Source organism: Collinsella sp. LCP19S3_F2, assembly GCF_052121015.1.
In the GTDB taxonomy this organism is placed as follows: domain Bacteria; phylum Actinomycetota; class Coriobacteriia; order Coriobacteriales; family Coriobacteriaceae; genus Collinsella.
Window position 1 is genome coordinate 54,575 of record NZ_JBQKFA010000004.1, and the last position, 57,671, is coordinate 112,245.

Here is a 57,671-nt window from a genome sequence, read left to right on the forward strand (position 1 = left end):
CGAGTTGTTTGCCAGCGTCGCGCCTGCCTTGCCCGGCCTGCAGCTTGTGGAGGAGCCGCTGTTAATTGCCGAGGACTTTGCGTTCTATCAGCGCCATCTGCCGGGCGTGTTCTTCTTGCTGGGCACGGGCGTGCCAGAGGCGCAAGAAAACCCGATCGACGCAGACGGCTGCCCAGCTTATGCGATGAGCGCCCTTCACACTGATACCATGCTCTTTGACGAGGAAATTCTGCTCAAGGGCCTCGATGTCTACAAACGATTGCTTTTGCTTGGTTAATCGGCGCGGGCGCATGTTCTAGAAAATACGAACAAATGTACGGTATAATAGAGATGTATGTCTGTAGAAACGTTTGACGTTATTAACGTAAGGCGATACTATGATTGCATCGTACAAAGATGAGGATACCGAACGTTTTGCAATGGGTGTGCGGGTCAGGAGGTTCGTGCCCTTTGAGCGGGTCGCATTGAGGAAGATTCGTCAACTGCAGGTTTGTGCTTCACTTGATGACCTTCGCGTTCCTCCGGGCAATCGTCTTGAAGCGTTGAAGGGCGATCGCGCCGGCCAATATAGTATCCGTGTTAATGAGCGCTATCGGGTCTGCTTTGAGTGGAGACAGGGGATGGCTTGGAATGTCGAAATCGTCGATTATCACAAGTGATGAGACCGCGCCCGATTTGCTGTCACCGGTGACTCCTGGTGAACTTCTCAAAGAGGAATTTCTTGTTCCTATGGGCATTTCTCAATATCGTCTTGCTAAGGAGACCGGGATTCCGGCACAGCGTATTGGGCAGATTATTTTGGGGAGGCGTCGTGTTACGGCTGACACCGATCTTCGCCTTTGCCGCTACTTTGGCCTAACGGATGGTTATTGGCTGCGCGCCCAGATAGCGTTTGACCTCGAGGCGGAAAAGAGGCGCATCGAGCCGGAACTGGATAAGATCGTTCCTGTTCAGCAGGCTATCGCATTGTAGTGTTCAAAGATGTTGAGGTTGGAGTGACGATGGGGCGACGCCGACAGTCTGCCGTTTATAGTCCCGGTGGGTGTGGATGCGGCTTGTTGTTGCTTCCGGTTATTGCTGTGAGCATTGGCGTTATGTTTGCGCTTGCCGGGTTGGCGGCAGCGGCACTTGTGTTGCTGATCGTGGCCATTGGCGTGACGATTTGGCTCTGCCGCAATCGCGAGCAACGCCATGCCGACGGCAAGACCGATGTGGGATGGATTGTCTTTTTGGTTACCGCCTACCTGTTGAGCATCGGCTACCTTGTGTCCTTTGTTTTGCTGCTCGTTAGCACCTTTACCGGGGAATCCGTCACGGTGGGCTAGGCTTCGACGAGCCTTTTGAGGATGAGGCGAGGGGGCGGATGGGACATGTTGTTCAAGACGGAGTGCGACGCGCGGGCGGCAAGAAGATCGCGATTCCCATCGGCAAGCAGGACGCGACCGTCTTCCGCAAGGTGATGAGCGCAAAAGACGCCATCTAAGAGTTCGCGCCGGCGCTAGGGACGGCCGATCAGGAGCGGGCACTGCGTATTGCCCGAGTGCGGGCGAGACGGATGGTGGCGTGGATGATTCGCGCTTATCTTCCTTACTTTCGGATTATTCACCAAAAATAGCTGTGCGGGCACATCACGAACAATCGCCAAACAAGGCATAAACACGGGCGCGGGGCTTATCGGCTTCGTGCTCTTCTTCGCCATAAGAAACGACAACAGCAGAGCGGTTAGCCGAGCGCTAATTTTCGTCTGGAAAGCGAGTGGTATGATTCGACCTACAGGCTTTTCAAACTGAAACGGCGGAATTAACATGGGAAATGCTGTTATAACGCTCAGGGATTTGATGCCGGTGGCGCACCCAGAGAAGACAAAGATCAAATTCAACATGAATGCTGGCGACGTGAACGTGCGCGCGTACGACATGCTGTTGAAGGACACCTCGACCCCCGAGAAGACCGATAGCGGCTCGCGATGGTACGAGATGAACGCGTGGAGGAGCGCGACGGGACAAGCGAATAACAACCTCAACCATGCGGATTACCTGCTCTCGTTCGCACAGTACTACACCTACGGGCCCGAGTACTTCATCTTCGGCGGCATGCACAAAGTGGAGAAGGCAGTACCCGAGGTGCTGGGCGGCGTGGGCTACAAGTTGACGCTTCTTCCCGACTACGAGGCCTACATCAAGCGCCTCATCATCAAGTTGAAGAAGCCTATCGGGCGCGACATCTACAACAAGTTCTACGAGAACACGATGCACGACTTCGAGCCCGTAGTGTACGAGTACTCGATGAGCCTGGGCAACGTTGCCCCTTTTCCTGGCTACAAGTACGTGTGCATCGACCACAAGACCTTGCAGGCCGTTATCGCCAGCGTGGGCTCCGACTGGTACTGGGCGCTGGACAACGTGAAGGGCGTCTACTGCATCACCGACACCGCGACGGGGAAACTCTACGTGGGTTCGGCCTCGGGCGACAGCAAGAAGGACGCGGGCGCGGACTTGGGTATCTGGCAGCGCTGGAGCGCCTATGCCAACCCCATGGACCCGACTGGCGGCAACAAGGAGTTCAAGGCCATCGTGGCCGAGCACGGAACTGGGTACATCGTGGAAAACTTCACCTACTCCATTCTAGAGGTGTGCGACACCAAGATGACCGCCGCCGAGGTGTGCGAGCGCGAGAGTCACTGGAAAGACGTGCTTTGCTCGCGCAAGTTCGGCATGAACTGGAACTAGGTGCGCGCCATGGGCTTGTTACGGACGGTGAGGGACTGCGTGTACGGCATGGCCGTGGGCGATGCGCTCGGCGTGCCCTACGAGTTCAGGCCGCGCGGCAGCTTTACCTGCACGGACATGGTGGGCCTCGGCACGCACAACCAGCCTGCGGGCACATGGAGCGACGACACGTCCATGGCGCTCGCGCTGTGCGACAGCTACCGCGAGCTCGGCGATATCAATTGCGACGATATCCTCGTCAAGTTCCGCAATTGGATAAACGAAGGCGCATACACCGCCGACGGGAACGTCTTCGACTACGGCAACGCCACCAGGCAGGCGCTCGATACGGGTTGCGGGCTCACAAGCGAATACAGCAAGGGCAACGGCTCGCTCATGCGTTGCCTGCCTATGGTGTTTATGGAATGCTCCGACTGCGACATAAGGGAGGTCAGCGCGATCACCCACGCTACCGACGACTGCTGCCAGGCCTGCGTGGACATGATCGCCTATGCCCGCGAGGTGCTTTACAGCGGGCACGCCGGCTGCGAGAGTGAGGACAGAGCTGGTGCCAGCGGCGGCTACGTGTGGGATACTTACCACGCCGCCATCTGGTGCCTAGAACATACCGACAACTACCGCGACTGCGTACTGACCGCCGTGAACCTGGGCGACGATACCGACACCACGGCTTGCGTGGCCGGTGGATTGGCCGGCATCCTGTACGGATACGAGGGCATTCCGACCGAGTGGTTAGAGGCCTTGCACGGCAAGGACGTGATTGAGCCTTATTTGTTCGGCGGGGCTTACGGTGATGACCTGTGCAGGTTCGTTAAGCGCTTCGAGGATTCGCTGGACGGTCCCACCCGCGACTTCCACGCGTTGGCCCATGACATGTTCGGCCTGGGTTGGCACATGGACTTTGGCGAGGCCTTTGCCGGGGCATATCCGCGCTCCGGTACGGCCGAAGGACTGCGAGAGGACATAGACACCATAGACGACGTTGGGCTTCTGGGCAGCGGCGTCTTCTCTCGGTGGCGCTATATAACGCACTGGAAGTACGATAGCGTGCCTGATGAGGACGATCTGGAGTGGTTCAGGCTGGCGCTCGGGAGGCTTCGCGAGCTGGCATAGGGGTGCCGTGATTTGAATCGCTTGCCTGAGGTGGCTGATGCCGACTTAAAGCACGGGGAGATATACCGCAGCGCTATTGCTTTATTGCCTGAGTGATCTTAGGACCATACCTTTTATTCGATAGCGGGGCGACGGAATCGTCGAACACCATGCGCGCGCTATCTTCGACGGGCAGCCCCCCCCTCATGGGCATCTTGCAGGTGAGAGGGGTGCGGCTAACGTCGGCCAGAGGCGCGGCAAGGGCGCTTTGGTATCAAGCTGCAGCCTCAATCACCGCTCCATCTGAACAGGCATCTTCTCAATCCAGTACCAATCTGGCTTACAACCCCCCCATTAGCTCCCAGCTAATGAATTTGAGCTCGCTGCCTTCTACGATGTGCTGTGTGCCGGCGCGGTAGCCGGATCGTAGGAAGGATGCATAATGAAAAAGCTCGAAAACGAAGTGCTGCTGAGCCGTCGCGCTGCACTTGGCGCATTCGCCACCGTCGCCTTGGGGACTGCCGGTCTTCTTGCCGGTTGTGGTAGCGATAAGGCGACCGTCACCGAGGACGCTGGCGATGGCGACAAGAAGGAAGAGGCGAAGAAGGAAGAGCAGCCTACGACTGACCTGGCGGTTGGCACGACGGTGACCACAGCTGCCGGTCTTTCCGTCGTTGTCGATTCCGTCCAGCCCGGCCTCACAAATTATGACGGTTCGACCATGACGGGCATTCACGTCACGTACGTCAACAATGGCGATGAGGGCGCAGATTACAATGTCTACGACTGGAAGGGCGAGGACGCCAACGGCGCCCAACAGAATCAGGGTTACTACAGCGAGGGCTCCGATGAGCTGCAGTCTGGTACCCTTTCCGCCGGTGGCTCCGTGGCGGGCAATATCTACTTTGATGGCGATATCAAGAAGGCACTGTATTTTGCCAACATGTTTGATAAGTCTGCCACTGCAAGCTGGGTGCTGGCCTAGCATGTCGCTACCGTTGCGCCGGATGGGAGGTGAAGTCGTATGCCCGATAAAAAGCTGACCGAGGAGTTGCTCAATGAGCTTCTCGATGCGCCGAACATCGATGGCTATATCAGGGAGCACGACTTTGCCGCCCCGTCGCTTTCGGATTACCTGAAGCAGCTACTGCAGGAAAAGGACTTGGAGCGCTCGCGCGTGGTTCGTATGGCCGATCTCAATGAGACCTTTGGCTATCAGATCTTTACCGGTGCGCGTCATCCGAGTCGCAATAAGGTGCTGCAGATTGCCTTCGCGATGGCGCTGACGCTCAAAGAGACCAACCGTGCGCTGACGGCTGCCGGGGTAAGCGTCCTTAACTGCAAGGACCGCCGCGATGCGATTATCATCTTTTGCATCGATCGCGGGTGCAGCCTCCAAAAGGTCAACGAGGAGCTGTATCGCTTTGGCGAGGAGACGGTGAATTAGCCGCTGATATCTGAGCCGGCGGAGCTGTCGAACAACGATGCAAACGAACGGGGCGCGGATGCCATGGGGTGTCTGCGCCCTGCGCTATGATGGAGGCTATGGATACTCAGACCCCAACATATTCCAATGACGAGCTGACCGCAGCGCTTGCCGAGCACCTGGCGTCGCTCGATCGCAACGACAGCTATCGCGTGGAGCGTGTACTTAAGCGCTCGTCCGTTGAAACAACCGAGCTCGTATACTTTGAAGGAACCGGCGGTGGTTCGCTCGGTCCCTTTGTCCGTAAACGCATCGATGCTTTGGCTCAAATCGGCGGGGCATACGAGCGTCTGTTTGCCGCTCAGCGGGCAGGCAGGCGTTTTGAGCACCTGCCCAGAATCGTCGATTGTCGTCGTGCGGGCGACGAGCTCAACGTGGTTATGGAATATATAGAAGGGGAGACACTCGGGGCACTGGTGGACTGTCTGGGATCCGCTCCCGATTATGCGCGTGAATTGTATCCTGTCCTTTGCGACGCCGTGGGCGAGCTCCATGCCGGTTTTGCAATGGCGGGGGAGGCTTCGGCGCCGGTGATCCATCGCGACCTCAAGCCGTCGAATATCATCGTGACAGGTGCCAACTATACGCCTGATGACGGCCTGACGTTTTCATCGCTGGTGATTATCGACTTGGGGATCGCGCGCGTGTGGCGCGATGGCGCCGATGCCGATACTGTCAAGTTTGGGACACGGCCCTATGCGCCGCCCGAGCAGTATGGGTTTGGGCAGACGAGCGTGCGAAGCGACGTCTACGCGCTCGGTGCCCTGCTGTTCTTTTGTTTGACGGGAGTCGACCCTAAACCAGGGTTCGACATGCGCGAGCAATGCGAGGTGCGCGGCATTCCCACTCCACTTGCCGATGTCGTTTGCATGGCGATGGCGCTCGACCCGGCCAAGCGTTTTGCGAGTGCGGAAGCGTTGGGACGGGCGACGCGCGCGGCATACGATCTGAGTCGCCCCGTGCGGCCTCCTGCGCCTGCGCCTGTCCGTACTCCGGCCTCGGAGACGTTGTTGACGCCCCAAAGGCTCCAGAACCCCGCAAGGCTTCCTAGGCCTGCCACCTCCGCTGCATGCGGTCTGCTCTCTCGCGTTCCGGAGTCCCTGGGGCGCATTTGGAATACGCTCGTCTGCTTCTCGCTGCTTGTGTTCTTTGCCGGAAGTCACTTTGCCGTCTTTCAACCCACGGGAGCAAACCAAAGCTACCCGACGTGGCTTCTCATAATCGAGTATTTTTTCTTTGTCGATGGCCTTATGGCGCTTACGCATTTTGCGCTGCTCGATAAGCGCCGTCTTCGTCGGCGATTCGCACTGCTCGACAGCTATCGCGGCAAGAAACTCGCGAAACTCTGGCTCAAGGCATTGGGTGTGCTGCTCCTATGCATGATCGTCATAGTCGCGGTTGCCAATGCGACCGGCGTCGTCGATACCTCCGCTACCTAAAAGAAAAGGGCCCCATTGGGGCCCTTTGCAGTTGCACTTAGATGCGGTTCATCTGAGCGGCGACTTTGTTGTACCAGTCCTGCCACGTGGGTGGGCAGTACTTTTTGGCCGCAGCCGGGGTAAGGGTGGAGCCGTAGTTGGCGCCCAGATAGGCAACGTGAGCGAAGATGCCCTCGCTCCAGCTGCCAAAGCTGCGCCAACCGCCGCCACGTGCACTCCAGCCCCAGGCGTTGTAAGAATTGGCGCAATAAGCACCCTTGGTGCTCTCGATGCAGGCGATGGCGGGGGACCAACGGGGGTCGACACCGGTATTCCAAGCGGCGACGGCAAAGTTATAGCCCTGGCCTGCCATAGGGGAGCCGGCGAGGTAATTGTCGATGCGGCTCGTCCACTCATTAATGAACGAATCGTAATCGGAACTACCGGTGTTGGCGTTGTTCACCGTGGTGTCGATGGTGGTGTTGGCGTTGGTGGCCTGGCTGCTGGAATTGCTGCCGCTCACGCCCTCGCCCGAGAGCTTCTCGGCGGCAGCGGCCTTATCGGCCTCAAGCTTGGCAAGCTCGGCGGCATTTTCCTGCTCGGCTTTTGCCTGTGCCTCGCTGCGGAGCTGCTGGGCCTGCGCCAGCGCATCCTCGGCGTTTTTCTGCTCTGCCTCAAGCTGAGACTTGGCCTGCTGGAGCTCGGCCTTGTTCTGCTCGAGTTCGGTTTGCATGTTATTGAGCTCTTCGATCTCGTCGATGCTCGAGCTTGTGATCTGGTTGGTGTATTTGCAGGTCGTGATGAACTCACCCAGGCTCTGTGCGTTGACCAGGAAGCTCACGATGGGGTTGGTGCCCTTCTGGTACTTGTACAGATCGCGCATGGCGGTGCATGCCTTTTCCTGCTGATCGGGAAGCTTCGCCTCGATCTTTTCGATACTTGCCTCGTTGGCGTCAATCTGCTTCTGCAGATCGCCGAGCTTGGTGCGGGCATCGTTGTAGGCGCTCGTGGCGGCTTCGATCTTCTGCTGGGCGGCGGCAAGCTGATCCTGCGTTGCCTGCGAGGCGGCATACGCCGCGACGGGGGAGAGCATCGGCGTGGCCGTCAACGCAACGGCGAGCGCGGCGCTCGTGATGATACGAGCCGGCTTCGACGCGATGAGCGCTGCGGTGCGATGATTCGAATGCTGCATCCAGTCCCTCTGCAATCAATCGTAGGTTATTGTTCCTCAGGTATTCTACTACTGCTTTCGACCTCAACTTGAACCTTAAAGGTTTTAAAGGGTCAAGTTGAACTTGAGACTTTGGCTTTGACCTGCAGTTATATCGAATTGTTGAGAAACCATAGAGTTCAACTTTAACGTTACGGGGGCCTGTTTGGGACGGGCTTTGGACTGTGAAAGCTATCTCAACGTTGGGGTTTGTGGCTATAAGGTCCCATTGCGGCGAGCTTGCCCTACTTCGTTGAGCGCCTGGGCGGGGGTGAACGAACAGGTGCCGTCGCCGAGTTTGATTACCCTGATGTTGTCCCCGGCGTGGGCATCGGAGACGAGGCCAAACTGCTCGATGGCGGTATCGTGTCCGCCGGCGACGGGCGTCTTGCGCGTGCCTTTGTGCGCCGATGTATCGATGGAGGTGATGTAGGCGGCACCGTCGTAAGCGTCGTTTGCGGTGCGCAGAGGAGCAGTCGCTTGCGCGCTGCGCCAACTCGCGTTTTGCGGCATCGAGGATGGGGTTATCGGTTGGAAGGTCCTGGAGCACGCGTGTGCCTTTCACTCGGGGGTATCAATATGCTGAACCCTACAACAACGGTGGGTTCATTGCCGTTGGTCATACGGCGGTGAGTGCGGCCTTCATGCTGGATAATTGCGTTGATTGTCATAGATACAGTGGAGCTTTAGGAGGAAACGGTCCGGCACGCTAAAATAAACGGGTTGCATAAAGACCGCCCGTCGTGGGCAGTTCTAGATAGGAAGTTTCCATGGCATTGCAGTTTACAGAGCGCGAGTTTATCCCCGTGCTGCTCGGTGGCGACATCAACGCCTATTCGGTGGCGCGCGCCTTTTACGAGGAGTATCAGGTCAAGAGCTTGGTCTTTGGCAAGTACCAGACCGGTCCTGCGTACCGCAGCCAGATTATCGACTACACGCCCAATGTTGATATCGACACCATGCCGGTCATGATCGAGACCATTAACGGTGTCGCGCAGGCCAATCCCGATAAGAAGATTATTCTCATGGGCTGCGGCGACAACTATGTCGCGCTTGCCGCACAGGCTCAGGACGCCGGCCAGCTTGCCTCAAACGTCATCGCGCCCTATGCGCCCTACAGCATGCTCGAACAGTGCCAGAAGAAGGAAATCTTCTACGAGCTGTGCGAGAAGCACGGTGTTCCCTATCCGCATACGTTTACCTTTACCATGGCCATGCTCAACGCCCAGGGCGAGGCTCCCGCCGAGGTGCTCGACCAGATCGATTTTCCCTTCCCGATGATCCTGAAGCCTTCCGACGGCATCATGTGGTGGGAGCATGAGTTCGAGGGCCAGAAGAAGGCCTACGAGATCGCCGATCGCGCCGAGCTGGAGCAGGTCATTCGCGATGTATACGCGAGTGGCTACACCGATGATCTGATCCTGCAGGATCGCGTGCCCGGCAACGACGAGTACATGCGCGTGCTTACCAGCTATTCCGACCGCAACGGCAAGGTGCGCATGATGTGCCTGGGCCACGTGCTGCTCGAGGAGCACCAGCCTCACGGCGTTGGTAACCACGCCTGCATCATCACCGAGCCCAATGACGAGCTCATGGGCGGCGTGCGCAAGTTGCTCGAGGACCTCAAGTTTACGGGCTTCTCCAACTTTGACGTCAAATACGACGAGCGCGACGGTTCGTTTAAGTTCTTCGACTTCAACACTCGCCAGGGCCGCAGTAACTACTACGTCACCAACAGTGGCTTTAACGTTGCCAAGTACGTAGTGGACGAGTATGTGTACAACCGCCCGTTTGAGCCCGAGTTTGTGACGGCGCAGAACGAGGCGCTGTGGATGGTTGTCCCCATGGGCGTGGTCGATAAATACGTCAAGGATCCCGAGCTGCGCGCTAAGGCGCATCGCCTGGTCAAGGAGGGTAAGGCCGCCGACCCCTCGTTTATGAAGGGCGACTTTGTCTTTAACCGCTGGCTGCGCATGTGGCACACCAAGCTGCGTCACTTTAAGCTGTTTAAGACGTATTACAAATAGGATGAACGTCGCGCCCGCCCGGTTTGTATCGGACGGGCGCGGGTATGATACGCGCAATGGTGCGAGCGTCACCAAGGAGGCGGCGATGGAAAAGCTGGGAGTTATCGGCGGTATGGGCGCCGAGGCCACGTCGTATTACTACGACCAGGTGGTGCGTCACACGGCGGCCGCCCGCGATCAGGAACATATCGACATGGTGGTGCTCTCTAAGTCGACCATGCCCGACCGCACGCTGGCCATTAAGACCGGCGACCATACCGAGCTGCTGGCGACCATGAAGGAATGTGCGCAGGCGCTCGAGACGCTGGGCTGCGCGCACATTGCCATTCCCTGCAACACGTCGCACTACTTCTACGATCAGATTCAGTCGTTTACCTCGGTCCCCATCATCCATATGCCGCGCGAGTCGGTGCGCTATGCGCTTGCCGGCGTGGTGATGGGGGAGTGCGAGTTCGACCCCAACTTGAGCATGCCGGCCGAGCCGGTGCGCAAGATCGGCATCATGGGTACCGATGGCACCGTGGGTGCCGGCGTCTACGGTCGCGAGTGCGAGGCGGCGGGCGTCGAAGTCGTCTATCCCAGCGAGAAGCGCCAGGCCGATGTGATGTCGCTTATTTACGATGACGTGAAGGCAGGACGCGAGCCAGATATGGATAAGTTTGACCGAGTGATGTGGGAGTTTGCCCGCAGCGGCTGCGACCGCGTCATTCTGGCCTGCACGGAGCTTTCGGTGCTGCAAAAGTATCGCGAGATGCCCGAGATCACCCTCGACGCCATGGACGTTTTGGTACGCGAGTCCATCATCCGCAGCGGCGCCCCCTACCGCCTGTAGCCCTCGACCTGCCAAAAAGGGACAGGTTTATTTTGGTAGGTTTTATCTGGGAAAACAGTAAAGGCCTCGGCTCGTTTGTGCGAGCCGAGGCCTTTTGCATTTGTCGGTTGCTGCTTGGTGCTGGAGCTTAAAGGACGAGACTGACATTTGCCCATATAAAACCGACCAAAATAAACCTGTCCCTATTTGGCAGGTTAGAACAAGAATCCGAGGACGATGAGGGCAATGCTGGCAATCAGTACGGCTATATCCAGGCCTTTGATGGGATAGCGTTTGTACGAGCTCGCGCGCGTGCGCAGGTAGAAGCCGCGCTGCTCGGCTGCCAAGGCCGTGGCATCGGTCTTGCCTACGCTCGAGATGAGCAGCGGTACGCACAGCGGCAGCATGAGCTTGAGCTTCTTGATGGGGTTCTTGGTGTCGTATTCGACGCCGCGTGCGGTTTGCGCCTCCATGATGGCGTTCATCTCCTGGCCAAACACCGGCACAAAGCGAAGCGCCGTGGTAAAGGTGAAGGCATAACGATACGGCACATGCAACACCTCGACACAGGCGTTGGCAAGGTCATTGAGCTTGGTCACCATAAGCATCAGGATGAGTGGCAGCGCTACGCCCAACAGGCGCAGACAGGCCTTCGAGCCGGTGATGAGGCCTTCGTCGGTGACGAAGCCCCACACCACGTTGCCATCGCGCATAAAGGCCAGCTGCAGCGCTAACATGATGAGTGCGAGCGGAATCAGCAGCTTGAGCAGCGAGAACAGGCGGTCGACGACGCCGGCGTAGGCTCCCAGCGCGAGCGTAAGCGCCAGAAATCCCAACAGCGCCACGTAGGTGTCGGACAAAAAGATGCCGATGATGATGGCGGCGGCTAGGCCCAGTTTGATGACGGGGTTCAGGCGATGCAGCAGCGTGTCGCCCGGCATGTAGTCGATGACGTTAACCACGGCGGACCATCTCCTCGGTAATACGAACGATATCGGTGACCTCGCTCATCTGTGCAAAGGCGGGCGAGACGGTGGATGCCAGGCGGCGTGAGAGTTCAATGACCTGGGGCGGTTCAACGTAGGCGCGCTGCATGAGCTCGATGTTCGAGAACAGCTCGTGTGTGCGGCCGCGATCGAGGATGCGACCGTCGGCCATCACCACGATGCGCTCGGCAAAGTCCGAGACAACTTCCATGTCGTGGCAGACCATGATAACGGCGCAGCCGCGCTCGGCCATGGTGCGCACCGTTTCCATCACGGTCATGCACTCGCGGTAGTCCAGGCCGCTCGTGGGCTCGTCGAGAACCACGACCTTGGGCTCTACGACCACGACGGAGGCGAGCGCCACCATCTGGCGTTGACCGCGCGAGAGCGAGAAGGGCGCCTCGTCGGCCGGCAGGCCAAAGCGGTCGATGACGAGCCGGGCGCGACGCAGCGCCTCGGCGCGGTCGATGCCGGCAAGCTCCAGGCCAAAGGCGACCTCGTCGAGCACGGTGTCCTTGCAAATCTGGCGGTCGGGGTTTTGGAAGAGGGTTGCGACTTCGCGGGCGATGCGGCTCGTGGGAACCGATGCCGTGTCCAAGCCCGTAACGCGCACGCTGCCCGATGCAGGCCTAAGCAGACCCGTGAGCAGCTTGGTGAGCGTGGTCTTGCCGGCTCCGTTTTGGCCGACAATGCCCACGAGCTCGCCGGGATAGAGCGTCAGGTTGAGGTCGTGGACGGCGGCGCCACCATGGGGGTAGGAAAACTCAACGTGGTCAAACGTGAGCACCGGCTCGGCGTCTCTCGCATGCGGGCACAGCGACGGTGCGTGCGGGGAGCCTGCGGGCGCCTGGGCGTCGCTTGCCGCGCGGCCGGGGTCGACGATGCCCGCGATCAGGCGTTCGGCCTCGTCGACATCCAGGCAGGGGGTGCCGCTTGCCAAGCCATCGGCCTCGAGGCTGTTGAAGATGCGTGTGACGCGCGGGCAATCGACGCCGATGGCGCGGAGCTTGTCGGTGTGCGCAAAGACCTCATGTGGCTCGCCTTGCAGCGCGATCTGGCCGTGATTGAGCACCAGTACGCGGTTGCAGTACTCCGAAAGCAGGGCGACCTTTTGCTCAACGACGACGATGGTGATGCCGAGGTTACGGTTTGCCTCGCGCAGCGTTTCGAAAACCAGCGTGGAGCTGGCGGGATCGAGTGCCGCGGTTGGCTCGTCGAGCACGAGCACACGCGGACGCATGGCGAGGATGGCGGCGATGGCAACCTTTTGTTTTTGGCCGCCCGAGAGGGTGGCTATCTCGCGGTCGCGCAGGTCGCTAATGCCGACGGCCTTAAGCGTCTCGCTCACGCGCTGCTCGATCTGGTCATGCGGAACGCCAAAGTTCTCGAGGCCAAAGAGCATTTCGTCCTCAACGACCGAAGCGACCATCTGCGTGTCGATGTCTTGCAGCACGCTGCCGACGATCTGCGATATGTCGGTGAGCGAGACCTCGCAGGTGTCGTGCCCGTCAACGAACACGGAGCCAAAGAAGGTTCCGCTGTAGTGGTGGGGCACGGCGCCCGACAGGCAGGCGGTAAGTGTTGATTTGCCGGCACCCGAAGGCCCGATGATGCCGATGAAATCTTCCTTGTTCACGCTGAGCGAAACGTGGCTAAGCGCCTGCTCGGTCTGCGTGCCATAGGAGAACGAGACATCGTCGACGTTGATGATCGTTTCCATGGATACCTTTCATAGTCATTGGGGACGTTCTTACATGACTAGTCGTTTAAGGACGTCCCCAAAAGCTCGTTGTTTGGGACAGTCTTTGCTGGTGAAGCACGGAGACGGCTTTACGAGGTGCCCCAGGTTGGCGCGAAAGAGGAGCGAAGCGTACTTGGGTACGCGAGCGACGAATGAACGCCAAGATGGGGGTGGCTCGTAAAGCCGAGCGGGTTAGTTAAGCCTAAGGGCCTTCTGGATGGGCAGATAGAGCGCCCCGACCAGAATGGCGTTAAACACAGCGGTCATGGCGACGACGGGCAGCATGGCAGCGGCGAGCTCGCTCACCACGCCGAGCATGGCCATCTTGATGACCATGAAGATGACGCCCGAGACAAAGGTGGTCACGAAGGCTGCGACGATGGCGACGGCGGGCTTAACCTGGCCGTCCTTGGCGGCAGCGTTGACAATGACGGCCATGAGCATGGCAGCGATGCCCTCGGCGGCAAAATCGACAAACGGCGAGGTGGTGGTGATCTGGATCACGGCGGCCGAGATCAGGCCGATGACGAGTGCCTGACCGATGTTGGGGCGAACGACCAGGATGGTGAGGCAGAAGGCCGAGATGATGAACTCGGGGCTGATCATGCCGCCCGAGATGCCGGAGATGGCCTTGCCGACGGTGAAGTTGAGGATGAAGCCGGCGGCAAGCAGGATGGCGAGCAAGACGAGGGCACGGACGTCGAGTTTGCCGCGGTCGGCGGTCTGGACGGTGCGGGGCTGGGCGGTGGTGGTGTTCTGAGACATGGTGAAAATCCTTTCGGAGGGGAAGTGCAAGAGAAGAAAGCGGAGGCGCGTGATGCGAATGCGATCGGGCTCGAGATAGAAAAAGGCCCCCGGTCGAAACCGGAGGCCTTCCAATCACCTAGAGCGCAAAACAGGCGTGAGGGACTCACCGTCGACCAATCGTATTCGCATCACGCCACCACCAGTTGTTGAGAGACGTCATCGTGTTCTTCATGTTGGTGGCTCCTTTCGTGATGCCGTGGCGCGGTCGCGCCTAGTTGCTGTTGCGCTGCACTATAGCACAGCGAAGTGTGTACAGGGAAATCTTTTTTGAAAAGATTTCGGCGACGTTTCCCGCCGGTCAAAAGAGCGGGCTGAGCGGGCGAGGCTGCCATTGCTGCCTTGCCCGCTCAGCTAGGACGTTACTCCTTATTGCGACGGTAGAGGAAGTAACCGCCCGCGGAGATGACGGCAACGCCAGCGATGGCGAATGCAGCCACCACGCGGCCATCAAAACGATCACCGGTGGTGGGCAGGCCGCCCTTGGTGTTCGTCTTGTTGGTGGTTACCGTGGTTGTGGTGTCCGACTTGCCAGGCTTCTCGGGCTTGGTGGTGGGCTGCTCGGGCTTAGCGGGCTGCTCGGGGGTACCGGGCTGCTCAGGAGTACCAGGCTGCTCGGGAGTGCCAGGCTGATCCGGGGTTACCGGGTCGGTGGCAAGAGCGTCTTTGGCGTAGGTGATGGACACCTTGAGGCCGTTGGTCTCGGTGTTCAGGTCGCTCGGGGTGAAGGGCTGGTCGAAGTTCTCAGCCTTCAGATAGGCGCGCATCTCCTGGAGCAAGGCCTTGCACTTGACGTAGGTGTTCTCGGTGGCAGCATTGCCGGCCTTGTTTGCCAGGGCGGTACGGGCCTCGGTGCCCTCGGTGGCCTGCATGACCTCGTCGACTTCCAAGTTCTGCTCGACGAGCTCGTTCTGGAGGGCGTCGAGGTAGGTGCGGACGTTGACGCCGAGCAGCTCGGGATGCTCGAAGCAGAGGGAGCTGATGTCCATGAGGACGTAGTTGATGGAGTTCTCGGGCTCCTCGTTGTTCACGATGTCGGTCTCTTTGCAGTGGTCGAAGGAGACAGTCTGATCGCTGAAATACGGGCTGACCTCAGTGAGCAGTGCAGAGTAGAAGGGGATAGCGACGGAGTACGCGGCACGGGAGAGCATCTCCCACTGGATGGTGGCAACCTGGGGATCAAGGCCGCGACGAATCTGGAAGAGGTTGACCTCGGTGTTGCGCTCGGTGCCGATGGCGTAGGCGCCGTCGGTGTTGGCGTTAAGGCCGGGGACATTTTCGCCGCGGTTGCCAAAGGCACGAATCAGCTCAAAGGTGCTCCAGCCAGACTTGCCAGGCTTGAAGAACAAGGGCTGGATCTCGCTGACGGATGCGCCGGTACCGTTCTTGTCTTTAACGATGGTGTAGTCCTTGTCCTTGATTAGCGGGTTCATGAAGTAGTCTCGGCCCTGGACATAGCGAGTCCACTGATGCCTGCCAGACTCATCGAGTCCCTCGCCATAGGTTTTGGCAACATCGAACTTGCCGTCGGTGTATTTGGCGAAGCCTTTCTCCACGGGCATGGTCTGGATGCCCTCGGAGTGGAGGCAGTTCTCGGCGTCATTAAGGTCGACATCGTAGTTGAGGCTCCCGATATTAGGGTTGAGCGACGCGACGTCATCAGCGAGCTTCATGGCAATCCACTGATGCCCGGAAAGTGCGGCGAACAGCCAAGTCTCGTTGCTGTCGGCGATGACAATCTGGTCGTTGGAGCAGACGCCCTGCTCGTCAATCAGACTGCCGATAAGCTTGACGCCCTCACGGGCCGTGGCGCTTTCGCCCAGGATAACGCTGGCATAGCTGTACTCGCCAATGCCAGTCTCCTCGGTGATGGGGTCGGCCTCTTCGGCCTTCTCGTTATAGGAGGTGCTCAACGTGGCAGAGCAGGAGACGCCCTTCTCGTTGATGCCGGCCTCGGAGTAGGCGTCCCAACGGTCATCCCACTGCGAGGGGTGATCGCGCACATAGCTGTAGCGATACGTGGTTTTGTTCGAGGTGTATGCGAACCCGGACTCATCGGAGCTGTAGGTGAAGCCGGGGGCGTGCGAATCCTCGATGCCAAAGTGCTTGAGGTAGCGTTTGTCATAGTCCTCGGCGCGGCCATAATACGTATTGCCGTCGGCCGTAAGGTTCTTGCCCATGTACATCTGCGTGCAGGCGAGCGCAGATGTCGGCATGGACATGATGGTTGCAGCTCCAAAGGCGAGGCCTATGCCTAGCTTCTTGAGCGCGTTGACGGGGTGAGCTTTCCTCATTTTCCCTCCCAGCGTGCGAAAGCCCTCTGTCGCCAGAGGGCTTCAGCCAATAAAACATCTTCCATAGCATAACGAAATGGAAATATTATTCATGTGTGAAATAAACTTATTCTATAAACGCGGTGAAATATTCGATGAGCGGTAAATTGTATTCATTATGTAGCTTTACTTAAATAAAGGCACCCTGTAATTACTGTACCTGAATAAAGCGCCTTGCACAGGGCGCGAAGAAAATCCCCCGCTGTTTGGCAAATGCATAAACAACGGGGGAGACGATGACTGGATGAATATCATACCAATGTGGAATTACTTCTTCCGGCGGTGGATTACGTTAATCGCGTAGCCCACGAGCATGGCCAGAACGATGACGATAAAGCCAATGATAGGGTTGTCGTTCACGGGGTCCTCCTATTTTCCGAGTGGAGAGAATTCGTCGACGATGAGGTCGAGGCATTGCGGAAGCGCGCGGGCGCCAAAGACACCGGAGTTGCTGGAGATGATCTCGCCATCGAACTGCATGCCCAGCGACGGCGTGCAGGTAATCTTGGCTTCCTTGGTCTGGATAATCTTAAACTGCGGGCGGCCGAGCACCTTGCCGGCGGGGTCGAGCGCGGCGGTGATCACCGTGGGGAGCAGCTGCACCGTGCGCACGGGCTCAATAACGACGATGTCGACCATGCCGTCGTTCATGCGGCAGCTGGGGAACAGGTTGATGTCGTTTTGGATGACTGAGGTATTGCCCGCCATGCAGCAGATGCCGTCGAGCTCCTCGACCATGCCGTCGTGTTCAATGGTAAAGTGCGCCACCGTGGGGTTGGGCGTGGCGAGCGCGGAGAGGAAGTAGGCGATCTCGCCAATGTCGTTTTTGGTGGGAGCGGCCTTCATCATGATCTCGGCGTCGAAGCCCGAGCCGGCGATGATGATAAAGCCGTGGCGCTTCTCGTTACCGTTCTCGTCGATCCAAAAGAGCTCACCCATGTCCACCTTGACCGTGCGGCCGGCGCGGCAAGCCTTGGCAAGCGCCGCCGCCTCGGGGGCATTACCGATGTTGTTAAAGAACAGGCAGGCTGTGCCGGAGGGGAAGATGAGCGTAGGGACACCGCACCCGCGCATCTGGTCGAGCACGTTGGAGACGGTGCCGTCGCCGCCCGAAACGACTACGCGGTCGAACTCACGAACGTCCGCTACCGCGTCCTCGGGCTCCATGCCATCGCCGATAAAGCGCATTACGACCTCGTCGCCGCCCTGTGCAAGAGCGTGCGTGAATGCGTAGATTTCATCGGAGCTGGGACCCGATGCCGGGTTGTGGATGATAAGGCAGCGCATGCTTACGTTCCCGTTCTGTGACTAACCGAGTATAGTTGTAGGGCAATGCCGATATCCTACCCGTGTTTTTCGGGCCTAACCTTATTCGATGGGTTGATATGTACATTTCCACACATCAGGCTCTACTCGACTTTTGTCAGCGCGCTCGTGAGTTCGACGCGATTGCCGTCGATACCGAGTTTTTGCGCGAGCGCACGTTTCATCCGCGCCTGTGCCTGGTCCAGATTGCCACCCCTGCCGAGAGTGTCGCGGTCGATCCGTTGGTGATCGACGACTTATCGCCACTGGCCGAGCTTATGGCCGACGAGAGCGTGGTCAAGGTCTTCCACGCCTGCTCGCAGGATATGGAGGTCATGCTCCACACCGTGGGCGCGCTGCCGCGTCCGATTTTTGACACGCAGGTCGCCGCCGCCTTTTTGGGTGAGCGCCAGCAGATTTCCTACGGCGCGCTCGTTCAGACGTTCTGCGGCGTATCGCTGCCCAAGACCGAGTCGCTGACCGATTGGTCGCGCCGCCCGCTGAGCGATAAGCAGATTGAGTACGCGATCGATGACGTCAAGTATCTGATCGTCGCCTATACCGAGATGATGAGCCGCCTGCGCGAGCTTGGCCGCGTGGACTGGGTGCTCGACGAGTTGCGCCCGCTGGCAGACGAGTCGCACTACCGCGCCGACCGGCATGAGGCATTCCGCAAGGTCAAGCGCATCAACTCGTGTAGCCGCCATCAGCTGGGCATTGCGCGCGAGCTTGCCGCCTGGCGCGAGGACCGCGCCGAGCGCCGCAACATCCCGCGCAAGTGGGTTATGTCCGACGATACGCTGCTGGCGCTCGTCAAGCGCAATCCTGTGCGCGTTGAGGAGTTCCGCAGCATCCGCGGCACCGATCAACTGGGGGAGCGCGATGTGGACGGCGCGCTCATGGCCATCAAGCGCGGCGCGAGCTGCCCGCACGATCGCCTGCCGCTCATGGTGCGCGGACATCGCCAGATCTCTCCGGAGCTGGAGAGCGTGACGGATCTCATGTACGCGCTCATTCGCCTGGTTGCCGAGCGTTCGGGCGTGGCGACCTCGGTCATTGCCTCGCGCGATGACCTGACCGACTATATTGAGCATCCCGAGCAGAGCCCTTTGCGCGAAGGTTGGCGCTTTGAGCTTGTGGGCTCGCGCCTGGACGATCTGCTCTCGGGCAACATGGGGTTGACGGTGAAGGACGGCAAAATCGAGCTCCTGTAGGTATATGGTTACGCGGTTTTACCAAACCGCGTAACGGCTCGACGCTGCAAACGGCCGAGAGTGGCAATCTGACGTTCAATCGTCGCTCGCGTACCAAAGTACGCGTCGCTTCTCTTTCACGTCACCTTGCTCGCTCTCGGCCGTTTTCACTGACATTGCCAAAACATCGATGCTGTCTCGTTGGCTGGGCGAGTGGGTAGAATGCCTTCAACGTGTAACTCGATTCGGAGGAATTCGCATGCCCTATTACTATGGTTATGGCTTTGGCATCGACCCGCTGTACCTGCTGGTCGTCCTTGTTTGTACGGTGCTCGGTCTTGCCGCGCAGAGCTATATCAACTCGACGTATAAAACCTGGTCCAAGGTTCGCTCGGACGGCGACACGGGCGCTGCGGTCGCGCGCCGCATGCTCGACGCCAGCGGTTGCAATGCCGTGGGTATCAAGGGCGTCGCCGGTGAGCTCACCGACCATTACAACCCGCAGGATAACAACCTGTATCTCTCGGATGCCAACCGTTCGGGCGGATCGGTCGCAAGCGTTGCCGTCGCCTGCCACGAGGCGGGCCACGCCGCCCAGCGCCAAAGCGGCTATGCCATGATGAAGGTGCGCACTGCCCTGGTCCCGGTCGTCAACTTTACCCAGAACACCTGGACCATCGTGTTGCTCTTGGGCCTGTTTATGAACATTGCCGGGCTCACAACCCTCGCGCTGATCTTCTTCTCGTTTAGTGTGTTGTTCCAGCTGGTTACGCTGCCGGTCGAGATCGATGCCAGCCGCCGCGCCGTGGCGTACATCGAGCAGTCGGGCATGAGCTCCAAGCAGGTCAACGGTGCCAAGAAGGTCCTGACGGCAGCCGCGCTTACCTATGTGGCCGCAGCGCTCACCTCGATCATTCAGCTGCTCTACCTGATGGCTCGCTACAACAGAAACTCCAACCGATAACAAATTGGCTTGACAGGCGCCGCGGGGATTTGTGTCCCCGCGGCGCTGTACTATGTGTTGGACTTGAATTTGCGCAGGGCTGGAGCCTTTGTGCACGATAACGAAAGGAGGCTGCGTGGCAGGCTGGAATCTAACCGGCAATGCCGTTTCCGCCGAGTTTGACGGCTCGGGCGATCAGGAGCGCAAGGAACTCAGCGTGAGCCAGGCGGTGGAGATCGCCGCCGGTGCACTCGATGCTATTCCGCAGCTGAGTGTTTTGGGCGAGGTCACGGGTTTCCGTGGCCCCAATGCCCGAAGCGGCCACTGCTACTTCCAGATTAAGGACGATTCGGCCGCCGTTGACTGCATCATTTGGAAGGGTGCCTATCTCAAGCGCACGTTCGATCTGCGCGACGGCATGCAGGTGAGCTTTAAGGGTAGCTTCAATCTCTATAAGCCCACGGGCCGCATGAGTTTTGTCGCCCGCTCGTTTTCGCTGGCGGGGGAGGGTCTGCTGCGTCAACAAGTGGCGCAACTGGCCGAAAAGCTGAGACGCGAGGGCCTGATGGACGAAGCGCGCAAGCGCCGCATCCCGGTGTTCTGCTCGCGTGTGGCGGTCGTCACCTCGCTTTCGGGTGCCGTAATCGATGACGTCAAGCGCACATTGCGTCGTCGCAACCCACTCGTCGAGCTCGTTTGCGTGGGTGCCAAGGTTCAAGGCGAGGGTGCGCCGGCAGAGCTCATTGAGGGTTTGCGTCGCGCCGCTTCCATTACGCCGGCGCCCGATTGCATTTTGCTCGTGCGTGGCGGCGGTTCCTTCGAGGACCTCATGACCTTTAACGACGAGGAGCTTGCCCGCGCGGTGGCGGCTTGTCCTGTGCCCGTGGTGACCGGCATTGGCCATGAGCCCGATACCTCGATTTGCGACATGGTGAGCGACCGCCGCGCCTCCACGCCCACGGCGGCGGCAGAATCGGTGGCGCCGGCTATGACGGAGTTGGCCGACGTGCTTGAGACGCGCCATCAGCGTCTGGGCGCCGCGATGGCTTCGATGATTGGGTCGGATCAGGTCGATCTGGAAATGCTCGATCAGCGTGGTCGCCGCGCTTGGGACACCTATACGGCTCGTCTGGGCGACGCGCTCGATGCGGCCGCGTGCCGCCCGTGCCTCAACGATCCAACGTTTATGGTCGAGCGTCGCGAGTCCGAGCTTGCCCTGACGGCCGATCGCCTGTCCGGCGCCATAACGCGTTCGGTTGGGGCCTTCCGCTCCGACTTTGAGCGCCTGCCCGAGCGCTTGATCGCAAGCACCTCGGGGCTCGATGGCAAACGCCATGCGCTCACGCTTGCGAGCTCCCGTCTGGAGCATCAGGGGCGCACGATGCTCAGCAAGCCCGCGTCCGACCTGGGCCGAGCTGCTGCGTCGCTCGATGCCTTGTCGCCGCTCAAGGTGCTTGCCCGCGGTTACTCCATCGCGTACAGCGAGGACGGTGTGGCTACGAGCGCCAAGACCTTTAAGCCGGGCGACGCTATTCGCGTGCGCATGGCGGACGGCAACGTGGCAGCAACCGTCAACGCGGTCGAGTAGACCTCGTTTCACAGTGATAGACCCTTAGGAAAGGAAACAGATATGGCAGAGAAGACCCCGGTCGAGCAGCTTACGTACAAGCAGGCCTCGCAGGAGCTGGAGCTCATCATCCGCAGCCTGGAGTCGGGCGACATGGAGCTCGAGGAGTCGCTCGAGAGCTATACCCGCGGCGTCGAGCTCCTCAAGAGCCTGCGTACCCGCTTGTCCGATGCCGAGCAGAAGGTCTCGGTGCTCCTGAAGGACGTCGACGGCAACGACGTGCTCGCCGACGGCGAAGCCGCCAACACCGACGACAACCTTTCGTTCTAACCACCTCGCAGCCTACTTTGGGGTAGTCTTTTTGGGACGGGGCTTTTTTGACTACCCTTGCGCGACGGCTCGCCAGGTGCCTGCGCTTGCGAAAAAGTAGTCAAAAAAGCCCCGTCCCAAAAAGACTACCTTGGTCTGTGAGAAAGGAACCAACCATGTGTGATTGCATCTTCTGCAAAATTGCCAACCACGAGATCCCCTCGACCGTCGTTTACGAGGACGATCAGGTCATCGCCTTCGACGACCTCAATCCCCAGGCGCCGGTCCACACCCTCGTGATTCCCAAGAAGCACTACAGTGACATCGCCGACAACGTACCGGCCGAGACCATGGGTGCCATGGCTCACGCCATTCAGGAGGTCGCCAGGGCCAAGGGCCTGGAGGACGGTTTCCGCGTCATTTCCAACAAGGGCGTCAACGCCGGCCAGACCGTCATGCACTTCCACATGCACGTCCTCGGCGGCAAAAACCTGGGCGAGAACCTCATCTGAGGGCGCTTCTTCCGTGGGATGAGGCGAAAGCTTAGGCACCGATAACTTATATATCAACGCAATAAACCCGAGCGCGAGGGCGTTTGGGTTTATTATTGAAGCGTATGTAACCTGGCGGCGCCACACCGCCTGTTAGTAGGGAGACACATGAACGTTCTGGTCGTCAACGCGGGATCTTCGACCCTTAAGTATCAGGTCATCGATACCAAGTCCCACAAGGTGTCCGCAAAGGGCTCCTGCGAGCGCGTCTGCTTTACCGGCGGTACCTTCACCCACGCTGCCAACGGTTCCAAGAAGGTGACCGAGAACATCGAGTTCCCCGACCACAAGGTCGCCATCGAGGTCGTCCTGAAGGACCTCGAGGCCAACGGCGTCAAGATCGAGGGCATCGGCCACCGTATCGTTCAGGGCGGTTGGTACTTCGGCGATTCCTCCCTCGTCGACGAGGACGTCCTCGCCAAGATCCGCGAGGTCGCTCCGCTCGCCCCGCTGCACAACAACCCCGAGGCCAACGTTATCGAGTACTGCCTCGAGCAGTATCCCGATCTGCCCAACGTCACGGTCTATGACACCGCTTTCCACTTCAACATGCCCGAGGTCGCCAAGACTTACGCCCTGCCCAAGGATGTTTGCGACAAGCTGCACATTCGTAAGTATGGCGCCCACGGCACCAGCTACCGCTATATTTCCAAGAAGGTTGCCGAGATGACCAACGGCGAGGCTCGCAAGGTCGTCGTGTGCCACATCGGTTCCGGCGCTTCCCTGTGCGCCATCGAGGACGGTAAGTGCATGGACACCACCATGGGCTTGACGCCGCTCGACGGTGTCATGATGGGCACCCGCTGCGGCTCCATCGACCCGGCTACCGTGTGCTACCTACAGCGCGAGGGTGGCTACACCTTCGACGAGGTCGACGAGATGATGAACAAGAAGTCCGGCCTTTTGGCTGTGACCGGCGGCAAGACCAACGACTGCCGCAACGTCGAGGAGCTCGCCGCTGCCGGCGACCCCGAGGCCCAGCTCGCCTTCGATATGTTCGTCTACAAGATTGCCGCCAAGGCCGCCGAGATGGCCACTTCCATGTGCGGCATGGACACCCTGGTCTTTACCGCCGGCATCGGCGAGCACGCTCCGGCCGTTCGCGCCGGCGTGGCCGATCGTCTGGCCTTTATGGGCGTTAAGATGGATCATGCCCGCAACGCCCTGCGTGGCGACGGCGCTTGGTGCCTGTCCGCCAAGGATTCCAAGGTCAAGATCTTCGTCATCCCCACGGATGAGGAGTTCATGATCGCTTCCGACGTCGAGCGCATCGTCAACGGCAAGTAATTGCAAGAGGGGAGGGGCTGGACGACCGAGCGCCGTTCGGCCCCTCTCTTGTGCTCGTTGGGCGATATGCCTGATAGCTATTTATCAAGTTGTGATAACTTCTTATTAACATACGGCCACCTTAAGGGGTCTGCGCCGACCGTATTGCACTGCAAAGGAGTCTCATGAACGTACTTGTTGTCAACGCCGGTAGCTCAAGCCTTAAATATCAGCTTTTGGATACCGATACCCGCAAGGTTTTCGCCAAGGGCAACTGCGAGCGTATCGGATCGGACATGGGCATCTTTGGCCACTCCGAGAACGGTGGCGCCAAGCAGACCGAGGAGGTCCCTTTCCCCGATCATCGCTCTGCTATCGCTCGTGTGCTCGAGGAGCTTGAGAAGACCGACTTTACGATTGATGGCATTGGGCATCGTATCGTTCAGGGCGGCTGGCACTTCGATGATTCCGCAGTTGTCGACGACGAGGTTATGGCCAAGATTCTTGAGGTGGCACCGCTTGCTCCGCTGCACAACTACGGCGAGGCCGCGGCGATTGAGTATTGCCGTGAGAAGTATCCGGAGCTGCCCAACGTGGCCGTCTTCGATACCTCGTTCCACATGACCATGCCCGAGGTTGCCTACACCTACGCGCTGCCCAAGGACGTGTGCGACAAGTACCACGTGCGCAAGTACGGCGCGCACGGTACGAGCCACCGCTACGAGTGGATGATGGCCAAGGAGATCCTGGGCTCGCGCTGCCACCGTCTGCTTTCGTGCCATCTGGGCAACGGCGCTTCGCTTGCCGCCATTGAGGACGGCGTGTGCCGCGACACCACGATGGGCCTCACGCCGCTCGATGGCCTGATGATGGGCACCCGTTGTGGTTCCATCGACCCTGCTACCGTGTGCTACCTGCAGCGCGAGGGCGGCTACAGCTATCAGGAAGTCGATGATATGATGAACAAGCAGTCTGGTCTGCTTGCCATCTCGGGTATCTCCAACGATGCCCGCGACATCCGCACACGCGCCTCCGAGGGCGACGAGCGCTGCCTGCTCGCCTTCGATATGTTCGCCTACAAGGCTATGCAGCAGGCCGGTTCCATGATCGCTTCCATGGCGGGCGTGGACACCATTACCTTTACCGCCGGCATCGGCGAGAACGACTGGTCGATCCGCAAGGCCTTCTGCGACTGCTTTGAGTGGCTGGGCGTACGCATCGACAACAATAAGAACCGCGAGGCCGTGGGCAACGGCCCACAGGTCATCAGTGCCGCCGGTTCCGCCGTCACCGTCATGGTCATCCCCACCGACGAGGAATACATGATCGCCCACGACGTCGAGCGTCTGACCGCGAACAACTAGCGCGCCGATTGCATGTAAACGAAAGGCCTCCTGAGCAACAGCTCGGGAGGCTTTTTTGGAGGGCGGACGGCGGAAACCCCATCCCATTTTGAACGCGGATTTTGGGACACACTTTCCGTTTGGGGCAGGTTGCGGAAAATGCGACCCACAACAAAGCAAAATTCCGTCCCGCAGTTTCCCAAACAGCCCCCAAGTGGAAGCTACATCCCGCAATCCGCCTTCAAACCGGGACACGCTTTCCGGCACAACAACCGCCGAGGCCCTATCAGCCTTTCAAATCCAAAGTGACCATATCCGCATCGTTTGCCCCCCAGCAACGGCACCCATCCATTCAGATTCTCAGCCCCAGCTCGTAGCCAAGCCGCCGTCCACTCCAGATCCCCTGAGCACCACGTGGCGGCAGGGACCCTACAGGGTAAAGCTCTGAAAACTTTCCGCAGGACGCATGAAACCCCCGCCGCACGAAGTGCGCAGCGGGGGTTTCATGCATGTCCGAGGACGTTTTCAGAGCTTTACCCTGTAGGGTCCCGAGGGGATACGTCCGCTACTCAGCCATCTGAGCCTGGACGGCGGTGATGGCTACGACACCCACGATGTCGTCGGCAGAGCAGCCGCGCGAAAGGTCGTTAACCGGCTTGGCGATGCCCTGCAGGATGGGGCCGTAGGCGTCGGCGCCGGCGAAGCGCTGGACCAGCTTGTAGCCGATGTTGCCGGCCTCGAGGTCGGGGAACACGAGCACGTTGGCCTTGCCGGCAACGGAGGAGCCGGGAGCCTTGAGCTGGGCGACGTTGGGGACGATGGCGGCGTCGAGCTGCAGGTCGCCATCGATGGCGAGCTCGGGAGCTTTCTCCTTGCAGAACTTCACGGCCTCCTGGACCTTCTTGGCGACCTCGCCGCCGGCGGAACCCATAGTGGAGTAGGAGAGCATGGCCACGTGCGGCTCAACGTTGCCCATGAAGGTGGACCAAGAGTGAGCGGAGGCGATGGCGATCTCGGAGAGCTCATCGGAGGACGGGTTGATGTTGAGGCCGCAATCGGCGAAGATCAGCGTGCCGTCGGTGCCGAACTGCGGGGTGTCGGTGCACATCACAAAGAAGGCCGAGACCAGCTTGGTGCCCGGGGCGGTCTTGAGGATCTGCAGCGCGGGGCGCAGGGTGTCGGCGGTGGAGTGGCAGGCGCCGGAGACCAGGCCATCGGCATCGCCCATCTTGACCATCATGGTGCCAAAGTAGGTGGCGTCCATCACCTGGGCGCGAGCCTGCTCGATGGTGACGCCCTTCTTGGCGCGGAGCTCGGCAAACTTCTGCGCGTACTCCTCGTGCTTCTCGGCATTGCGCGGGTCGATGACGGTAGCGCCGGGAACGTCGATCTCGTCGGGGTTGCCCAAGATGACGATCTTTGCCAAGCCCTCCTCGATGATCTTGGTAGCTGCGATGATGGTGCGCGGATCTTCGCCCTCGGGCAGGACGATCGTCTTAAGGTCGGCCTTGGCGGCAGACTTCATACGGTTTAGGAAATCGCTCATGTTACTCCTTACAAGCGTTTCGCTAAGCTCCAGGCGTCCGGCTGTCCACGAATAAACCCGCTGCTAGCGGGTTTACCTTTCAAATATGTACGCCGGGGTGCTTGAGCTTTCCTTGTGTGGCAAGCTCATTATAGGACGCATTAGCGCTATAATCGCTCTGATAAATATGTCTCGAAGAATGTTCGAGAAAAGCCCAGCTAACGAGCCCGTGGCTTTTGACAAGGAGTATCGATGCAGATTACCTCAGGCCTGCCTGAAGGCTTTAACGCCGGCGCATATGACATGATTGTCGTCGGTGCCGGGTATGCCGGTGCCGTTTGTGCCCGCCGTCTTGCCGAGACCATCGGCTATCGCGTTGCCGTTTTGGAGCGCCGTGGCCACATTGCGGGCAATGCTTACGACTGCTTTGATGAGGCCGGGATCCTGGTCCACGAGTATGGTCCGCACATTTACCATACCTTTAACGAGCGCGTCCACAATTTTCTGTCGCGCTTTACCAAGTGGACGGACTACCAGCACAAGGTGCTCGCCAACATCAACGGCACCCTTATGCCCGTGCCCTTTAACCACGCGAGCCTCAAGCTCGCCTTTGGCGATGAGCGCGGCGAGGAGTTGTATCAGAAGCTCGTGGAGACCTTTGGCAAGGACGTCAAGGTGCCCATCATGGAGCTGCGCAAGAAGAACGACCCGGATCTTGCCGAGGTCGCCGATTACGTCTACGAGAACGTCTTTTTGCATTACACCATGAAGCAGTGGGGCCAGACGCCCGACCAGATCGATCCCTCGATCACCGGCCGCGTTCCCGTCTTTGTGGGCGACGATGACCGCTATTTCCCGCAGGCTCCCTTCCAGGGCATGCCGCAGGACGGCTATACCGCGTTGTTCGAGCATATGCTCGACCACGATCTGATTGATGTGTTCTGCGACGTGGACGCCCGCGACCTTTTTGAGATTGACGAGACCACCGTTAGGATCGACGGCAAGGTCTATGGCGGCGAGATCGTCTACACCGGTCCGCTCGACGAGCTGTTCAACCTCGACTTGGGCGCTCTGCCGTACCGTACGCTCGACATGAAGTTCGAGACGCTCGATATGGACCAGTTCCAGCCCGTGGGCACCGTCAATTACACCACGAGCGAGGATTACACGCGTATCACCGAGTTCAAGAACATGACTGGTCAGGTCCTGCCCGGCAAGACCACCATCATGAAGGAGTATTCCAAGTCCTATACGCCCGGCTCGGGCGAGACGCCCTATTACGCCATTCTGGAGCCCGAGAACCGCGAGCTCTATGAGCGCTATCTTGAGCGCGTCCAGAACCTGACGAACTTCCACCCGGTGGGTCGCCTGGCCGAGTATCGTTACTACGATATGGATGCCGTGACCAACTCTGCCCTCGATCTTTCGGATGAGATTATCGCCTGCCATGCATAAAGTCATATCATTCGGTATTCCCTCGTATAACGCCGCCAAGGACATGGACCATTGCATCACCTCCATTCTGGAGGGGAGCAATTACGCCACCGATATCGAGATCATCATCGTCGATGACGGTTCCAAGGACGAGACGGCAGCTAAGGCTGATGAGTGGGAGGCGCGTTACCCCGGTATCATCCGCGCGGTGCATCAGGAGAACGGCGGTCACGGCATGGCCGTCCTCTCGGGCCTGCGCGAGGCGCAGGGCACCTACTACAAGGTCGTCGACTCGGATGACTGGCTCGACGGTGCGGCGCTTTCGACCATGCTTTCGATTCTGCGTGGCTTTGAGGAGCGCGACCAGCGCGTCGATCTGTTTATCTCGAACTATGTGTACGAGAAGGTTTATGAGGGTACGCATACCGCTATTGGTTACAAGTTTGCCCTGCCGCGCAAAAAGATCTTTACCTGGGACCAGATTGGCCATTTCCGTCCGGACCAGAATTTGCTCATGCACAGCCTGTGTTATCGCACGGATGTGCTGCGCGCGTCCAATCTGCCTATGCCGCCGCACACGTTCTATGTCGACAATATCTACGCCTATGTGCCGCTGCCGCGCTGCAAGACCATGTACTACGCCGACATCGACCTCTATCGTTACTTTATCGGTCGCGAGGGCCAGAGCGTCAACGAGGCCACGATGGTCAAACGTCTGGACCAGCAGTTTCGCGTGACGCGCATTATGATGGAGTCGTTCCATCTGTACAGCGATGTCGAGTCGTCGCGTCTGCGCGCGTACATGATGGGCTATTTCACCATGATGATGGCAATTTGTTCGGTGCTTACCAAGCTTTCCGATGAGGATTGCGCCGACGAGCGCCTGACGACATTGTGGAGTGATTTGAAGGCCTACGACGAGCGTATGTATCGTCGTGCACGCTACGGTGTGGTCGGCTTCTTTACCAACCTGCACGGGCGGGCTGGAGACAAAACCACACTCGGCCTCTACCGTCTTGCCTCAAAGATCTTCAAATTCAACTAGCTGTTGAGTAATCGCTGCTGATAGGTTGACTGGGCCCCTTGGCCTTTAGTTTGCTACTGCGAACAGTCCTGCTCGCACGGAAAGCACATTAAGTGCTTTCCGGCTCGTGCGGAACTTTTATCAAACTAAAGGCCAAGGGGCCTTTGCTATAAGAATCGATTGTCAGGCTGCCTGAATTTGAAGATCTTGGACGCGCGGTACACAGGGGCCTGGGCTGAAAGAGATCTTGTTGAGTAGGTTACCCGGTTGGTCTTGGTTATGTTTGTCGCGAGTTCCGCACGAGCCGAAGAGCACTTAATGTGCTCTTCGTGCGAGCCAGGACTGTAGAGCAGCAAACATAACCAAGACCAACCGGGTAACCGGACGAGCTAGTTTACTTCGCGGCGCCGGGGATGCCGTGGGATGTTTTGGCGGTTTTGGCTCCGTTTACGATGGCGGTTTCCAGGGCCCTTACGGCGAGCATGCCCAGCAGGTCTAGGGGAACGGCGGCGCTTGCCTGGCTGCCCAGCTTGCCGCTGGCAAGGGTGTAGATGGTGTCACCGTCGTTGGTGGTGTGTGTGGGGCGGATGGCGTGTGCATAGGCGTCTGCGGCCATCTGGGAGACCTTGGTGGCCTGGGCCTTAGTGAGCTCCACGTTGGTGACGATGCAGCTGATGGTGGTGTTGGTGCGGTCGAGTGGCATTTTCATAGAGCCGGCGGCGGCAAGGGCGGCGAGCTCCATGTCGACGATCTGGTCGCTATCGGCTGCGGCGCGCATGCCGGCCACCCACTCGCCGGTGGTCGGGTCGACCACGTTGCCACAGGCGTTGACCGAGACCACGGCGCCTACCTTGACGGTGCCGAGTGCCACGGCAGCAGCTCCCAGGCCAGCCTTCATGCAGGTGGCGGGCCCCATGAGCTTGCCTACGGTGGCGCCGGTGCCGGCACCTACATTGCCCTGCTCGAGTGTGGTGGGGGTATGGTCGAGCGCCTCGCGCACGGCGGCGATACCGGCGTCAATGTCGGGACGCACGGTGGGATCGCCAAAGGCGAGGTCGAAGATGCAGCTGGAACACACGATGGGCACCTGCGTGGGGCCGACGGGCAGGCCGATGCCGCGGCTCTCGAGTTCGCGGGCCACGCCGCTTGCCGCTTCGAGACCAAAGGCCGAACCGCCCGAAAGGCAGACGGCGTGGACCTTATCGACGGTGTTCTCGGGACGCAGCAGATCGGTCTCGCGCGAAGCGGGAGCACCACCACGCACGTCAACGCCGCCGGTGGCACCCTCGGGCGCCACGATTACGGTGCAGCCGGTGCCGGCCTCCTCGTCTGTATAGTTGCCAAAGCAAAAGCCATCGACATCGCAAACGTCAATGGCTTCGAGCAGGGTGTCCATGTTTTCTCCTATCGGTTTTCCGCCGGGCCTTATGCTCGGTCGGGATCCGTACGGTACGGCAAAATTGTAGGCGCCGGGGGATACCCAGCGCCAGATGCAATTACGAGAGTTTTTGAATCGCGCGTGCGACGCGAGCGATGGGTAAGCCCACCACGTTGTAGAAGTCGCCCGAAATGTCATGCACGAGCATGCGGCCGCCTGTGCCCTGGATACCGTAGGCTCCGGCCTTGTCCATGGGTTCGCCGGAGGCAACATAGTGCCCGATTTGCTCCTCGGTAAGCTCGTAGAACGTCACGTCGGTCACATCGACAAACGACAGACTTTCGGCGGCATGCGGAGCTGCAGCGTCGCCGGCTTTAACGATACAGACGCCGGTTGCCACCTGGTGCGTGCGGCCCGAAAGCTCGCGGAGCATGGTGCGTGCCTCGTCCTCGTCTGCCGGCTTGCCCAAAATTTGCCCGTCAAAGGTGACAATGGTATCGGCTGCGACAGTCAGTTCGTTGGGTTCGGCGTGCTCGGAGGCAACGGCAGCGGCTTTGGCGCGTGCCAAGCGTTCGACAAGCGTAAGCGGAGCTTCGCCATCAGAAGGCGTTTCGTCGATATCTGCGGGAATTACGCGAACGTCATAGCCCGCCTCGCGCATCAGCTCTATGCGGCGCGGCGATTGCGAAGCCAAAATCATAGCTGGATGCCCTCGGCAACCTTCTCGACGGCCTTGTCGCCGGCGAGTGTGCGCAGCAGCTCCAAGGCAAAGGGAAGTGACTGTGCCATGCCGCTGGCAGTGATGATGTTGCCGTCTTGCGTGACCTTCTCGCCGGTATAAGCACCCTCGGGGAAGCTCTTCTCAAAGCCGGGGAAGCACGTGGCTCGGCGTCCCTCGAGCAGACCAAGCTCGCCCAGGATAAACGGGGCGGCGCAGATGGCGGCAACATGCTTGGTTGCGGCGAACTCGCAGACTACATCGCAGACACGCTGGTCGGCGCGCAAGTTGGTGGCTCCGGGCAGGCCGCCAGGCAGCACGACGCAGTCGTACTCCTCAAAGTTGATTTCGTCAAAGAGCGCATCGCAGGTCACGGGAATCTGCAGTGAGCTCACGACCTCGCGTGTGGGCATGATCGAGACGAGCGTGGCGCGCACGCCGCCGCGACGCATGACATCGACCATGGTCAGGCATTCAATAGTTTCAAAACCATCGGCGGCGAGAACGGCAACGCTGGGCATGAGAGTTCCTTTCGTAAGGCGGCATACAATTAGCCGTCTTATACCCCGAAGGCCTATGCTTGCCACGCTCGATTTCCCAATGTTTAAAAGGGGACGGGGCTATTTTAGCTACCCTCACCCATCCTCAACAATCTCGATCTGTAACATCTAGGCCCACTTTTGACCCCTAACTGTTACAGATCAAGACAAACGGAAACCGCCCCGACAAAACGTCTAAATCTGTAACATCTACGGACCAAAACCGGGTCTTACTGTTACAGATCGAGACCGTCCCCAACACACCGCCCCGTTCGGGGAACGACCGCCACAGGTACGGCGGGCAGAGACTCATTTTTTTCCTCGGTTTTTCTTGACGGAATCTCACCTGTTGTAGTACTTTGTCCCAGTCTAAAAACGCGTGGACTTTTCTGGGCGCTAGCCACCTTTTTGCCACGCAACCGAGCAGTCGGTTGCGTGGCTTTTTTCGTCTTGGCAGCAGGTGCCACATGCACCGCCAGAAGACCGCACGAGCCCACCTTCCGACTGCAGGGAACAGACGCACGAGACGTGCATCTGCAAGACAGCAGACGGAAGGGAGCCTAATGGCAGGAACAAACACAATCAAGCAACAGGCCGCCGGGGCAGGAGCCACGGGCGCGGGACAGGCCAAGGCGGCGCTCCAGGTCTTTGCGGGCGGCGCCTGCTACGGCGCGATGGCCACGACCTACAAGCTCGCCTACGCCGCGGGCTTCACCTCGGCGCAGGTGGTGGCGAGCCAGGCGTGGTTCGGCTGCCTCTTCTTCGCCCTCGCCACACTCGCGGGCCACGCACTCGGGCACCGCTGGCAGCGCGTGGGCTGGAAGCTCGCCCTTAAGCTCATGGGCCTGGGAGCCCTCACCTGCCTCACCTCAATCCTCTACTGCTACGCCATGAGCGTGCTGCCCGCCCCGGTGGCGCTCACGCTCCTCTTCCAGTTCACGTGGCTGGGGCTCCTGTGGCAGACCGTCATGACGCGCCGACCGCCGAGGGCCCTCCAAGTGGTCTCCGCCTTGGTCATCGTCTTCGGAACGGTGTTCGCCAGCGGCGTTTACAAGACCGGCATCACCGGGTACGACCCCGTGGCCCTGCTCTGCGCGCTGGGGGCGGCCGTGTCCTGCTCCCTCTTTGTCACCCTCTCCGGCAAGGTCGAGGCCCCCTGCTCGTCCGAGCAGCGTGGCGTCATCGTATGCGCGGGCTCCGTGGTCATGTCGCTCACGGTGTGCCCAGACTACGTCGTCTCGGGCGTCCTCGCCCAGGGCATCCTGCCCTTTGCCGTCATCGCTGGCTTCTTTGGCATGCTCTGCCCGGTCCTGCTCTTCGGCATGGGCTCTCCGCACCTGCCCGCGGGCCTCTCCACAGTCATGGCCGCCGCGGAACTCCCCGCCGGCCTGCTCATCGCCATGATCGTCCTCGGCGAGCCGCTCGGCGTCGTCGAGTGGCTGGGCGTCGCCATCATCCTCGCCGGCGTGTGCCTGGCGCAGGTCCCCTCCCTGCTTGGAGGCCGGGAGGCACGTCGCGCCGCCGCAGGACAAGCCGTCAGCTAGTCATCCCTTCACAGGCGGCCCGCGCGCATCAGGGAAAGGGCCACGGGCCCGGCGCGTGAGGTCGCAAGGACGTTATTAAAGCGTCCCCCGCAGAGGTGGGGACGCCAGAGAGAAGGAGGCACCATGCCATTTCCAAAAGGGTTCCTTTGGGGAGGAGCCACCGCCGCCAACCAATGCGAGGGAGGTTATGACGAGGGCGGCCGCGGCCTTGCCAATGTCGACGTCATTCCACACGGGCCGGAGCGCAACGACGTGAGCCGCGGCCTGAGGCGCATGCTCGACTTCGAGCCCGGGTACTACTACCCGGCCCAGACGGGCATCGACTTCTACCACCGCTACCGCGAGGACATAGCCCTCTTCGCGGAGATGGGCTTCAAGGTCTTTCGCCTCTCCATCGCCTGGAGTCGCATCTTCCCCAACGGCGACGAGGAGGAGCCCAACGAGGCCGGGCTCGCCTTCTACGAGGACGTGTTCCGCTGCTGCCGCGAGCACGGGATCGAGCCCCTCGTGACCATCACGCACTTCGACTGCCCCATCCACCTCGTCAAGAAGTACGGCGCCTGGCGAAACCGCACCCTTATTGAACTCTACAAGCGGCTCGTGACGGTGCTCTTCAACCGCTACCGCGGCCTCGTGCGCTGGTGGATCACGTTCAACGAGATGAACATGATCTTGCACCGTCCCTTCATGGGTGCCGGCATCGTCCTCGAGCCCGGGGAGAATGCCCGCGAGGCCGAGTACCGCGCCGCGCACAACGAGCTCGTGGCCAGCGCCTGGGCCACCAAGATCGCCCACGAGGTCGACCCGGAGAACAAGGTGGGCTGCATGCTCGCCGCGGGAAGCTACTACCCCTACTCCTGCCGCCCCGAGGACGTCCGCGCGGCGCAGGTTAAGAACCAGGAGGACCTCTTCTTCGTGGACGTGCAGGCGCGCGGGCACTACCCCGGCTACGCGCTCAAGATGCTCGAGCGCGAGGGCATCGACGTGGGCATGACCGCCGAGGACGAGCGCATCCTTGCGGAGAACACCGTCGACTTCATCTCGTTTAGCTACTACTCCTCGCGCTGCACCGCGGGCGACCCCGATTCCGTGGGCGGCGTCGCCGAGGGCAACGCCTTCGCCGGCGTGGAGAACCCCTACGTGCGCACGAGCGACTGGGGCTGGGTCATCGACCCGCTGGGGTTCCGCATCACGATTAACGACCTCTGGGACCGCTACCAAAAGCCGCTCTTTGTGGTGGAGAACGGCCTCGGCGCCTATGACGAGGTGCTTCCCGACGGCACGATCGAGGACGACTACCGTATCGCCTACCTGCGCGAGCACATCGAGGCCATGCGCGACGCCATCGAGCAGGACGGCGTCGAGATGCTCGGCTACACCACCTGGGGGCCGATCGACCTCGTGAGCGCGGGCTCCGGCGAGATGGAGAAGCGCTACGGCTTCATCTACGTGGACCGCGACAACCTGGGCAACGGCACGCTCGAGCGCAGGCGCAAGAAGAGCTTCTACTGGTACCGACAGGCCATCGCCACCAACGGAGGCGACCTGGGCTAGCCGCCCGGGCAATATCACTAAGGAGAAAATAATGGCTGAAAAATACGACGATCTGGCCAGATCCATACTCGAGAACGTAGGCGGCGCCGAGAACGTCGCCAGCGTCGCGCACTGCATCACGCGTGTGCGCTTCAAGCTCAAGGACGAGTCCCGCGCCAACACGGCCAAGATAGAGGCCCTCAAGGGCGTTATCCAGGTCATCCAGGCCAACGGCCAGTACCAGGTGGTCGTGGGTAACATCGTCGAGGACGTCTACGACGCGGTCCTGGAGGCCGGTAACTTCTCGGGCGGCGCAAGCGCCGACGACGAGCCCCAGGGCGATAAGACCGTTGCCTCCGTCATCATCGACCTCATCTCTGGCATCTTCCAGCCCATCCTGGGACCGCTTGCCGCCGCAGGTATCATGAAGGGACTGCTTGCCCTCATCACCTACTTCGTCCCGGCCTTTGCAAACGACGGCCTCTACACGCTGCTCTACACCGTGGCTGACGGCTTCTTCTACTTCCTTCCCGTCGCCCTGGCGTTCAGTGCCGCGCGCAAGTTCCGCATGAACGAGTTCACCGGCGTGGCAATCGGCGTGGCGCTCCTCTACCCGACGATGGTCGCCCTGACCTCAGGCGAGGCGCTCGGTAGCATCGACCTCGGCGTGGCCGGCACGTTCTCGTGGTACGCCACCGCCCTCGGGGTCCCCATCATCATGCCCGTGTCCGGCTACGTGAGCTCGGTGATTCCCGTCCTTCTCATGGTGTGGTTCGGCTCTATCATTGAGCGCTGGCTCAAGAGCTGGATGCCGGCTGCGCTCAAGATGTTCCTCGTCCCGCTCGCCACGATGACGGTCTCCATCGTCTTGGGCTACCTCGTCATCGGCCCGGTGGCCACCCTCATCACCAACCTGCTGAGCGTGGCGTTCTCGTTCATCTTCCAGCTTCCCGTGGTTGGTTCCGTCTTGGGCAGCGCCCTGGTCGGCGGACTGTGGATGTGCCTCGTCATCTTTGGCTTCCACTGGAGCCTCATCCCCATCTCCATCATGAACCTGAACACCCTCGGCCACGACAGCGTGCTCGCCGCCACCGTCGGCCACGGGTTCGCGCTCGGAGCGGTTATCTTTGCCATGTATCTCAGAAACAAGGACGAGCGCTTCCGCGGCATCGCCCTTCCCGCGATGATCTCCGCCTTCTTCTTCGGCGTCACCGAGCCGGGCATCTACGGCATCGCCCTCCCCAACAAGCGCGCGTTCGTCGTGGCATGCCTGAGCTCCGCCGTGGGCGGCGCCATCGTGGGAATGACGGGCGCCCTCATGTACATCTCGGGTGGCCTCGGTGTCTTCAACCTGCTCAACTTCATCGACGGGACCCCTGGTGGCGCCGGAATCTCCCACATGATCTTCGCGATCATCGCCTCGCTCGTCTCTGCCGTCCTGGCCTTCGTCATCGAGTTCATCACCTACCGGCCCAACGACGACGAGGAAGGCGCCCGCTAGCTTGGGCCCTTCTCGACCAGCTCTATGTAGTTGAGGGCAGTTGAGGTGGGTGAGGGCCGAGGGCGGTCGAGGCGGCCGCCCTCGGCCCGGGACAACCTGCCAGAAGGCGTTTAGCTTTCTCGGGAGGCAGTTCAATGTCCAAGAAATCGTCCGCAGTCCCCAAATTTATTTTTATCCCCGTCCCAGAAAAATCATCGGGTGTGGTCTTGGGCAAACAGTCTAGTTGCGCTTGAGATGGGCGACGGTTTCGCAGTGGAAGGTTTGCGGGAACAGGTCGACCGGCGTGATCTTGACGGGGGAGAAGGTGCCTTCCTCGACAAAGCGCTTAAGATCGCGTGCCAAAGTCGCCGGATCACAGCTCACGTAGGCCACGTCGCGGGCGCTCGTGCTGGCGATGAGGTCGATTGCCTCGGGTGCCAGACCTGCACGCGGCGGGTCGACCACCAGGACATCGGCATCCTGATCGGGGAACTCGCGCACGGCATCGCCGCCGATGACATCGACGTTATCGAGCTTGTTGATCTCGAGGTTGCGGCGCAGGTCGCGCACGGCCGGGCCGTAGGCCTCGACGGCGGCAACAAAATCACAGCGGCGGGCGAGCGGTAGGGTAAAGGTGCCGGCGCCGCAGTACAGGTCCATGGCAAGCTCGTCTTCTTGCGGGTCGAGCGCCTCCATGACAAGCTCGATCAAAATCTCGGCGCCCTTGGTGTTGACCTGGAAAAACGATGGGGCCGAAAGGCGCATCTGGCCGTCGGCGATGTTCTCGGTCCAGGAGCCCTCGCCGGCGAGCATCTCCACCTTGGAGACGCGGCGGGCCTTCTTCTCGCCCTTGCTCATGACGCGCACTACGCTCGTGGGGCGAGCGGCGTCTGCCAACACGCGCGAGACCTGCGAGCGCGGGAAGGAGCCCGTGGGCGTCCAAAGTGCGACCTCGAGTGCCTTGGTGCGACGCGAAGCGCGAATGCCCACGCGCTCCAGACCCAGATCGTGACTGCCGCTCAGATAGTTGAGCGCGCCGACGACCGATTTGAGCGCCTTGGGAAAACGCTTATCGAACAGCGGGCACGAATCTACGGTGACGATCTTGCTGGGATCGACGCCGTGCATGCCAAGGCGAACGCGGCCGTTAACGAGGGTGGGCTCCAGCTCAATCTTGTTGCGGTAGCCCCAGTCGTCCTTGGTGTGGCGGATGGGCTGGACAAGATCGTTGACCTGCTCGGGGGCGAACTTGCCAATGCGCTCGAGCGTGGAGCGCAGGTTTTGCTCTTTGGCGGCAAGCTGCGCGGTGCGCGAGAGATTGCCCCACGAACAACCGCCGCAGACGCCCACGAAGGGGCAGGGGGGCTGAATGCGATCGGGGCCCGGCTCCAGAATCTCGGTCGTGCGGGCGCGCATAAACGACTTGCCGTCCTGCACGATCTCGGCCTCGACGGTGTCGCCTGCCACGGCGCCCTGCACAAAGACGGCCTTGCCGTTGTCGGCGTGCGCCAGTCCGTCGGCGCCGTAGGTCATCGATTCTATGGTGAGCTTCATGTTCCTGCCTGTCATTCGCGGTATTGTTCGCAACCATGGTAGCAGGGAAAAGCGCCCCGTATTTGGGGTATTCCTCAAATACGGGGCGCTTCTACAAACGTCTATTTCGTCTTGCCGGTAATGAGCGTCTTAAGGCCTAGGCCGATCAGGCCCAGTCCCATGCGCACGCGACCGGGGCGATGGCGCTCGATGGTCTTGGTCTTGCCAGCGGGCTTCTCGCGGCGGGCGCCCTTCTCGGACGCGGGGTTGGCCGTCTGCGGTTGGGGCCGAGGAGCAGGCTCGGACTCAGGCTCTATGACGGTTGCCTGAACCTTCTGGACCTCGGGTGCGGCCGGCTGCGGTTCGAGCTCAGGCTTGGATGCGAGCGTAGGTTCTGCCTTGGCGACGGCCTCGGCGTTGCGATAGGCACGCTCCAGCAGAGCTTCCTGCGAGTTGAAGGGCTTCTCGCCTTCTTTGCGCTCCACGGGAATCCAGGTGCCGTCACTCGTCAGACTGCGTGCCTTCACGTTGTCGCGCAGCTGCATGCCCATGTACTCGTGCACCTGGGCGCGGCAGGTGGGGTCGAGCACGGGGAAGGCGATCTCCACGCGGTGCTCGGTGTTGCGCGTCATCATGTCTGCCGAGCTCAGGTAGATCATATCCGAGTCCACGCCAAAGGCATAGACGCGCGCATGCTCCAAAAAGCGTCCGACGATGGAGCGCACGTGCACGTTCTCGGTCTTGCCCGGAACACCGGGCTTGAGGCACGAGATACCGCGGATGATCATGTCCACGCGCACACCGGCACACGATGCCTCGGCGATCTTGTCGATGACCTCGCGGTCGGTAAGCGAGTTGAGCTTAAAGAACACGCGGGCGGGCTCGCCGACAAGGGCACGCTGAATCTCGCGGTCCAGGCCGCGCATGATGAGCGGCTTGAGGCCCACGGGCGCCACGCCCAGGAAGCGGTAGTCGCCGCGCAGGTTGCCCAGCGACAGGTTGCGGAAGAACAGGTTAGCGTCCTCGCCGATGCCGGGATGCGCGGTCATGAGCATAAAGTCGCTGTAGAGCTTGGCCGTCTTCTCGTTAAAGTTGCCGGTACCCAAAAGCGTCAGACGGGTAAGCGCCATGCCCTCGCGATAGGTGAGCTGGCAGATCTTGGAATGGCATTTAAAGCCCTCGGAGCCGTAGATAACGGTGCAGCCGGCCTCTTCCAGCCGCTCGGCCCATTCGATGTTGTTTTGCTCGTCAAAGCGGGCGCGGAGCTCCATGAGCACTGTAACCTCTTTGCCGTTTTCGGCAGCATCGATGAGCGACTCGCACAGGCGGCTTTGTTTGGCCACGCGGTAGAGCGTGATGCGAAGCGAGATGCACTCGGGGTCGTAGGCTGCTTCGTGCACCAGGTCCAAGAACGGGTTCATGGTCTCGTAAGGGTAAAAGAGCAGCTTGTCGTGCTGCAGCACCTGGTCGCGGATGGAGCGGGTCATATCGATGGTGGGGTTGGGCTGCGGCCTAAACGGCGTAAAGAGCAACTCGTTGCGTAGATGCTCGGGTATTTTGCCCTCGATGCCAAAGACATAGCCCAGGTTGAGCGGGATATCGCAGGTAAAAACCGAGCGGCGCGAAAGCTCGAGCGCTTTGCGGATGGTCTTGAGCGTTGGCTTTTCGAGCGAGCCCGATACGGCGAGCACCACCGGCTGCAGGCGCAGGCGCTTCTTGAGGATGCGCTTCATGTGCTGGCGGTAATCCTCTTCCTCCTCGACGCCCTCGCCGTCCGGATCGATGTCGGCGTTGCGGGTGACGCGGATGAGCGCGCGGTCGAGCGGCTTATAGGAGCCGAAGCAGCTGTCCAGGCAGGCGAGGATGACGTCCTCGAGCAGAATGTAGGAGTAGGTGCCGGTGGGCGAGGGGATTTCGACCACGCGGTTCATCGAGGCGGGAATCTCGATAAGGCCCAGCAGGCTCTCCTCGTCGGTGATGCCGTCCAGGCCACAAGCCAGATAGAGCGCGCCGTTGCGCAGGTTGGGGAAGGGATGGCGCGGGTCGATGACCAGCGGCGAGATGACCGGTGATACGTAGGCCTGGAAGTAGCGGGTTACAAAGGTATGTTCCTCGGGCGTAAGCGAATCGATGCGGGCGCGGTGAACGCCCAGAGTGTCGAGCTTGTCCTCGATGCTCTTAAAGATCGACTCCCAGCGGGTAAGGAGCCCGGGCAGCTCTGCCATGACAGCATCGACCTGTTCGGAGGCGGTCATATTGCTCTTGTTGTCGACGGGCTGTTTTTTGAGCTCCGCCAGATCGGACAAGCCGCCCACGCGCACCATGAGAAACTCGTCGAGGTTTGACTCGAAAATCGAGACGAACTTAAGGCGCTCGAACAGTGGCACAGACTCATCGAAGGCTTCGTCGAGTACGCGGTTATCAAAGCGCAGCCAGCTAAGCTCTCGATTTTGCGTATACGAGAAATCGCGCGGTATCTTGCGCAGCTTGGCGGCGTTCTGCTTCTTTTCGATTTTGCTCGGCATATGCATCTGTCCGTTCAGTCCCCAAAGGGACGGTAGCCTAACACTGTTTGCTATTGTCTCAATTTAGTCGACCTATGGCACGGACGTATCGCGCGAACGGTATCTTTACCTACTTATTACGCTGACGATCCGAAGCACTAACGTCCGGTGCTTTGAACAAGCGATCTATATCCTCACTCAACTGGTGAGAATGTATGAATAAGAATGATAGCAAGCTGAATATAATCGAATTTAGGTCGAATCGAGGACAAGCGTCATTTATATGCAGAAAACCGTTTTCGCTATGCAATTTTGAATCATGGATAACTTTGAGTGTTCAATCTTGATTTCCTAGAAAAATAACGTTTACCTAGGAAAATCTGCTTTACGAAACTGAAGTGCATCATGGGAAATCAAATGCGATATACCGTTCATCGTACTTTGTTGACCGTTCGGGGGCGAGGTGGAATTGCGGGTGGAAATTGGATATAACTAGAGCTGTCAGCAAGCAGCGCTCCATACGGAGGGGCGCTGATACATTCGGCCAGTAAGGCCCGAAAGAAAGGTAGGAGGCCATGACGAAAGGTCTGCACGTGCCTTCCGAGATCGGCAAGCTCAGGAAGGTCTGCCTGCACCGTCCCGGCGACGAGCTCCTCAACCTGCCGCCCGACGAGCTCGAGCGGCTCCTGTTCGACGACGTCCCGTTCCTGGAGGTCGCGCAGCAGGAGCACGACACCTTCGCCCAGATCCTGAGGGACCAGGGCGTCGAGGTGCTCTACCTCGAGAACCTCGTCGCCGAGGTGTTCGACCAGGTCCCCGGCGCCCGCGCCGAGTTCACCGACCAGTACATCGCCGAGGCCGGCATCCGCGGGAAGCACATGCCGCAGATCGTCCGCGAGAAGCTGGACTCCATCGAGGACAACCTCGAGTTCGTCAAGAAGACCATGGCCGGCATGACCAAGGCCGAGATCGAGATGCCCCTCACGGCCTCCACGACCCTCGACTCCCTGGTCAACTCCGAGTCCGAGTCCGACCTGATCATCGACCCGATGCCCAACCTCTACTTCACCCGCGACCCGTTCGCGGTCGTCGGCGAGGGCGTCAACCTCAACCGCATGTACTCGGTCACCCGCAACCGCGAGACCCTGTACGGCAAGTACGTCTTCAAGTACCACCCCGACTACAAGGACGTCTCCCTGTACTTCCGCCGCGACTGCCAGTTCCACACCGAGGGCGGCGACGTGCTGAACATCAACGAGAAGACCCTCGCCGTCGGCATCTCCCAGCGCACCCAGGCCGCCGCTATCGACGTCATGGCCCAGAACATCTTCTGGAACTCCGACTCCAAGGTCGAGCGCATCCTGGCCTTCGACATCCCGGTCTCGCGCGCCTTCATGCACCTCGACACGGTCTTCACCCAGATCGACGTCGATAAGTTCACGATCCACCCCGCCATCATGGGCACCCTGCGCGTCTACGAGCTGACCGCCGGCAAGAACCCGGGCGACGTGAACATCCGCCTGATCGAGGACACCCTCGAGCACGTCCTGGAGGACGCCACCGGCGTCGACCAGGTCAAGCTGATCCCCTGCGGCGGCGGCGACCCGATCGCGGCCTCCCGCGAGCAGTGGAACGACGGCTCCAACACCCTGTGCGTCGAGCCCGGCAAGATCTGCGTCTACGCCCGCAACACCGTCACCAACGACGTGCTGTACAAGGAGGGCCTGGACCTTCTCGTCGTGCCCTCCGCCGAGCTCTCCCGCGGCCGTGGCGGCCCGCGCTGCATGAGCATGCCCTTCTGGCGCGAGGACCTCTAAGGTTTTCAAAGACCCGTACAGGTCTTAAAGCAAACGTCTAACTGCCATTAGATGTCTCCCATTGGGGCGGTGCGGATCTTTCGCACCGCCCCATTCTTGTTTAATGAAGCTAATTCAACAACAGATAAGGTGGCCATTATGTCTAAAGACAGTCGTGTCGATAACCCCAACGGTGTCGGCTTTTTCGGCCTTGTCGGCATGGTCGTTTCCTCCTGCATCGGCACGGGCGTCTTCGCCCTTACCGGTCAGCTCGCTAACGTCGCCTCTCCTGGTGCTGCGCTCATCGCTTGGGTCGTTTGCGGCCTGGGCTTTTTGATGCTGGCGCTCTCGCTCGCCAACGTGGGTTCCAAGCGCCCCGATCTTGACGGCGCCTGCGCGTACGCGGAGGAGGGCTTCGGTCCTTTCCACGGATTTATCTCCGGCTGGGGCTATTGGCTTTCCGCCTGGCTCGGCAATGTCGGCTTTGGCACCATGATCGCCCAGGTCCTGGGTTCCGATTATTGCCTGGGCACGATCATGCCGGGCGTGTTCTCGGATCCCGTGACCGGAAACCCCGCTGTCGTCGGCGTCGTTGTCGTGTCGCTGGTCCTGTGGGGTATTACGTTCTTGGTCATTCGCGGCGTCGAGAGCGCTGCGGCCTTCAACGCGATCGTCATGGTCATTAAGATTGCCTCCATCCTGCTGTTCATCGTGTTTTCCTGCTTCGCCTTTAATGCCGGTGTGTTTACCGCCGACTTCTGGGGCACCGCCGCGCGCAATGCCACGATCATCGCCGCCAACTGCGTTGAACTCGGAAGCGTTGCCAACCAGGTCACGCAGTGCATTCTGATCATGATGTGGGTCTTCATCGGCGTCGAGGGCGCTTCGGTCATGTCCGGTCGCGCTAAGCGCAAGAGTGAAGTCGGCTCCGCCACTATCATCGGCTTGATCGTGCTGCTCACCCTCTACATCGGCGCTTCCGTCATTCCGTACGGCGTTGTTGACTATGCCGATCTGGTTGCGGCTCCCAAGCCTGCCACCATTTCCGTGTTCGAGCAGCTTGCTCCCGGCTGGGGCGGCGCCTTCATCTCCTGGGCCATCATCATCTCGGTGTGCGGCTCCTGGCTCTCCTTTACCATGCTTCCTGCCGAGGTCTCCTCGATGATGGCCGACCACGGTCTGCTTCCCAAGTCCTGGGGCGAGGTCAACGCCAAGGGCGCGCCGCAGATGGCCTTGATTATCGTCGGTGCCCTGACGGAGGCGTTCATCATCATCGCCACGTTCGCTGCCGACGCTTATACCTTCGCGATCTCCATGTGCACCGTGACCATCGTTGTCACCTGGGCCTACGCTGCTGCCTATCAGGTCAAGCTCTCTCGCGAGCGCGGCGAGTCGGGCCAGGCTCTTATCGGTATCCTCGCCCTGGTGTTCCAGGTCGTCGGCGTGCTCTTTACCGGCTGGGGTTTCTTGCTGCTTGCCTGTCTGGGCTACATTCCCGGTTTCCTGTTCTATCGCAAGGCACTCACCGAGTCTGGTCAGTCCATGGGCAACGGCCAGGTTATCTGTGCCGTGGTGATCGCCCTTTTGGGCATCATCTCCATTCCCATGACCTTCGCCGGCATCATCCCCGTGTTCTAGCGATTGGAGCCTAGCCATGGATATCAAGACAATCGGCGTTGAGGAATGGCTCAACGTTTGGGAGAAGAGCGCTACGTGGGATATCGCCCAGTCGACGATCTCGTCGCTTACCATGGGCGAGTTGCGCGCGCTCGACGAGCAGGACGGCGCTACCTTCTACGAGCGCCTGGACCGCGAGAAGATGAACTACGGCTGGATCGAGGGCTCGCCCGACTTTAAGGCCGAGGTCGCCAAGCTCTATCGTCGCGAGGTCAATCCCGATCACATTCTTCAGACCAATGGCTGCACGGGTGCCAACCTCAACGCCATCATGGCCGTTGTCGAGCCCGGCGACCACGTGATTGCCGAGTGGCCTACCTATGCGCCGCTCTACGAGATCCCGCGTACACTGGGCGCCGAGGTCGAGTATTGGGAGCTTCGCGAGGAGCTCGGCTGGAAGCCCGATATCGAGGAACTCAAGCGCCTGGTTCGCCCCAACACGAAACTCATCTGCATCAATAACGCATCGAACCCCATCGGTACGGTGCTTGATGCCGATACGCTCGGTCAGATTGCCGAGATCGCCCGTTCGGTGGGCGCCTACGTGCTGTGTGACGAGGTGTATCTGCCGCTCGAGAACACCGAGTCCTTTATGTCGATGGTCGACGTGTATGAGAAGGCCATTGTCACCAACTCGGTGTCTAAGACCTATTCGACGCCTGCAGCCCGCGTGGGTTGGGTCGTGGCCGACGAAGAGGTGTCCAATCGCATCCGTACCTATCGCGATTACACCATGATCTGCGGCGGCGTGTTCAACGATGCCCTGGCGACCTATGTGCTTGAGCACAAGGACAAGATTCTCGAGCGCAACCGCAAGATCGTGTCTGGCAATCGCGATATCGCGCAGGCTTGGATCGATACGCAACATCGCGTTTCCTGGACGGCCCCGCAGGGCGTGTCTACCTCGTTTATCCAGCTTGATATTCCCGAGGACGACGAGGAGTTCTGCAAGCGCCTGTTGTCCGAGAGGGGAGTGCTGCTGGTGCCCGGCAGCCGTTTTGAGCTTCCCTGCGGCGCACGCCTGGGCTACTGCGCGAGCGAAAATGTTCTTCGCGAGGGCCTGAGGCTTCTGGGCGAGGCTCTGGCCGAGTTCGATCGCTAATCCCTTGAGGCCCTCGAAGGACTAAACCTTACTTGGCCCTAGGTGTACCGAATGCAGACCCGCTCCCTTTTGGGGAGCGGGTCTGCATGTCTTTGCCGCCGGAAAAGTCAAGTTGTTACAAATGGGGACGCAAGATCGATCGGGTATTCGACGGGCCTTATACTAAGTTTCCGGTGAACGGTATCCAACGTCTGGTAAACGGTAATCTGTTTGCTAAAAATGAATAGGACAAACTTTTTTATGAATAAAAATGAAAATGGTTGAGAGACAGCAAGAATTGCGAATTCTATTCATATCGTTGCACGAAATATGCAATCTGAGGGTGGTTTAACAAAGTTTAGTTCCATTTGATTTTTGGATTGAAAACGCGTTTAAGCACGTAAATAAACTTTATTAAATCAAAGTGTGCCATGCGTGAAGTATATGTGTATGCCGTTCACCCCCTATAAAAAACCGTTCGGGGGCAAGGTGGAAGTATGGGTTGATTTTGGATATAAATATGTCGTCAGCAATAACGCCTCACACGGAGGGGCGCTAACGAATCGGCCCTGACAAGGGCCCGAAAGAAAGGTAGGAGGCCATGACGAAAGGTCTGCACGTGCCTTCCGAGATCGGCAAGCTCAGGAAGGTCTGCCTGCACCGTCCCGGCGACGAGCTCCTCAACCTGCCGCCCGACGAGCTCGAGCGGCTCCTGTTCGACGACGTCCCGTTCCTGGAGGTCGCGCAGCAGGAGCACGACACCTTCGCCCAGATCCTGAGGGACCAGGGCGTCGAGGTGCTCTACCTCGAGAACCTCGTCGCCGAGGTGTTCGACCAGGTCCCCGGCGCCCGCGCCGAGTTCACCGACCAGTACATCGCCGAGGCCGGCATCCGCGGGAAGCACATGCCGCAGATCGTCCGCGAGAAGCTGGACTCCATCGAGGACAACCTCGAGTTCGTCAAGAAGACCATGGCCGGCATGACCAAGGCCGAGATCGAGATGCCCCTCACGGCCTCCACGACCCTCGACTCCCTGGTCAACTCCGAGTCCGAGTCCGACCTGATCATCGACCCGATGCCCAACCTCTACTTCACCCGCGACCCGTTCGCGGTCGTCGGCGAGGGCGTCAACCTCAACCGCATGTACTCGGTCACCCGCAACCGCGAGACCCTGTACGGCAAGTACGTCTTCAAGTACCACCCCGACTACAAGGACGTCTCCCTGTACTTCCGCCGCGACTGCCAGTTCCACACCGAGGGCGGCGACGTGCTGAACATCAACGAGAAGACCCTCGCCGTCGGCATCTCCCAGCGCACCCAGGCCGCCGCTATCGACGTCATGGCCCAGAACATCTTCTGGAACTCCGACTCCAAGGTCGAGCGCATCCTGGCCTTCGACATCCCGGTCTCGCGCGCCTTCATGCACCTCGACACGGTCTTCACCCAGATCGACGTCGATAAGTTCACGATCCACCCCGCCATCATGGGCACCCTGCGCGTCTACGAGCTGACCGCCGGCAAGAACCCGGGCGACGTGAACATCCGCCTGATCGAGGACACCCTCGAGCACGTCCTGGAGGACGCCACCGGCGTCGACCAGGTCAAGCTGATCCCCTGCGGCGGCGGCGACCCGATCGCGGCCTCCCGCGAGCAGTGGAACGACGGCTCCAACACCCTGTGCGTCGAGCCCGGCAAGATCTGCGTCTACGCCCGCAACACCGTCACCAACGACGTGCTGTACAAGGAGGGCCTGGACCTTCTCGTCGTGCCCTCCGCCGAGCTCTCCCGCGGCCGTGGCGGCCCGCGCTGCATGAGCATGCCCTTCTGGCGCGAGGACCTCTAAGTCTTTCCGTTTCCGGTGCGGTCCCCCTACAACCGCACCGGTTTCGCCCGTCAAACGGGCAACACTAATACTTGCGTAATTTATTTTTTCGAAAGGAAACGAACCATGGGTGTTAACCTCTCCGGCCGTAGCTTCCTCAAGCTCCTCGACCTCACCACCGAGGAGATCGAGTACCTGCTCAAGCTCTCCAAGAACTTCAAGGACATGAAGCGCGCTGGCGTTCCGCATCGCTATCTCGAGGGCAAGAACATCGTTCTGCTCTTCCAGAAGACCTCCACTCGTACCCGCTGCGCCTTCGAGGTCGGCGGCATGGATCTGGGCATGGGCGTCACCTACCTCGATCCGGGTTCGTCGCAGATGGGCAAGAAGGAGTCCATCGAGGACACCGCCCGCGTTCTCGGCCGCATGTATGACGGCATCGAGTTCCGTGGTTTTGCCCAGGACGACGTCGAGGAGCTCGCCGCTAAGTCCGGCGTGCCCGTGTGGAACGGCCTGACCACTGAGTGGCATCCCACCCAGATGCTCGCCGACATCCTGACCGTCCAGGAGAACTTCAACTACGACATCAAGGGCAAGACCCTCGTCTTCATGGGCGACTGCAAGAACAACGTTGCTCGCTCCCTCATGGTTGTCTGCTCCAAGCTCGGCATGAATTTCGTGGCCTGTGGCCCCGAGGAGTGCATGCCCGCTGACGATGTCATCGAGGCCTGCAAGCCCATCGCCGAGGCCAACGGCTGCACCATCAAGCTGACCACCGACGTCAAGGACGGCGTCACCGGTGCCGACGTTATCTACACCGACGTGTGGGTCTCCATGGGCGAGCCTGACGAGGTCTGGGCCGAGCGCATCGCTCAGCTCACCCCGTATCGTGTCACCTCCGAGGTCATGGCTATGGCCAACCCGGGTGCCATCTTCCTGCACTGCCTGCCCAGCTTCCACGACACCAACACCACGATTGGCGCCGAGAAGTGCGAGCAGTTCGGCATTACCGAGCAGGAGGTCACCGACGAGGTCTTCGAGAGCCCTGCTTCCAAGGTTTTCGACGAGGCCGAGAACCGCATGCACACCATCAAGGCTGTCATGTACGCAACGCTCAAGTAAGAGCCTTTAAGCATTTCGCTCGGGGTGTATTGCTGCACACCCCGAGCGGTTTGTCTGGTAAATATCTTGCGTCGGGCGGTGGGCACGGCACGGAAGATCCGCTTCGCGCGAGAAAGCTAAATGATTTATGAAGGGGGGATGAGAACTATGACTGAGACCGCTAAGAAAAAGCGCGGTATGCCTTCATCGTTCACCATTCTTCTAGCTCTGCTGGCAATTGTTGCAGTGATTACCGTTATCGTCTCCGGCACGTCCGGCGGCGCTGTTACTGCAGCCCGCCTGAGCGATTTCTGCACCGCCCCGATTCTGGGCTTCGCTGACGCTCTGCCCGTCTGCCTCTTCGTTATGATCTTGGGCGGCTTCCTCGGTATGATGACCGAGACCGGCGCTCTGGACAACGGCATCGCCGTTCTGGTGCAGAAGCTTAAGGGCAACGAGATCATGCTCGTTCCTGTCCTTATGCTCATCTTCTCCCTCGGTGGTACCACCTATGGTATGTGCGAGGAGACCGTTCCCTTCTACGCCCTGCTCGCCGCTACCATGATGGCTGCCGGCTTCGACCCCATGGTCGGCGCTGCTACCGTCCTGCTCGGCGCTGGCTGCGGCTGCCTGGGCTCCACGGTTAACCCGTTCGCCGTCGGCGCTGCCGTCGACGCTCTGACCGGCGTTGGCATTGAGGTCAACCAGTCCATCATCATCGGCCTCGGTGCCGTCCTGTGGATTGTTACCACGGCCATTTCCATCTTCTTCGTCATGGGCTATGCCAAGAAGGTCAAGGCTGACAAGGGTTCCACCATCCTTTCGATGCAGGAGCTCAAGGACGCCGAAGAGGCTCACGGCAAGGCTGCTTCCGAGGTTAACAAGGAGGTCAAGCTCACCGGTCGTCAGAAGGGTGTTCTGATCGCCTTTGCCTTCACCTTCGTCGTCATGATCGTCGGCTTCATTCCGCTGGCCGACCTCAACGAGGGCGTTGCCAACTTCTTTGACGCTGGCGCTGTCTACGATGCCGACGGTAACACCGTCGTCCAGGGCTGGTCTGCCCTGATCACCGGCCTGCCCATTGGCCAGTGGTACTTCGACGAGGCTTCCACCTGGTTCTTCCTCATGGCTATCCTGATCGGTATCATCGGTGGCCTGTCCGAGAAGCAGATCGTTAACACCTTCATCACCGGCGCTGCCGACATGATGTCCGTTGTTCTCGTCATCGCCCTCGCCCGTGGCATCTCCGTCCTCATGGCCAACACCGGTCTCGACGTCTACGTCCTCGACGCTGCCGCCAATGCCCTGGCTGGTCTGTCCGGCGTGATCTTCGCTCCCATGAGCTTCCTGGTCTACTTCGGCCTGTCCTTCCTGATCCCGTCGACCTCTGGTATGGCTACCGTCTCCATGCCCATCATGGGACCGCTGGCTGTTAAGCTCGGCTTCTCGCCCGAGGTCATGGTCATGATCTTCTCCGCCGCCATCGGTGTCGTGAACCTGTTCACCCCGACCTCCGGTGCCATCATGGGCGGTCTCGCCCTGGCCAAGATCGAGTGGACGACCTGGCTCAAGTTTGCCCTTAAGCTCATCGTCGTTCTCTCCGTCGTCTGCGCCATCATCCTGACTGTCGCCTGCGTGTTGATCTAAGTACCCAACGGGTGCCCCACGGAAACCTTGACGATCCTGTAGAGGATCACTTGGTCATCGTCTGTCCGGTGGGGTCACCCACCGGTAGACTCCTACCTTTAGCCCCCTCCCGTTCCGTGCGCGGGAGGGGGCGCTCTTATGTTGCGCGGTTCTACGAACCGCGCAACCAGTTGACGCTGCGCGCCGCCCAGAACGACAATTTGTCATTCAAAAGGCAAGGCATGACCAAAAGGTCTATGCCTTGCCTTTTTCATGCCAACTTGTACGTTCTGGACGGCGCTCGCTGACTTATGCTCAACCTGCGACGTTTCCCTTGCTGGTGCAGGGAGCAGCTTGCTCGCTCTGGCGCCCGTGTCTGACTTATGCTCAACCTGCGATGTTGCCATTGCTGGTGCAGGGGAAGTGCGCTTGGGGCAGCTAATTTGGGACGGGGCTTTTTTGACTACCCCTTTATGTGGGGGTAGTCAAAAAAGCCCCGTCCCAAATTAGCTGCTCCGGCCTCGTCGGTGGGGGAGGGTCTGCTCCGCTATAATCGCCTAGGACATTAAATGGAAACGGGACGGGAGCCATACATGCGCCAGGGTTTCGACAACGCGAAGTATATCGAGCTGCAGGCTGCTCACATTAAGGAGCGCATCTCGCAGTTTGGCGGCAAGCTGTATTTGGAGTTTGGCGGCAAGCTGTTCGATGACTATCATGCGAGCCGCGTGCTGCCGGGTTTTGAACCGGACAGCAAGTTCCGCATGCTCAAGAGCATTGCCGACGACGTCGAGGTCATCATCGCAATCAATGCGAACCATATCGAGAAGAACAAGGCCCGTGGCGACTTGGGCATTACCTATGACGAGGACGTCCTGCGTCTGGTCGATCTGTTCCGCGGGAACGGATTTGCCGTTGCCGCCGTGGTCATCACGCAGTATGCCGGTCAGCCCGCTGCCGACGTCTTCCGCAATCGTCTAAACGCGCTCGGCATTCCCGCCAAGCTGCACTATCCCATCGAGGGCTATCCGCACGATGTTGACCTGATCGTTTCTGATGAAGGCTACGGCAAGAACGAGTTTGTCGAGACCACGCGTCCGCTCGTTGTCGTGACGGCGCCCGGCCCTGGCTCGGGTAAGCTCGCCACCTGCCTGTCGCAGCTGTATCACGAGCACAAGCATGGCACCGCTGCCGGCTATGCCAAGTTCGAGACCTTCCCGGTCTGGAATCTCCCCCTCACGCATCCGGTGAACATTGCCTATGAGGCTGCCACGGCAGACCTCGATGACGCCAACATCATCGACTCGTTCCACCTTGAGGCATATAACAAGACCACGGTCAACTACAACCGAGACGTTGAGGCGTTCCCGGTTGTTCGCGCCCTGATGGAAAAGATCTTGGGCGAGAGCCCCTATCAGAGCCCTACGGACATGGGCGTCAATATGGTCGGTTTTGCCATTACCGATGACGATGCATGCCGAGATGCCTCCAAGATGGAGATCGTGCGCCGCTATTTTGCCGCGGTTGAAAGCGTGCGCCGTACTGGCGTGGGCGATGAGCAGGTCGACCGTCTCAAACTCATTATGAAAAAAGCCGGCATCGACAAGAACTATTCGCCGGCACGCTCGGCTGCTCTCACCAGGGAGCAACTGACGGGCGGTCCCGTGGGTGCCATGGTGATGCCGGACGGTTCGGTAGTGACCGGAAAGACCTCAACGCGTCTGGGTGCCGCGAGCTCGCTCATCATGAACGCGCTTAAGCATGTTTCGGGCGTCGATCTTGAGCTCGAGGTCATCAGCGATGAGGCGATTGAGCCTATCAGCAAGCTCAAGACGCATTTCCTTGGCAGCAAAAACCCGCGTCTCCACACCGACGAGACGCTCATGGCGCTCTCTATCACCTCGGCCACGAGCGAGACGGCTACTCGTGTTCTTTCGGGTCTTGAGCAGCTGCGCGGCTGCGACGCCTTCTTTAGCGTGATTATCTCGCCTACGGACGAGACGGTGCTGCGCAAGCTGGGCATTAACGTGTGCTGTGAGCCCAAGTTTGAGCGCCGCGGTTTCTTCCATCGCTAAGATTGAGATGAGACGCCGCATCGGAGTGCGCACCCGATGCGGCGCTTAGGGGGTTTTAGGGCTATATTTGCCGAAATTTAGGCCGTTTACCTGCCCAAAAGCGATTTGCGCGGTATACAATTACCTCAGTGGATACATCCTTTGCGGGGCTACCCATGATGGATGTTACCGGCCATCGAGGGATGCGCCGGTCATGCGCGGTGCTTTTGATGCTCGTGCTCGGTTTGAGGAGGCTGCCATGGCGGGCAAGGGTCGTGCGAGTGTCAACGATATGAAGCGTGTCGAGGTGCTGGTGCTGATGGAGATTGCTCGGCAATCTAAGGGAAACGGTGTGCCGTACGGTTTCTCGCGCAAGACACTCTCCGAGTGCGTAGGGGTTTCGCCGTATCGTGCCCGCGCTGCAATCGACCGTTTGGATTCTGATGGCCTTATCGAGGTCGTTTCTCGTTATAACGATGATGGCGGCCAGCTTGCAAACGGCATATGCCTGACCGGGCGAGGTGAGTGGTACCTTAAGGGTGTTCGTGCCGGCATGCTTGTTCAAGATATGTTGAAGGATGAGACTGCCGATCGGTAACAACACGGCAGTTTCGACGAGCCTGCACCGCCCAAAGCTACTTGGGCGGTGTTTTGTTTCGAGATGGAGAAATGCGGGCATGCGGGTGAAAAATAGCGAGCGGCTTGCTTTTCGAGTATTACAATGAAGACCCGTAAGATGTGAATGGAAAACTTCTACGGGAAGCGCAGGTAATTCAATATGACCAAGCATGTGTTTGTAACCGGCGGCGTAGTTTCGTCCTTGGGTAAGGGCATCACCGCGGCCTCGTTGGGCCGTCTGCTCAAGTCACGCGGCTACAAGGTGACGATGCAGAAGGCCGACCCGTATCTGAACGTCGACCCCGGCACCATGAGCCCGTTTCAGCATGGTGAGGTCTTCGTGACCGAGGATGGCTACGAGTCCGACCTGGACCTGGGCCATTATGAGCGCTTTATTGACGAGAATCTTACCCGTGATTCCAACTTTACGACCGGCGCTATCTACAAGAGCCTGATTGCCCGCGAGCGTCGCGGTGACTTTTTAGGCGGCACCGTTCAGGTGATTCCGCACGTCACCAACGCCATTAAGGATAAATTCCGCCGCATCGAGGAGCAGACCGGTTCCGACGTGGTCATCACCGAGCTGGGCGGCACGATTGGCGATATCGAGTCGCAGCCGTTCGTGGAGGCCATCCGCCAGTACCGTAAAGAGGCCGGTCCCGAGAACGTCTGCTACATCCACGTGTCGCTCGTCCCCTATATCGCCGCCGCGCACGAGGTCAAGACCAAGCCCACGCAGCATTCGGTCAAGGAGCTTCGCAGCTTTGGCATTCAGCCCGACATCATTGTGCTGCGTTCTGATCACCATATCGACGATGCCATCCGTGGCAAGATCGCAAGCTTCTGCGACGTCGATACCGACTGCGTCTTTACCAACGAAGATTGCGCGAGTATTTACGACGTGCCGCAGCTGCTCGCCGAGCAGGACTTTGACCTGCGCATTTGCGAGCGCCTGGGCTTGGACCCGCGCGAGCGCGACATGAGCGAGTGGAACGAGTTCCTGCGCAAACAGAATCATGCCAACCACCATGCCGACAAGGTCAAGATCGCCGTTGTGGGCAAGTATACCCAGCTCCCCGATGCCTACCTGTCGGTCATCGAGGCCCTGCATCATGCAGGCGTTTTCTATGATCGTCATGTGGACGTGCAGCTGGTCGACGGCGAGAGCCTCGACGAGCAGAACGTCTACGAGGTGCTGGGCGACGCATCGGGCATTTTGGTGCCCGGCGGCTTTGGCAAGCGTGCCCTGGAGGGCAAGATTCTTGCTGCCGAGTTTGCTCGCGAGCATAAGATTCCGTATCTGGGCATTTGTCTGGGCATGCAGGTCGCCGTGTGCGAGTTTGCCCGCAACGTGGTCGGCCTTGCCGGCGCTAGCTCCTCCGAGTTCGATCCGGACGGTCCGTTTAGCGTAATTGACCTGATGAGCTCGCAGGAGGACGTGACCGAGAAGGGCGGCACCATGCGCCTGGGCGCCTATCCGTGCAAGCTCGCCGCCGATACCCTTGCGCGCGAGGCCTATGGCGAGGAGCTTGTCTATGAGCGCCACCGTCATCGCTTTGAGTTCAACAATGCCTTCCGCGACCAGCTCGAGGACGCGGGTTTGGTTATCTCGGGTCTTTCGCCTGACGAGCGTCTGGTCGAGATGGTCGAGCTGCCGCGTGACGTGCATCCGTGGTATGTGGCCACCCAGGCCCACCCCGAGTTTAAGAGCCGTCCGACCAAGCCGCAGCCTCTGTTCCGCGAGTTCGTGCGCGCCTCGATTGGCCAGCACGAGGGTGTCGATCGCCTGCAGGTGACGCCCATGAACCTCGCGACGGACTAAGGGTGCCAGCGAACGAAAGACATACCGAAGATACTCCCTCGTTGCTCGATACGGTGACGGGGGAGTATCTTGATTACCTTGCGGTCGAGCGAGGCTTGGCGCGCAATACGATCGCGGCATATCGTCGTGACTTGACGACTTACTGTTCCTACCTGGAGCGGGCCGGTGTTGAGTCCTTTGAAGGCGTGAACCGTCAGATAATAGAGGGTTTTGTCGGTGATCGGCGCGACGGGGGCTACTCCGATGCCTCGGTGGAGCGTGCAGTTGCGGCCGTGAAAGGTTTGCATGCCTTTTTGGTTCGCGATGGGATCGTCGCCCAAAACCCGACGGCTGCACTGCGCCTGCCCAAAAAGGCGGAGCGCCTTCCGGAGTATCTCTCGGTAGGGGATGTCTCGGCGCTCCTCGACCAAGATTTCCCGGAAGGGGAGATGGGTTTGCGGGACCATGCCATTTTGGAAGTGCTCTATGGATGTGGCCTGCGCGTGAGCGAGTTGGTGGGGCTCGATGTGGGCGACGTCCATTTTGACGACGGCTTTGTGCTGGTGCGCGGCAAGGGCTCGAAGGAGCGGCTTGCCCCACTCGTGGGAAGTGCCGCACGGGCTATGGCTCAATATATTGCTGATGGGCGTCGGCGCCTGGCCGCTCATGCCCGCGGGTCAAAGACGCCGGCAGTCTTTTTAAATAAGAACGGTGGTCGCCTGTCGCGTCAGAGTGTTCACGTCATATGCGAGCGATACGGGCGTCAGGTGGGACTGGTGGGGCTTCATCCCCATACCTTGCGTCACTCCTTTGCGACCCATATGCTTGCGGGCGGTGCCGACCTGCGCGTGCTACAGGAGATTTTGGGACATGCCGACATTTCGACCACACAGGTCTACACGCATGTCGACCGCACGCAGCTGACCGAGGTCTACCTGGCGGCTCATCCGTTGGCGCATCGCTAGCGACTCTTTGACCTGCATATTTACAACTAATGGGGGACGGACCCCAGGTTGTCGTGACGCGGTTTTGTGCGCGTATCGGCAATCTGGGGTCCGCCCCATCTTTTGTCTTGCGCCGATGCGCCGGTGGGTCGCGCGTGACGTTGGTGGGGAAGTTTGGGGGGCGATGTGAACGGCGCGTAAAGGGACACAAAATTCGCCTCAAGGTCAACTTGAAGGTTGAGGTTGAAAGCCGGGCTGCTACAGATGGCATCCCGGCTTTGCTGTAAACACAACATATTGTGTTTTCGAACATATGAACGAGGGTGTTTTACAGCATATAGAGGGTGGAGTGGTGGGGTGTTGTGGGGGAAGGTGTGGGGAAAGATGTTGAAAAATGGGGCAGTTCCCCATATTATTAATGACGTCGACAGGCGGGGTGGTTCCCCGCGTACGTGCCATCTGAGTAACCGAGGGGAGGGCGCACATGGGAATGACGGGTGCATACGAGCGCAATCTCGATGCAAAAGGTCGTCTGTCCCTGCCTGCACCCCTTCGCGAGGAGCTTGGAGAGCATGTTCGCGTGTTCAAAGCCCTGGATGTCGATGCTCTGTACGTGTTCTCTGCCGAGGCCTTCGATAAGTGGGTCGAAGGACTCTTCGCGGGTCGTGAGGGCCACGAGGGTTTTAACCCGCGTGACATCAACGACCAGAAACTCATGAGGGCGATCAACAAGCGCACCACCTCGATGGATGTGGACAGCGCCGGTCGTATCGGTCTTTCTGAGTCTCTCCGCAAGCAGGCGAACCTCGACCGCGAGGTCACGGTTGTGGGCAACTACGACCACCTCGAGGTTTGGGACCGTGCTACGGCCGATGAGGACGATGACGATGAGGCTCTGCTGGACCTCTTCTTCTCGTAAGGGCAAGGCATGAGTAACGGATGGAGCGTGGGATCTTGACACAAGAATATCGGCATGAACCTGTCATGCTCGGCGAAGTGCTTGAGTCGCTGCAGCTAAAGAGCGGATCTGTCGTCTGCGATTGCACCCTTGGCGGTGCCGGTCATTCGGTAAAGATGGCCGCGCAGGTGGGGGAGACGGGTCTTTTGCTTGGCGTCGATCAGGACGACATGGCCCTCGAGGCCGCTGGTGCCCGTCTGGACCGCGAGGTCCCCGGCGTCTCGCATCAGCTGCTGAAGGGCAACTTTGGCGACTTGGACGAGCTGCTTTGCTCGGCCGAGGTGCCCGGGGTCGATGGCTTCCTGTTCGACTTGGGCGTTTCGTCACCGCAACTCGATATCCCTGGCAGGGGCTTTTCGTATAACGAAGATGCCCCATTGGACATGCGGATGGATCCGGGTAACAACACCCTAAACGCAGCTGAGGTCATCAACACCTATAACGAACACGACCTCGCCCGGATTCTACGCGTCTATGGTGAAGAGAAGTTCGCCTCGCAGATCGCACGCGAGATCGTGCGTCGACGCGAGTCCGAACCGATTGAAACCACCGGTCAGTTTGTCGAGATCATCAAGGCTGGCATTCCGGCTGCCGCTCGTCGGCATGGCGGACACCCGGCCAAGAAAAGTTTCCAGGCCATTCGCATCGAGGTCAATCATGAACTCGATGTGCTCGAGAGAGGACTTGACGCCGCCACCAGGTGGCTCAACCCGGGCGGACGCATCTGCGTCATCTCGTATCACTCGCTCGAGGACCGTATCGTAAAGAACCACTTTAAGGAGATGAGCCAGGGGTGCACGTGTCCGCCGGAGATTCCGGTGTGCGTGTGCGGCAACGTGCCGATACTCAAGGTCATCACCCGCAAACCCTTGGTTGCCCAACCCGATGAGGTTGCGCGCAACCCTCGGGCGAGATCAGCCAAAATCCGCGTGGCGGAGCGCTTGTAGCGTTACGCGCGCGATATTGGACCTCCCGCTCGCACCATAAACGAAGCTTAAACACACTACCAACGTACTCGGGATGGGAGGCGGCATATCATGGGCTACAACACCTCAAACGCAGCGCTCGCCTATGATATGAACGCCATGCCCGCCTACCGCGAGGCACCGCAGGCGCCCGCTGCTCCTCGTGAGCAGCGCACACCGCGCTTTGATGTCTACACGGGCGCGGGCCGTCAGGCAAACCAGGCGGTAAGCCCGGTTTTCATGAGCGTTCTTAAAACGTTTTGCATCATTGCGGCTATCTTCATGACGATTGGCGTCGCCCGCGTGGCGCTTGCAAGCGTTACGGCCCAGGTGCTCAACAGCAACGCCGAGCTTACCAACACGCTCGAGAAGGCGACCGATGAGAGCTCTGACCTTGAGGTCATGCACTCTGTTTATGGTGCCGATACACGCATTCGCGATCTTGCGGGCGCTTATGGCATGGTGGAGCCCAGCGAGAGCGTTACGCTTGATTTTTCGCAGGATGCAGCCGCGGGCGCTAGCTCGGCTGCGGCTGTCCAGTAATAAGACGGTAGCTGAGTATGACAAATGATTATCGCCGCGGTCCAGACGGGAGTCGCGGGCAGGGACGTCCCTCTTCGCGGGGACGTTCTGGTTATCAAGGATCGGGTCGGTCATCTTACAACTTGGGGTCGAATCGTGGCAACGACCCAACGTCGCGCCTTCGCGGCTCGGATGACCCTCAAGTACGCAATAGCAGATCGAATAGACGATCTTCGACCGAATGGCTTACGGGGACGCCATTGCCTCGCCGTAATGCCGTCATGGGTTGTATCGGTTTGGGCCTGGCTGCGGGCGCCATTCGCCTTGCCGACTACCAGATCGTAAATGCCGATGAGTTGCGCGGGCGCGCCGATGCTCGA

Annotated in this window: 50 protein-coding genes (2 of these 50 running past the window's edge); 37 read left to right on the plus strand and 13 right to left on the minus strand. The window is 59.8% G+C overall.

What is annotated here, in order from left to right:
* The 9 genes from ACTQX9_RS04620 to ACTQX9_RS04660 form a co-directional block, all read left to right on the plus strand.
* Nucleotides 1-277, plus strand: the end of a protein-coding gene (locus tag ACTQX9_RS04620; protein WP_441540616.1) for an N-acetyldiaminopimelate deacetylase. 911 nt of this gene lie to the left of the window's left edge; 277 of the gene's 1,188 nt are visible here — the last part of the coding sequence; its start codon lies beyond the left edge, outside the window; its stop codon occupies nt 275-277.
* A 100-nt stretch (nt 278-377) separates the two neighbouring features.
* On the plus strand, nt 378-659 hold the full coding sequence (locus tag ACTQX9_RS04625) for a type II toxin-antitoxin system RelE/ParE family toxin (RefSeq protein ID WP_427747940.1): 282 nt from the start codon (nt 378-380) through the stop codon (nt 657-659).
* Nucleotides 631-972, plus strand: a complete 342-nt coding sequence (locus ACTQX9_RS04630; protein WP_427727846.1) for a HigA family addiction module antitoxin — start codon at nt 631-633, stop codon at nt 970-972. The genes ACTQX9_RS04625 and ACTQX9_RS04630 overlap by 29 nt, the downstream gene beginning before the upstream one ends.
* A gap of 89 nt (nt 973-1,061) precedes the next feature.
* Nucleotides 1,062-1,325: a hypothetical protein gene (locus tag ACTQX9_RS04635; RefSeq protein ID WP_441540617.1), complete on the plus strand. Its 264-nt coding sequence runs from the start codon at nt 1,062-1,064 to the stop codon at nt 1,323-1,325.
* A gap of 480 nt (nt 1,326-1,805) precedes the next feature.
* Nucleotides 1,806-2,729, plus strand: a complete 924-nt coding sequence (locus tag ACTQX9_RS04640) for a GIY-YIG nuclease family protein (RefSeq protein ID WP_441540618.1) — start codon at nt 1,806-1,808, stop codon at nt 2,727-2,729.
* 9 nt (nt 2,730-2,738) lie between these two features.
* On the plus strand, nt 2,739-3,842 hold the full coding sequence (locus ACTQX9_RS04645) for an ADP-ribosylglycohydrolase family protein (protein ID WP_441540619.1): 1,104 nt from the start codon (nt 2,739-2,741) through the stop codon (nt 3,840-3,842).
* 421 nt (nt 3,843-4,263) lie between these two features.
* Nucleotides 4,264-4,806 carry a DUF4352 domain-containing protein gene (locus ACTQX9_RS04650; protein WP_427795827.1) on the plus strand — a complete coding sequence of 181 codons (543 nt, stop codon included), beginning with the start codon at nt 4,264-4,266 and terminating at the stop codon, nt 4,804-4,806.
* Between the two features lie 39 nt (nt 4,807-4,845).
* Nucleotides 4,846-5,268, plus strand: a complete 423-nt coding sequence (locus ACTQX9_RS04655; protein WP_441031579.1) for an XRE family transcriptional regulator — start codon at nt 4,846-4,848, stop codon at nt 5,266-5,268.
* Between the two features lie 98 nt (nt 5,269-5,366).
* Nucleotides 5,367-6,746, plus strand: coding sequence for a serine/threonine protein kinase (locus ACTQX9_RS04660; RefSeq protein WP_441540620.1), 1,380 nt, complete (start codon nt 5,367-5,369; stop codon nt 6,744-6,746).
* 37 nt (nt 6,747-6,783) lie between these two features.
* On the opposite strand, the gene ACTQX9_RS04665 is transcribed toward ACTQX9_RS04660, so the two are convergent.
* Both ACTQX9_RS04665 and ACTQX9_RS04670 read right to left on the minus strand, forming a co-directional pair.
* Nucleotides 6,784-7,917, minus strand: coding sequence for a coiled-coil domain-containing protein (locus ACTQX9_RS04665; RefSeq protein ID WP_441031575.1), 1,134 nt, complete (start codon nt 7,915-7,917; stop codon nt 6,784-6,786).
* 234 nt (nt 7,918-8,151) lie between these two features.
* Nucleotides 8,152-8,448, minus strand: coding sequence for a hypothetical protein (locus ACTQX9_RS04670; protein ID WP_441540621.1), 297 nt, complete (start codon nt 8,446-8,448; stop codon nt 8,152-8,154).
* A gap of 257 nt (nt 8,449-8,705) precedes the next feature.
* On the opposite strand from ACTQX9_RS04670, the gene ACTQX9_RS04675 reads away from it, so the two are divergent.
* On the plus strand, nt 8,706-9,962 hold the full coding sequence (locus ACTQX9_RS04675; RefSeq protein ID WP_154517304.1) for a carboxylate--amine ligase: 1,257 nt from the start codon (nt 8,706-8,708) through the stop codon (nt 9,960-9,962).
* An 85-nt stretch (nt 9,963-10,047) separates the two neighbouring features.
* Nucleotides 10,048-10,794: an aspartate/glutamate racemase family protein gene (locus ACTQX9_RS04680; protein WP_229770678.1), complete on the plus strand. Its 747-nt coding sequence runs from the start codon at nt 10,048-10,050 to the stop codon at nt 10,792-10,794.
* Nucleotides 10,795-10,988: 194 nt separating this feature from the next.
* On the opposite strand, the gene ACTQX9_RS04685 is transcribed toward ACTQX9_RS04680, so the two are convergent.
* The 5 genes from ACTQX9_RS04685 to ACTQX9_RS04705 all read right to left on the minus strand — a co-directional run bounded on the left by ACTQX9_RS04685 (nt 10,989) and on the right by ACTQX9_RS04705 (nt 17,924).
* Nucleotides 10,989-11,735, minus strand: a complete 747-nt coding sequence (locus tag ACTQX9_RS04685; protein WP_441540622.1) for an energy-coupling factor transporter transmembrane component T family protein — start codon at nt 11,733-11,735, stop codon at nt 10,989-10,991.
* Nucleotides 11,728-13,479 carry an ABC transporter ATP-binding protein gene (locus tag ACTQX9_RS04690; protein WP_441540623.1) on the minus strand — a complete coding sequence of 584 codons (1,752 nt, stop codon included), beginning with the start codon at nt 13,477-13,479 and terminating at the stop codon, nt 11,728-11,730. The genes ACTQX9_RS04685 and ACTQX9_RS04690 overlap by 8 nt, the downstream gene beginning before the upstream one ends.
* A gap of 213 nt (nt 13,480-13,692) precedes the next feature.
* Nucleotides 13,693-14,265, minus strand: a complete 573-nt coding sequence (locus tag ACTQX9_RS04695; protein WP_349089692.1) for a hypothetical protein — start codon at nt 14,263-14,265, stop codon at nt 13,693-13,695.
* A gap of 401 nt (nt 14,266-14,666) precedes the next feature.
* Nucleotides 14,667-16,598 (minus strand): C69 family dipeptidase, encoded by a 1,932-nt coding sequence (locus ACTQX9_RS04700; RefSeq protein ID WP_441540624.1) that lies wholly within the window; start codon nt 16,596-16,598, stop codon nt 14,667-14,669.
* A gap of 408 nt (nt 16,599-17,006) precedes the next feature.
* Nucleotides 17,007-17,924 (minus strand): diacylglycerol/lipid kinase family protein, encoded by a 918-nt coding sequence (locus ACTQX9_RS04705; RefSeq protein WP_441048604.1) that lies wholly within the window; start codon nt 17,922-17,924, stop codon nt 17,007-17,009.
* A gap of 98 nt (nt 17,925-18,022) precedes the next feature.
* Here ACTQX9_RS04705 and rnd point away from each other — a divergent pair, with 98 nt between their 5' ends.
* From rnd to ACTQX9_RS04740, 7 genes are all read left to right on the plus strand, one after another.
* A complete protein-coding gene (rnd, locus tag ACTQX9_RS04710) occupies nt 18,023-19,156 on the plus strand; it encodes a ribonuclease D (protein WP_441540625.1) in 1,134 nt (377 codons plus the stop codon).
* A gap of 238 nt (nt 19,157-19,394) precedes the next feature.
* A complete protein-coding gene (locus ACTQX9_RS04715) occupies nt 19,395-20,099 on the plus strand; it encodes a zinc metallopeptidase (protein ID WP_441040951.1) in 705 nt (234 codons plus the stop codon).
* Nucleotides 20,100-20,214: 115 nt separating this feature from the next.
* Nucleotides 20,215-21,666 carry an exodeoxyribonuclease VII large subunit gene (xseA, locus tag ACTQX9_RS04720; protein WP_441540626.1) on the plus strand — a complete coding sequence of 484 codons (1,452 nt, stop codon included), beginning with the start codon at nt 20,215-20,217 and terminating at the stop codon, nt 21,664-21,666.
* Nucleotides 21,667-21,708: 42 nt separating this feature from the next.
* Nucleotides 21,709-21,975 carry an exodeoxyribonuclease VII small subunit gene (gene xseB, locus ACTQX9_RS04725; protein ID WP_006234311.1) on the plus strand — a complete coding sequence of 89 codons (267 nt, stop codon included), beginning with the start codon at nt 21,709-21,711 and terminating at the stop codon, nt 21,973-21,975.
* 155 nt (nt 21,976-22,130) lie between these two features.
* Entirely contained in the window at nt 22,131-22,466 is a 336-nt protein-coding gene (locus ACTQX9_RS04730) for a histidine triad nucleotide-binding protein (protein WP_195919566.1), read from the plus strand.
* Between the two features lie 147 nt (nt 22,467-22,613).
* A complete protein-coding gene (locus ACTQX9_RS04735; RefSeq protein ID WP_006234305.1) occupies nt 22,614-23,792 on the plus strand; it encodes an acetate/propionate family kinase in 1,179 nt (392 codons plus the stop codon).
* Nucleotides 23,793-23,956: 164 nt separating this feature from the next.
* Nucleotides 23,957-25,135: an acetate/propionate family kinase gene (locus tag ACTQX9_RS04740; protein ID WP_441083165.1), complete on the plus strand. Its 1,179-nt coding sequence runs from the start codon at nt 23,957-23,959 to the stop codon at nt 25,133-25,135.
* A 544-nt stretch (nt 25,136-25,679) separates the two neighbouring features.
* Here the strand turns inward: ACTQX9_RS04740 and pta are convergent.
* Nucleotides 25,680-26,660 carry a phosphate acetyltransferase gene (gene pta / locus ACTQX9_RS04745; RefSeq protein ID WP_441540627.1) on the minus strand — a complete coding sequence of 327 codons (981 nt, stop codon included), beginning with the start codon at nt 26,658-26,660 and terminating at the stop codon, nt 25,680-25,682.
* A 231-nt stretch (nt 26,661-26,891) separates the two neighbouring features.
* On the opposite strand from pta, the gene glf reads away from it, so the two are divergent.
* Nucleotides 26,892-28,094 carry a UDP-galactopyranose mutase gene (gene glf, locus ACTQX9_RS04750; RefSeq protein ID WP_441540628.1) on the plus strand — a complete coding sequence of 401 codons (1,203 nt, stop codon included), beginning with the start codon at nt 26,892-26,894 and terminating at the stop codon, nt 28,092-28,094.
* Nucleotides 28,087-29,118 (plus strand): glycosyltransferase family 2 protein, encoded by a 1,032-nt coding sequence (locus ACTQX9_RS04755; protein ID WP_441063207.1) that lies wholly within the window; start codon nt 28,087-28,089, stop codon nt 29,116-29,118. Before glf ends, ACTQX9_RS04755 begins: the two co-directional genes overlap by 8 nt.
* Before the next feature lie 373 nt (nt 29,119-29,491).
* Here ACTQX9_RS04755 and ACTQX9_RS04760 read toward each other — a convergent pair whose 3' ends face one another.
* From ACTQX9_RS04760 to ACTQX9_RS04770, 3 genes are all read right to left on the minus strand, one after another.
* Nucleotides 29,492-30,493, minus strand: a complete 1,002-nt coding sequence (locus ACTQX9_RS04760; protein ID WP_441540629.1) for a P1 family peptidase — start codon at nt 30,491-30,493, stop codon at nt 29,492-29,494.
* A gap of 100 nt (nt 30,494-30,593) precedes the next feature.
* Nucleotides 30,594-31,175 (minus strand): Maf family protein, encoded by a 582-nt coding sequence (locus ACTQX9_RS04765; protein ID WP_427795816.1) that lies wholly within the window; start codon nt 31,173-31,175, stop codon nt 30,594-30,596.
* A complete protein-coding gene (locus tag ACTQX9_RS04770; RefSeq protein ID WP_154517253.1) occupies nt 31,172-31,714 on the minus strand; it encodes a DJ-1 family glyoxalase III in 543 nt (180 codons plus the stop codon). Before ACTQX9_RS04770 ends, ACTQX9_RS04765 begins: the two co-directional genes overlap by 4 nt.
* Before the next feature lie 581 nt (nt 31,715-32,295).
* On the opposite strand from ACTQX9_RS04770, the gene ACTQX9_RS04775 reads away from it, so the two are divergent.
* The 3 genes from ACTQX9_RS04775 (at nt 32,296) to ACTQX9_RS04785 (ending at nt 36,310) form a co-directional block, all read left to right on the plus strand.
* On the plus strand, nt 32,296-33,276 hold the full coding sequence (locus ACTQX9_RS04775; protein WP_441540630.1) for an EamA/RhaT family transporter: 981 nt from the start codon (nt 32,296-32,298) through the stop codon (nt 33,274-33,276).
* Between the two features lie 123 nt (nt 33,277-33,399).
* Nucleotides 33,400-34,830, plus strand: a complete 1,431-nt coding sequence (locus ACTQX9_RS04780; protein WP_441044763.1) for a 6-phospho-beta-glucosidase — start codon at nt 33,400-33,402, stop codon at nt 34,828-34,830.
* A gap of 31 nt (nt 34,831-34,861) precedes the next feature.
* Nucleotides 34,862-36,310 carry a PTS transporter subunit EIIC gene (locus tag ACTQX9_RS04785; protein WP_441540631.1) on the plus strand — a complete coding sequence of 483 codons (1,449 nt, stop codon included), beginning with the start codon at nt 34,862-34,864 and terminating at the stop codon, nt 36,308-36,310.
* A gap of 219 nt (nt 36,311-36,529) precedes the next feature.
* Here ACTQX9_RS04785 and rlmD read toward each other — a convergent pair whose 3' ends face one another.
* A complete protein-coding gene (rlmD, locus tag ACTQX9_RS04790; RefSeq protein WP_427748199.1) occupies nt 36,530-37,858 on the minus strand; it encodes a 23S rRNA (uracil(1939)-C(5))-methyltransferase RlmD in 1,329 nt (442 codons plus the stop codon).
* An 86-nt stretch (nt 37,859-37,944) separates the two neighbouring features.
* Entirely contained in the window at nt 37,945-40,353 is a 2,409-nt protein-coding gene (gene ppk1 / locus ACTQX9_RS04795; protein ID WP_441540632.1) for a polyphosphate kinase 1, read from the minus strand.
* 548 nt (nt 40,354-40,901) lie between these two features.
* On the opposite strand from ppk1, the gene arcA (ACTQX9_RS04800) reads away from it, so the two are divergent.
* The 14 genes from arcA (ACTQX9_RS04800) to ACTQX9_RS04865 all read left to right on the plus strand — a co-directional run.
* The gene (gene arcA / locus ACTQX9_RS04800; RefSeq protein ID WP_427719159.1) at nt 40,902-42,143 is read left to right on the plus strand and encodes an arginine deiminase; all 1,242 of its coding nucleotides are present in this window, start codon (nt 40,902-40,904) and stop codon (nt 42,141-42,143) included.
* Between the two features lie 138 nt (nt 42,144-42,281).
* Entirely contained in the window at nt 42,282-43,760 is a 1,479-nt protein-coding gene (locus ACTQX9_RS04805) for an amino acid permease (RefSeq protein WP_441540633.1), read from the plus strand.
* A gap of 16 nt (nt 43,761-43,776) precedes the next feature.
* Nucleotides 43,777-44,901, plus strand: a complete 1,125-nt coding sequence (locus ACTQX9_RS04810; protein WP_441040929.1) for an aminotransferase — start codon at nt 43,777-43,779, stop codon at nt 44,899-44,901.
* Between the two features lie 580 nt (nt 44,902-45,481).
* Nucleotides 45,482-46,723, plus strand: a complete 1,242-nt coding sequence (arcA, locus tag ACTQX9_RS04815) for an arginine deiminase (protein WP_427719159.1) — start codon at nt 45,482-45,484, stop codon at nt 46,721-46,723.
* A gap of 105 nt (nt 46,724-46,828) precedes the next feature.
* On the plus strand, nt 46,829-47,824 hold the full coding sequence (argF, locus tag ACTQX9_RS04820) for an ornithine carbamoyltransferase (protein ID WP_006234279.1): 996 nt from the start codon (nt 46,829-46,831) through the stop codon (nt 47,822-47,824).
* A 138-nt stretch (nt 47,825-47,962) separates the two neighbouring features.
* On the plus strand, nt 47,963-49,450 hold the full coding sequence (locus ACTQX9_RS04825; protein WP_441540634.1) for a YfcC family protein: 1,488 nt from the start codon (nt 47,963-47,965) through the stop codon (nt 49,448-49,450).
* 572 nt (nt 49,451-50,022) lie between these two features.
* Complete coding sequence (locus tag ACTQX9_RS04830) at nt 50,023-51,504, plus strand: DUF1846 domain-containing protein (RefSeq protein ID WP_154515227.1); 1,482 nt, start codon at nt 50,023-50,025, stop codon at nt 51,502-51,504.
* Nucleotides 51,505-51,697: 193 nt separating this feature from the next.
* Entirely contained in the window at nt 51,698-52,081 is a 384-nt protein-coding gene (locus tag ACTQX9_RS04835) for a hypothetical protein (protein WP_154515229.1), read from the plus strand.
* Nucleotides 52,082-52,261: 180 nt separating this feature from the next.
* Nucleotides 52,262-53,923 carry a CTP synthase gene (locus ACTQX9_RS04840; protein ID WP_441540635.1) on the plus strand — a complete coding sequence of 554 codons (1,662 nt, stop codon included), beginning with the start codon at nt 52,262-52,264 and terminating at the stop codon, nt 53,921-53,923.
* 2 nt (nt 53,924-53,925) lie between these two features.
* The gene (gene xerD / locus ACTQX9_RS04845; protein ID WP_441068155.1) at nt 53,926-54,867 is read left to right on the plus strand and encodes a site-specific tyrosine recombinase XerD; all 942 of its coding nucleotides are present in this window, start codon (nt 53,926-53,928) and stop codon (nt 54,865-54,867) included.
* Between the two features lie 463 nt (nt 54,868-55,330).
* Nucleotides 55,331-55,765 carry a division/cell wall cluster transcriptional repressor MraZ gene (locus tag ACTQX9_RS04850; RefSeq protein ID WP_035137949.1) on the plus strand — a complete coding sequence of 145 codons (435 nt, stop codon included), beginning with the start codon at nt 55,331-55,333 and terminating at the stop codon, nt 55,763-55,765.
* A gap of 20 nt (nt 55,766-55,785) precedes the next feature.
* Nucleotides 55,786-56,751, plus strand: a complete 966-nt coding sequence (gene rsmH, locus ACTQX9_RS04855) for a 16S rRNA (cytosine(1402)-N(4))-methyltransferase RsmH (protein WP_441540636.1) — start codon at nt 55,786-55,788, stop codon at nt 56,749-56,751.
* Between the two features lie 90 nt (nt 56,752-56,841).
* Complete coding sequence (locus ACTQX9_RS04860; RefSeq protein ID WP_427719178.1) at nt 56,842-57,312, plus strand: hypothetical protein; 471 nt, start codon at nt 56,842-56,844, stop codon at nt 57,310-57,312.
* A gap of 260 nt (nt 57,313-57,572) precedes the next feature.
* On the plus strand, nt 57,573-57,671 hold the beginning of the coding sequence (locus tag ACTQX9_RS04865) for a peptidoglycan D,D-transpeptidase FtsI family protein (protein WP_441016675.1). 1,524 nt of this gene lie beyond the right edge of the window; 99 of the gene's 1,623 nt are visible here — the first part of the coding sequence; its start codon is at nt 57,573-57,575; its stop codon lies beyond the right edge, outside the window.

Coding starts and splice junctions, on each gene's coding strand:
- ACTQX9_RS04625 (WP_427747940.1), top strand. CDS start 378: ATGATTGCATCGTACAAAGATGAGGATACCGAACGTTTTGCAATGGGT.
- ACTQX9_RS04630 (WP_427727846.1), top strand. CDS start 631: ATGTCGAAATCGTCGATTATCACAAGTGATGAGACCGCGCCCGATTTG.
- ACTQX9_RS04640 (WP_441540618.1), top strand. CDS start 1,806: ATGGGAAATGCTGTTATAACGCTCAGGGATTTGATGCCGGTGGCGCAC.
- ACTQX9_RS04645 (WP_441540619.1), top strand. CDS start 2,739: ATGGGCTTGTTACGGACGGTGAGGGACTGCGTGTACGGCATGGCCGTG.
- ACTQX9_RS04650 (WP_427795827.1), top strand. CDS start 4,264: ATGAAAAAGCTCGAAAACGAAGTGCTGCTGAGCCGTCGCGCTGCACTT.
- ACTQX9_RS04655 (WP_441031579.1), top strand. CDS start 4,846: ATGCCCGATAAAAAGCTGACCGAGGAGTTGCTCAATGAGCTTCTCGAT.
- ACTQX9_RS04660 (WP_441540620.1), top strand. CDS start 5,367: ATGGATACTCAGACCCCAACATATTCCAATGACGAGCTGACCGCAGCG.
- ACTQX9_RS04665 (WP_441031575.1), bottom strand. CDS start 7,917: ATGCAGCATTCGAATCATCGCACCGCAGCGCTCATCGCGTCGAAGCCG.
- ACTQX9_RS04670 (WP_441540621.1), bottom strand. CDS start 8,448: ATGCCGCAAAACGCGAGTTGGCGCAGCGCGCAAGCGACTGCTCCTCTG.
- ACTQX9_RS04675 (WP_154517304.1), top strand. CDS start 8,706: ATGGCATTGCAGTTTACAGAGCGCGAGTTTATCCCCGTGCTGCTCGGT.
- ACTQX9_RS04680 (WP_229770678.1), top strand. CDS start 10,048: ATGGAAAAGCTGGGAGTTATCGGCGGTATGGGCGCCGAGGCCACGTCG.
- ACTQX9_RS04690 (WP_441540623.1), bottom strand. CDS start 13,479: ATGGAAACGATCATCAACGTCGACGATGTCTCGTTCTCCTATGGCACG.
- ACTQX9_RS04695 (WP_349089692.1), bottom strand. CDS start 14,265: ATGTCTCAGAACACCACCACCGCCCAGCCCCGCACCGTCCAGACCGCC.
- ACTQX9_RS04700 (WP_441540624.1), bottom strand. CDS start 16,598: ATGAGGAAAGCTCACCCCGTCAACGCGCTCAAGAAGCTAGGCATAGGC.
- ACTQX9_RS04705 (WP_441048604.1), bottom strand. CDS start 17,924: ATGCGCTGCCTTATCATCCACAACCCGGCATCGGGTCCCAGCTCCGAT.
- rnd (WP_441540625.1), top strand. CDS start 18,023: ATGTACATTTCCACACATCAGGCTCTACTCGACTTTTGTCAGCGCGCT.
- ACTQX9_RS04715 (WP_441040951.1), top strand. CDS start 19,395: ATGCCCTATTACTATGGTTATGGCTTTGGCATCGACCCGCTGTACCTG.
- xseB (WP_006234311.1), top strand. CDS start 21,709: ATGGCAGAGAAGACCCCGGTCGAGCAGCTTACGTACAAGCAGGCCTCG.
- ACTQX9_RS04730 (WP_195919566.1), top strand. CDS start 22,131: ATGTGTGATTGCATCTTCTGCAAAATTGCCAACCACGAGATCCCCTCG.
- ACTQX9_RS04735 (WP_006234305.1), top strand. CDS start 22,614: ATGAACGTTCTGGTCGTCAACGCGGGATCTTCGACCCTTAAGTATCAG.
- ACTQX9_RS04740 (WP_441083165.1), top strand. CDS start 23,957: ATGAACGTACTTGTTGTCAACGCCGGTAGCTCAAGCCTTAAATATCAG.
- pta (WP_441540627.1), bottom strand. CDS start 26,660: ATGAGCGATTTCCTAAACCGTATGAAGTCTGCCGCCAAGGCCGACCTT.
- glf (WP_441540628.1), top strand. CDS start 26,892: ATGCAGATTACCTCAGGCCTGCCTGAAGGCTTTAACGCCGGCGCATAT.
- ACTQX9_RS04755 (WP_441063207.1), top strand. CDS start 28,087: ATGCATAAAGTCATATCATTCGGTATTCCCTCGTATAACGCCGCCAAG.
- ACTQX9_RS04760 (WP_441540629.1), bottom strand. CDS start 30,493: ATGGACACCCTGCTCGAAGCCATTGACGTTTGCGATGTCGATGGCTTT.
- ACTQX9_RS04765 (WP_427795816.1), bottom strand. CDS start 31,175: ATGATTTTGGCTTCGCAATCGCCGCGCCGCATAGAGCTGATGCGCGAG.
- ACTQX9_RS04770 (WP_154517253.1), bottom strand. CDS start 31,714: ATGCCCAGCGTTGCCGTTCTCGCCGCCGATGGTTTTGAAACTATTGAA.
- ACTQX9_RS04775 (WP_441540630.1), top strand. CDS start 32,296: ATGGCAGGAACAAACACAATCAAGCAACAGGCCGCCGGGGCAGGAGCC.
- ACTQX9_RS04780 (WP_441044763.1), top strand. CDS start 33,400: ATGCCATTTCCAAAAGGGTTCCTTTGGGGAGGAGCCACCGCCGCCAAC.
- ACTQX9_RS04785 (WP_441540631.1), top strand. CDS start 34,862: ATGGCTGAAAAATACGACGATCTGGCCAGATCCATACTCGAGAACGTA.
- rlmD (WP_427748199.1), bottom strand. CDS start 37,858: ATGACAGGCAGGAACATGAAGCTCACCATAGAATCGATGACCTACGGC.
- ppk1 (WP_441540632.1), bottom strand. CDS start 40,353: ATGCATATGCCGAGCAAAATCGAAAAGAAGCAGAACGCCGCCAAGCTG.
- arcA (WP_427719159.1), top strand. CDS start 40,902: ATGACGAAAGGTCTGCACGTGCCTTCCGAGATCGGCAAGCTCAGGAAG.
- ACTQX9_RS04805 (WP_441540633.1), top strand. CDS start 42,282: ATGTCTAAAGACAGTCGTGTCGATAACCCCAACGGTGTCGGCTTTTTC.
- ACTQX9_RS04810 (WP_441040929.1), top strand. CDS start 43,777: ATGGATATCAAGACAATCGGCGTTGAGGAATGGCTCAACGTTTGGGAG.
- arcA (WP_427719159.1), top strand. CDS start 45,482: ATGACGAAAGGTCTGCACGTGCCTTCCGAGATCGGCAAGCTCAGGAAG.
- argF (WP_006234279.1), top strand. CDS start 46,829: ATGGGTGTTAACCTCTCCGGCCGTAGCTTCCTCAAGCTCCTCGACCTC.
- ACTQX9_RS04825 (WP_441540634.1), top strand. CDS start 47,963: ATGAGAACTATGACTGAGACCGCTAAGAAAAAGCGCGGTATGCCTTCA.
- ACTQX9_RS04830 (WP_154515227.1), top strand. CDS start 50,023: ATGCGCCAGGGTTTCGACAACGCGAAGTATATCGAGCTGCAGGCTGCT.
- ACTQX9_RS04835 (WP_154515229.1), top strand. CDS start 51,698: ATGCGCGGTGCTTTTGATGCTCGTGCTCGGTTTGAGGAGGCTGCCATG.
- ACTQX9_RS04840 (WP_441540635.1), top strand. CDS start 52,262: ATGACCAAGCATGTGTTTGTAACCGGCGGCGTAGTTTCGTCCTTGGGT.
- ACTQX9_RS04850 (WP_035137949.1), top strand. CDS start 55,331: ATGGGAATGACGGGTGCATACGAGCGCAATCTCGATGCAAAAGGTCGT.
- rsmH (WP_441540636.1), top strand. CDS start 55,786: ATGGAGCGTGGGATCTTGACACAAGAATATCGGCATGAACCTGTCATG.
- ACTQX9_RS04860 (WP_427719178.1), top strand. CDS start 56,842: ATGGGCTACAACACCTCAAACGCAGCGCTCGCCTATGATATGAACGCC.